This is a genomic window from Galbitalea soli (assembly GCF_010686725.1).
In the GTDB taxonomy this organism is placed as follows: Bacteria; Actinomycetota; Actinomycetes; order Actinomycetales; family Microbacteriaceae; genus Galbitalea; species Galbitalea soli.
The window spans coordinates 1-57671 of the sequence record NZ_JAAGWZ010000001.1; the positions used below are offsets into that span (position 1 = coordinate 1).

The 57671-nt window shown below is 70.5% G+C and carries 52 protein-coding genes (1 of these 52 running past the window's edge); 32 read left to right on the top strand and 20 right to left on the bottom strand.

The annotated features are described in order from the left end of the window. Positions 1-287: 287 nt before the first annotated feature. On the bottom strand, positions 288-1265 hold the full coding sequence (locus tag G3T37_RS15225; RefSeq protein ID WP_163471272.1) for a helix-turn-helix domain-containing protein: 978 nt from the start codon (positions 1263-1265) through the stop codon (positions 288-290). 228 nt (positions 1266-1493) lie between these two features. Between G3T37_RS15225 and G3T37_RS00010 the strand changes: the two genes are divergently transcribed. Genes G3T37_RS00010 through G3T37_RS00020 form a run of 3 tightly spaced genes read left to right on the top strand, consistent with a single transcriptional unit; the run spans position 1494 to position 4549 of the window. Then, positions 1494-2861, top strand: coding sequence for a mannitol dehydrogenase family protein (locus G3T37_RS00010; protein ID WP_163471274.1), 1368 nt, complete (start codon positions 1494-1496; stop codon positions 2859-2861). Continuing rightward, positions 2861-3886: an NAD(P)-dependent alcohol dehydrogenase gene (locus G3T37_RS00015; RefSeq protein ID WP_241732034.1), complete on the top strand. Its 1026-nt coding sequence runs from the start codon at positions 2861-2863 to the stop codon at positions 3884-3886. The genes G3T37_RS00010 and G3T37_RS00015 overlap by 1 nt, the downstream gene beginning before the upstream one ends. Positions 3887-3916: 30 nt before the next feature. Beyond that, on the top strand, positions 3917-4549 hold the full coding sequence (locus G3T37_RS00020) for a LysE family translocator (RefSeq protein ID WP_163471278.1): 633 nt from the start codon (positions 3917-3919) through the stop codon (positions 4547-4549). A 10-nt stretch (positions 4550-4559) separates the two neighbouring features. Here G3T37_RS00020 and G3T37_RS00025 read toward each other — a convergent pair whose 3' ends face one another. The 3 genes from G3T37_RS00025 to G3T37_RS00035 all read right to left on the bottom strand — a co-directional run bounded on the left by G3T37_RS00025 (position 4560) and on the right by G3T37_RS00035 (position 7350). Next, positions 4560-5333 (bottom strand): alpha/beta hydrolase, encoded by a 774-nt coding sequence (locus G3T37_RS00025; protein WP_338401128.1) that lies wholly within the window; start codon positions 5331-5333, stop codon positions 4560-4562. A gap of 16 nt (positions 5334-5349) precedes the next feature. Beyond that, positions 5350-5592, bottom strand: coding sequence for a hypothetical protein (locus tag G3T37_RS00030; protein ID WP_163471280.1), 243 nt, complete (start codon positions 5590-5592; stop codon positions 5350-5352). Positions 5593-5814: 222 nt separating this feature from the next. Further along, positions 5815-7350, bottom strand: coding sequence for an amino acid permease (locus G3T37_RS00035; RefSeq protein WP_163471282.1), 1536 nt, complete (start codon positions 7348-7350; stop codon positions 5815-5817). Between the two features lie 230 nt (positions 7351-7580). Here G3T37_RS00035 and G3T37_RS14690 point away from each other — a divergent pair, with 230 nt between their 5' ends. Genes G3T37_RS14690 through G3T37_RS00055 form a run of 5 tightly spaced genes read left to right on the top strand, consistent with a single transcriptional unit; the run spans position 7581 to position 12573 of the window. Continuing rightward, the gene (locus tag G3T37_RS14690; protein ID WP_241732035.1) at positions 7581-8957 is read left to right on the top strand and encodes a glutamine synthetase family protein; all 1377 of its coding nucleotides are present in this window, start codon (positions 7581-7583) and stop codon (positions 8955-8957) included. Continuing rightward, positions 8944-9666, top strand: coding sequence for a gamma-glutamyl-gamma-aminobutyrate hydrolase family protein (locus G3T37_RS14695; protein ID WP_241732036.1), 723 nt, complete (start codon positions 8944-8946; stop codon positions 9664-9666). The genes G3T37_RS14690 and G3T37_RS14695 overlap by 14 nt, the downstream gene beginning before the upstream one ends. A 16-nt stretch (positions 9667-9682) precedes the next feature. After that, positions 9683-11035 (top strand): aldehyde dehydrogenase family protein, encoded by a 1353-nt coding sequence (locus tag G3T37_RS00045; protein WP_422110969.1) that lies wholly within the window; start codon positions 9683-9685, stop codon positions 11033-11035. Positions 11036-11047: 12 nt separating this feature from the next. Continuing rightward, positions 11048-11836, top strand: coding sequence for a 3-oxoacyl-ACP reductase (locus tag G3T37_RS00050; protein WP_163471286.1), 789 nt, complete (start codon positions 11048-11050; stop codon positions 11834-11836). Continuing rightward, positions 11836-12573, top strand: coding sequence for a FadR/GntR family transcriptional regulator (locus G3T37_RS00055; RefSeq protein WP_163471288.1), 738 nt, complete (start codon positions 11836-11838; stop codon positions 12571-12573). The genes G3T37_RS00050 and G3T37_RS00055 overlap by 1 nt, the downstream gene beginning before the upstream one ends. 88 nt (positions 12574-12661) lie before the next feature. On the opposite strand, the gene G3T37_RS00060 is transcribed toward G3T37_RS00055, so the two are convergent. Beyond that, the gene (locus tag G3T37_RS00060; RefSeq protein ID WP_163471291.1) at positions 12662-12850 is read right to left on the bottom strand and encodes a hypothetical protein; all 189 of its coding nucleotides are present in this window, start codon (positions 12848-12850) and stop codon (positions 12662-12664) included. Between the two features lie 251 nt (positions 12851-13101). Here G3T37_RS00060 and G3T37_RS00065 point away from each other — a divergent pair, with 251 nt between their 5' ends. The 10 genes from G3T37_RS00065 to ilvC all read left to right on the top strand — a co-directional run bounded on the left by G3T37_RS00065 (position 13102) and on the right by ilvC (position 27321). Further along, positions 13102-14253, top strand: a complete 1152-nt coding sequence (locus G3T37_RS00065) for an SLC13 family permease (protein WP_163471293.1) — start codon at positions 13102-13104, stop codon at positions 14251-14253. Positions 14254-14334: 81 nt separating this feature from the next. Continuing rightward, the gene (locus G3T37_RS00070; RefSeq protein WP_163471295.1) at positions 14335-14901 is read left to right on the top strand and encodes a TetR/AcrR family transcriptional regulator; all 567 of its coding nucleotides are present in this window, start codon (positions 14335-14337) and stop codon (positions 14899-14901) included. A gap of 8 nt (positions 14902-14909) precedes the next feature. Further along, positions 14910-17810, top strand: coding sequence for an MMPL family transporter (locus G3T37_RS00075; protein WP_163471297.1), 2901 nt, complete (start codon positions 14910-14912; stop codon positions 17808-17810). A 29-nt stretch (positions 17811-17839) separates the two neighbouring features. Next, on the top strand, positions 17840-19657 hold the full coding sequence (locus tag G3T37_RS00080; RefSeq protein WP_163471299.1) for a YhgE/Pip family protein: 1818 nt from the start codon (positions 17840-17842) through the stop codon (positions 19655-19657). 108 nt (positions 19658-19765) lie between these two features. Next, positions 19766-21247, top strand: coding sequence for an alpha,alpha-trehalose-phosphate synthase (UDP-forming) (otsA, locus tag G3T37_RS00085; protein ID WP_163471301.1), 1482 nt, complete (start codon positions 19766-19768; stop codon positions 21245-21247). Beyond that, the gene (gene otsB, locus G3T37_RS00090) at positions 21244-22047 is read left to right on the top strand and encodes a trehalose-phosphatase (RefSeq protein WP_163471310.1); all 804 of its coding nucleotides are present in this window, start codon (positions 21244-21246) and stop codon (positions 22045-22047) included. The genes otsA and otsB overlap by 4 nt, the downstream gene beginning before the upstream one ends. A gap of 99 nt (positions 22048-22146) precedes the next feature. Continuing rightward, positions 22147-23826, top strand: coding sequence for a dihydroxy-acid dehydratase (gene ilvD / locus G3T37_RS00095; RefSeq protein ID WP_241732037.1), 1680 nt, complete (start codon positions 22147-22149; stop codon positions 23824-23826). 44 nt (positions 23827-23870) lie between these two features. Further along, positions 23871-25682, top strand: coding sequence for an acetolactate synthase large subunit (locus G3T37_RS00100; RefSeq protein WP_163471314.1), 1812 nt, complete (start codon positions 23871-23873; stop codon positions 25680-25682). A 3-nt stretch (positions 25683-25685) separates the two neighbouring features. Further along, positions 25686-26192, top strand: a complete 507-nt coding sequence (ilvN, locus tag G3T37_RS00105; RefSeq protein WP_163471322.1) for an acetolactate synthase small subunit — start codon at positions 25686-25688, stop codon at positions 26190-26192. Between the two features lie 103 nt (positions 26193-26295). Continuing rightward, complete coding sequence (gene ilvC / locus G3T37_RS00110; RefSeq protein WP_163471325.1) at positions 26296-27321, top strand: ketol-acid reductoisomerase; 1026 nt, start codon at positions 26296-26298, stop codon at positions 27319-27321. 144 nt (positions 27322-27465) lie between these two features. Here ilvC and G3T37_RS00115 read toward each other — a convergent pair whose 3' ends face one another. Genes G3T37_RS00115 through G3T37_RS00125 form a run of 4 tightly spaced genes read right to left on the bottom strand, consistent with a single transcriptional unit; the run spans position 27466 to position 29761 of the window. Further along, complete coding sequence (locus G3T37_RS00115) at positions 27466-27732, bottom strand: DUF6510 family protein (protein WP_163471327.1); 267 nt, start codon at positions 27730-27732, stop codon at positions 27466-27468. Then, on the bottom strand, positions 27732-28469 hold the full coding sequence (locus G3T37_RS14600) for a ferredoxin reductase (protein ID WP_338401129.1): 738 nt from the start codon (positions 28467-28469) through the stop codon (positions 27732-27734). Before G3T37_RS14600 ends, G3T37_RS00115 begins: the two co-directional genes overlap by 1 nt. Then, positions 28466-29059: a sulfite oxidase-like oxidoreductase gene (locus G3T37_RS14605; protein ID WP_206673775.1), complete on the bottom strand. Its 594-nt coding sequence runs from the start codon at positions 29057-29059 to the stop codon at positions 28466-28468. The genes G3T37_RS14600 and G3T37_RS14605 overlap by 4 nt, the downstream gene beginning before the upstream one ends. Before the next feature lie 9 nt (positions 29060-29068). Further along, positions 29069-29761 carry a YoaK family protein gene (locus tag G3T37_RS00125; protein ID WP_338401130.1) on the bottom strand — a complete coding sequence of 231 codons (693 nt, stop codon included), beginning with the start codon at positions 29759-29761 and terminating at the stop codon, positions 29069-29071. 83 nt (positions 29762-29844) lie between these two features. Here G3T37_RS00125 and G3T37_RS00130 point away from each other — a divergent pair, with 83 nt between their 5' ends. Together G3T37_RS00130 and G3T37_RS00135 are read left to right on the top strand one after the other, a co-directional pair. After that, the gene (locus G3T37_RS00130; protein WP_163471330.1) at positions 29845-30927 is read left to right on the top strand and encodes an acetamidase/formamidase family protein; all 1083 of its coding nucleotides are present in this window, start codon (positions 29845-29847) and stop codon (positions 30925-30927) included. Continuing rightward, positions 30920-32479: an AtzH-like domain-containing protein gene (locus G3T37_RS00135; RefSeq protein WP_163471332.1), complete on the top strand. Its 1560-nt coding sequence runs from the start codon at positions 30920-30922 to the stop codon at positions 32477-32479. Before G3T37_RS00130 ends, G3T37_RS00135 begins: the two co-directional genes overlap by 8 nt. A gap of 98 nt (positions 32480-32577) precedes the next feature. Here the strand turns inward: G3T37_RS00135 and G3T37_RS00140 are convergent, their stop codons facing one another. The 5 genes from G3T37_RS00140 to G3T37_RS00160 form a co-directional block, all read right to left on the bottom strand. After that, positions 32578-33201 carry a DUF2510 domain-containing protein gene (locus G3T37_RS00140; RefSeq protein ID WP_163471334.1) on the bottom strand — a complete coding sequence of 208 codons (624 nt, stop codon included), beginning with the start codon at positions 33199-33201 and terminating at the stop codon, positions 32578-32580. 82 nt (positions 33202-33283) lie between these two features. Beyond that, positions 33284-33601 (bottom strand): hypothetical protein, encoded by a 318-nt coding sequence (locus G3T37_RS00145; RefSeq protein ID WP_163471336.1) that lies wholly within the window; start codon positions 33599-33601, stop codon positions 33284-33286. A gap of 5 nt (positions 33602-33606) precedes the next feature. After that, positions 33607-34335 carry a hypothetical protein gene (locus G3T37_RS00150; protein ID WP_163471338.1) on the bottom strand — a complete coding sequence of 243 codons (729 nt, stop codon included), beginning with the start codon at positions 34333-34335 and terminating at the stop codon, positions 33607-33609. A 136-nt stretch (positions 34336-34471) separates the two neighbouring features. Next, complete coding sequence (locus tag G3T37_RS00155; RefSeq protein ID WP_174247710.1) at positions 34472-35482, bottom strand: M48 family metalloprotease; 1011 nt, start codon at positions 35480-35482, stop codon at positions 34472-34474. 50 nt (positions 35483-35532) lie between these two features. Next, positions 35533-35904, bottom strand: coding sequence for a BlaI/MecI/CopY family transcriptional regulator (locus G3T37_RS00160; protein WP_163471340.1), 372 nt, complete (start codon positions 35902-35904; stop codon positions 35533-35535). Between the two features lie 153 nt (positions 35905-36057). Between G3T37_RS00160 and G3T37_RS00165 the strand changes: the two genes are divergently transcribed. The 3 genes from G3T37_RS00165 to cydC are packed head-to-tail and all read left to right on the top strand — an operon-like array spanning position 36058 to position 42224. Then, positions 36058-37653 carry a cytochrome ubiquinol oxidase subunit I gene (locus G3T37_RS00165; RefSeq protein WP_163471342.1) on the top strand — a complete coding sequence of 532 codons (1596 nt, stop codon included), beginning with the start codon at positions 36058-36060 and terminating at the stop codon, positions 37651-37653. Between the two features lie 12 nt (positions 37654-37665). Beyond that, positions 37666-38694: a cytochrome d ubiquinol oxidase subunit II gene (cydB, locus tag G3T37_RS00170; RefSeq protein WP_163471344.1), complete on the top strand. Its 1029-nt coding sequence runs from the start codon at positions 37666-37668 to the stop codon at positions 38692-38694. Then, entirely contained in the window at positions 38691-42224 is a 3534-nt protein-coding gene (cydC, locus tag G3T37_RS00175) for a thiol reductant ABC exporter subunit CydC (RefSeq protein WP_163471346.1), read from the top strand. Before cydB ends, cydC begins: the two co-directional genes overlap by 4 nt. Here the strand turns inward: cydC and G3T37_RS00180 are convergent. Further along, positions 42211-43101: a DMT family transporter gene (locus G3T37_RS00180; RefSeq protein ID WP_163471348.1), complete on the bottom strand. Its 891-nt coding sequence runs from the start codon at positions 43099-43101 to the stop codon at positions 42211-42213. The genes cydC and G3T37_RS00180 overlap by 14 nt on opposite strands. Before the next feature lie 50 nt (positions 43102-43151). Beyond that, complete coding sequence (locus G3T37_RS00185; RefSeq protein WP_163471350.1) at positions 43152-44012, bottom strand: DUF4349 domain-containing protein; 861 nt, start codon at positions 44010-44012, stop codon at positions 43152-43154. An 87-nt stretch (positions 44013-44099) separates the two neighbouring features. Between G3T37_RS00185 and G3T37_RS00190 the strand changes: the two genes are divergently transcribed. After that, entirely contained in the window at positions 44100-45086 is a 987-nt protein-coding gene (locus G3T37_RS00190; RefSeq protein WP_163471352.1) for an aldo/keto reductase, read from the top strand. 81 nt (positions 45087-45167) lie between these two features. Here G3T37_RS00190 and G3T37_RS00195 read toward each other — a convergent pair whose 3' ends face one another. Continuing rightward, entirely contained in the window at positions 45168-46001 is an 834-nt protein-coding gene (locus G3T37_RS00195) for an aldo/keto reductase (protein ID WP_206673776.1), read from the bottom strand. A 122-nt stretch (positions 46002-46123) separates the two neighbouring features. Here G3T37_RS00195 and G3T37_RS00200 point away from each other — a divergent pair, with 122 nt between their 5' ends. Beyond that, complete coding sequence (locus tag G3T37_RS00200) at positions 46124-46477, top strand: globin domain-containing protein (protein WP_163471361.1); 354 nt, start codon at positions 46124-46126, stop codon at positions 46475-46477. Between the two features lie 28 nt (positions 46478-46505). On the opposite strand, the gene G3T37_RS00205 is transcribed toward G3T37_RS00200, so the two are convergent. Continuing rightward, positions 46506-47717, bottom strand: a complete 1212-nt coding sequence (locus tag G3T37_RS00205) for an MFS transporter (protein ID WP_163471363.1) — start codon at positions 47715-47717, stop codon at positions 46506-46508. 259 nt (positions 47718-47976) lie between these two features. On the opposite strand from G3T37_RS00205, the gene G3T37_RS00210 reads away from it, so the two are divergent. The 7 genes from G3T37_RS00210 (at position 47977) to msuE (ending at position 55568) form a co-directional block, all read left to right on the top strand. Continuing rightward, on the top strand, positions 47977-50448 hold the full coding sequence (locus G3T37_RS00210; RefSeq protein WP_174247711.1) for a ribonucleoside-diphosphate reductase subunit alpha: 2472 nt from the start codon (positions 47977-47979) through the stop codon (positions 50446-50448). A gap of 114 nt (positions 50449-50562) precedes the next feature. After that, positions 50563-51561: a ribonucleotide-diphosphate reductase subunit beta gene (locus G3T37_RS00215; protein ID WP_163471367.1), complete on the top strand. Its 999-nt coding sequence runs from the start codon at positions 50563-50565 to the stop codon at positions 51559-51561. Further along, positions 51554-52087, top strand: a complete 534-nt coding sequence (locus G3T37_RS00220) for a GNAT family N-acetyltransferase (RefSeq protein ID WP_163471369.1) — start codon at positions 51554-51556, stop codon at positions 52085-52087. Before G3T37_RS00215 ends, G3T37_RS00220 begins: the two co-directional genes overlap by 8 nt. A gap of 130 nt (positions 52088-52217) precedes the next feature. Further along, complete coding sequence (locus G3T37_RS00225) at positions 52218-53105, top strand: ABC transporter substrate-binding protein (protein WP_163471371.1); 888 nt, start codon at positions 52218-52220, stop codon at positions 53103-53105. Positions 53106-53107: 2 nt separating this feature from the next. Then, positions 53108-54058: an amino acid ABC transporter permease gene (locus tag G3T37_RS00230; protein ID WP_422110960.1), complete on the top strand. Its 951-nt coding sequence runs from the start codon at positions 53108-53110 to the stop codon at positions 54056-54058. Next, on the top strand, positions 54055-54825 hold the full coding sequence (locus G3T37_RS00235) for an amino acid ABC transporter ATP-binding protein (protein ID WP_277814825.1): 771 nt from the start codon (positions 54055-54057) through the stop codon (positions 54823-54825). Before G3T37_RS00230 ends, G3T37_RS00235 begins: the two co-directional genes overlap by 4 nt. A 110-nt stretch (positions 54826-54935) precedes the next feature. Then, the gene (gene msuE, locus G3T37_RS00240; protein ID WP_163471373.1) at positions 54936-55568 is read left to right on the top strand and encodes an FMN reductase; all 633 of its coding nucleotides are present in this window, start codon (positions 54936-54938) and stop codon (positions 55566-55568) included. Positions 55569-55580: 12 nt separating this feature from the next. Here the strand turns inward: msuE and G3T37_RS00245 are convergent, their stop codons facing one another. Both G3T37_RS00245 and hrpA read right to left on the bottom strand, forming a co-directional pair. Then, a complete protein-coding gene (locus G3T37_RS00245) occupies positions 55581-56747 on the bottom strand; it encodes a thiolase family protein (RefSeq protein ID WP_163471375.1) in 1167 nt (388 codons plus the stop codon). Positions 56748-56768: 21 nt separating this feature from the next. After that, positions 56769-57671: the final stretch of an ATP-dependent RNA helicase HrpA gene (gene hrpA / locus G3T37_RS00250; protein WP_163471377.1), read on the bottom strand. 2946 nt of this gene lie beyond the right edge of the window; 903 of the gene's 3849 nt are visible here — the last part of the coding sequence; its start codon lies beyond the right edge, outside the window; it ends in the stop codon at positions 56769-56771.

Sequence of the window (57671 nt, forward strand, 5' to 3'; positions counted from 1 at the left end):
CCTGGGTGCGGCCCTCGAGGATAACGGCGGTGATAACCAGTCGGGCGATCGTCATCCGTCATCGTGACCGGTGCAGGGTTTCCTATGTCCTGACACACCGGTTTCCTATGTCCTGAACCCAGACACCCTTGGATCCACAGTGTGATGACTCGCGACATGTGTCGCAGATGAGTCGCGAGATATGTCACTGAGAGCCCGGCCATCGGCCGGGCTCTTTCATGTCGTTCCGCCAGCGCCGACGTCAGTGACCGTGGGCCCACCGGAACGGTTGGCACGGCTCGCCGGAGTCACGAGTGCTGCGCCGCCGACCGCGAGGCCGTGCGGTACTCGCGCGGGGTCATCCCCGTTTCGCGACGGAACTGCCGGTTGAAGTTGGTGAGCCCGCTGAATCCGGCCGCGAAGCAGATCGCGGCGATCGGATCGGTGGTGTGGGTCAGCAGCTCGCGCGCCTTCGCGATCCGCAGCGTGCGCACCACCTCGGTGAAGGTGCCCCCACTGGCGCGGCGGAAGTATTTGGAGAAGGTCGGCTGCGACATCCGGGCCCGCCGGGCCGCCTCGGAGAGGGTGACCGGCCCGCCGATGTTGGCATACACGTAGGCGAGGCCCGCGTCCAGTGCGGCCGCCTCGTCGCGCGATGCGGGCGTCGCCAGCCAGCGGTGCGAGACGAACCGCAGCTCCGACTCCGGTGCCCCCAGGAGGAGCCCGATCAGGGCCAGGAAGTGCCCCATGCGGGTCGGCCCGGATGACCTCCCGACGCCCTCGATCTCCTCCGCCGCGCGCTCCGCCGTTCGCCCCCCGAACACGATTCCCCGGTGCGAGGCACGCAGCAGCGCGCGCGCCTGGCCCAGCTCGGGGATCACCGCGGCGCACTTCTCGAACCACGCGTCGTCGAAATGCACCACCCCGTCGCGGGCGCGCACCACGGTGCCGGGGGAGACGTCGCTGATCCACTCGCGCGGGAGATGCGGGCCGACGAGCGAGACGTGACCCGGGCTGAATCGGCCGACGCGATCACCGATGATGTAGTGCCCGCTCGTGCGGCGCACCAGGTGGATCTCGTACCCGGTGGGGCCCTGAGTCTCCGTCTCGGTGGGCGGATAGTCGCGGTCGACGAAACCGAAGCCCGGGTCGGCCGAGTGGTCGCCCCCGGCTCGGCGCGCATCCTGCCCGCGTGGGCGGGCAAGATCGCTGAACGGGCGACCGCCGAGGTGCAGTCGGGTCGCGGGTGCGGCGATGGGGGTGGGGGCAGGGGCGGCAGGGCGCACGGGTCTCCTCTGGATGACCGCGCCCGGTCTGGTCTGACTGTCGAAAAAAAGTACCAGAACTTCGCGGAATCGAGCGCGGAGTGTGCGCCGTACCTCGCCTACCGTTGCCTTCTGTCGGGCCTCGGCGCCTCGAGGCTCGCTCCGACGGCATCCATGGTCCCGGTCGGAGCGGGATGGTGCCGAGGCCCCGTCCCGCGCAGACGCGCATCCATCACCGACGAAGGCGCGATGTCCATCACCCTCCCCACCCTGTCCGACGCGAGCGTCGATCGGCTCGACGTCCGAGTCGCCCGCCCGTCGTACGACCGGGCGGCCGTGGGGGTCGGCATCGTCCAACTCGGCGTGGGAGGGTTTCACCGCGCCCAGCAGGCGGTCGCCATCGACACCTTGATGAACCTCGGTCAGGCCATGGACTGGGGCATCTGCGGCATCGGCGTCCACCCGAGCGAACGCCGGGTGGTCGAGACGCTCGCGCGCCAGGACGGCCTCTACACGCTCATCCTCCGCAATCGAGACGGCAGCGTCGACCACCGCATCATCGGCAGCATGGTCGGCTGCCTCTATGCACCGGATGATCCGCGCGCCGTGGTCGCACGACTCCTCGATCCCGCCGTCCGCATCGTCTCCCTGGCGGCGGCGCGCGGCGGGTACGGGTTCGCCATCCGGCTGGTGGTGGAGGGGCTGCGGAGACGACGGGAGCGGGGAATGCTCCCGTTCACGGTGCTGTCCTGCGACGATCCGCCGGGCAACGGGGAACGCGCGCGTGGCGCCGTGACCGAGACCGCCCGCGGTCTGGATGAGCGACTCGCCGACTGGATCGATCGCGAGGTGCGATTCCCCCGGGCCGTGGTGGAACCCGCCGCCACGCCGACCACGGCGTTCGACGTCACCTCGGTCGCTCGAGCGACCGGGCTGAGCGACGGGTGGCCGGTCATCACCGAGCCCGGCGATCGCTGGGCCGTCGAAGACGATTTCGGGGCTGGTCGACCGCACCTCGAGATCAGCGGGGTCTCCGTCGTCGACGACATCGAGCCCTACGAACTCCTCACGATCCGCCTGCAGCGCGGTGGGCTCACCGCGGCGGCCTACCTGGGCGCTCTCGCGGGATACCGATATCTGCACGAGGTCGGTCGGCACCCGACGCTCGCCCGCCTGCTCGTCGCGTTTCTCGCCGACGAGGTCGGGCCGACCCTGCGGGGAATCGCCGTCGCCGAACTGGCGGAGGCCGAGCGTCGGTTCCGGCATCGTCTCGCCGAGCCCCGGTATCGTGGCCGACTCCCGGCGGTCGAGGCCAGTCCGCACCCGGTCGACTGGCTGCTCCCCATCGTTCGGACGCGCCTCGATGCGGGCTGCTCCGCGGAGCTGTCCGCCGCCATCGTCGCCGCGTGGCGCCACCGCGCGGGGGCCGCGGATCGCGCCCGCTGGGCACTCGCCATCGACGCTGCTGCGCTCCCCGAGCTCGACGACTTCCTCGCCAGCCTCGCAGCGGCCGAGCACACGCTGGCGACGCGGGGCATCGCTGCGCTCGCGGCGGAGCGCACCGCCCACCGCGCCCCACTCACACCCCTCACCGAAAGGTCACCATGGTCGCACTGATGCGAGCCGCCCTCCTCGAGCGCGCGGGGGTAGTCGAGACCTCCATCATCGAGGTTCCCCCGCTCGACGCCGATCAGGTGCTCATCGAGGTCTCCGCGGTCGGGGTGTGCGGCAGCGACGTGCACTACTTCGAGCACGGGCGAGTCGGCCCGTTCGTGGTGGAGGCGCCGATCATCCTCGGGCACGAACTGTCGGGCACGATCGTCGACGTCGGCGCCGCAGTGGATCGCCGGCGCATCGGTGAGCGGGTCGCCGTCGAACCGCAGCGCCCGTGCCGCGTCTGCACGCAGTGCAAGGCGGGGCGCTACAACCTCTGCCCCGACATGGAGTTCTTCGCGACCCCGCCCATCAACGGCGCGTTCTGCGAATTCGTCGCCATCCAGTCCGACTTCGCGCACGCCGTGCCCGACACGGTCAGCGACGAGGCCGCGGCGCTCATCGAACCACTGTCGGTCGCGATTTGGGCCTGCCAGCGCGCGCAGGTGGGCGTCGGCAGTCGTGTGCTCGTGGCCGGCGCGGGGCCGATCGGCGTCATCGTCGCTCAGACCGCACGCGCCTTCGGAGCCTCCGAGGTCATCGTGACCGACGTGGATGCCCAGCGCCGCGCCTTCGCCCTCGAGCACGGCGCGACCGTCGTGCTCGACCCCGCACACGACGACGTCAGCACCCTCGGGGTGGACGCCTTCGTCGACGCATCCGGTGTGCCCTCGGCGGTCATCGCCGGGATCGAGGCCGTTCGGCCGGCGGGCATCGCCATGCTGGTCGGCCTGGGGCACGAGATGATGGCGCTGCCCGTCTCGGCGATCCAGAGCCGGGAGATCTGGGTGAGCGGCGTGTTCCGCTACGCGAACACCTGGCCGACGGGCATCGAGCTCGTCGCGAGCGGGCGCGTGAATCTCGATGCCCTGGTCAGCGGGCGATTCGGTCTCGACGAGGTGGATCGCGCGCTCTCCGTCGGACGGGAGCCCGGCCAGATGAAGGTCGTCGTGCACCCGTGGAAAGGGTGGAACGCGGCGCGAACCTGACGCGCCGCCGCTCGTCGCTACGATCGACCCATGGTTCCGCTCCCCAATCTGATCGCCTTCAGTGTCGCTGCCACGGTCCTGATCCTCATCCCGGGCCCGAGCCTCCTGTTCGTCATCGGGCGGGCCCTCTCACTCGGGCGCATCGGCGGCCTCCTCAGCGTCGCGGGTAACTCGCTGGGCGTGTTCGCGCAGGCCGTCGCCGTCGCCCTCGGGCTGGGCGCCCTCATCGAGGCCTCCACGATCGTCTTCACGATCGTCAAGTTCGGCGGTGCCGCCTTCCTCATCTACCTCGGCATTCAGGCCATCCGTCACCGCGCGCAGCGCGCCGCCTCACCCACCCTCGCCCCGCGCAGCAGGTTCCGCGCCTTCGCCGAGGGCCTCCTCGTGGGGGTGAGCAACCCCAAGACCGTCGTCTTCTTCATCGCGATCCTGCCGCAGTTCATCAGCGTTCCGGCGGGCAACGCTCCGGCGCAGCTCCTGCTGCTGGGCGCCGTGTTCTTCGTCATCAGCCTGGTCAGCGACGGCATCTGGGCCCTCGTGGCCAGCGCCGCCCGCGCGTGGTTCGCGCGCTCACCCCGGCGAATCGAGCGGCTCAGCGCGACGGGCGGAGTCGCCATGATCGGGCTCGGCGGGTTCCTCGCGATCTCCGGCGTCAAGCACTGACGCCACCGGCTCAGCCGAGGAACGGCAGAACGGCCGCGGTGAGCTCTCGGCGCATCTCGGCGTCACTGATGGTCGCCGTATTATCCCCGGGCTGCGCGCCGTAATCGCCGAACATCGCGTGATCCGCGCCGGCGATCGTCACGAACCTCGCCGACGCCGGCAGCAACCGGGCATTCGCCGCGATCTTCGCCGGCGTGCTCAGTCCGTCGCGGCTCCCCGCCACCGAGAGCACCGGCAGGGATGACCGCGACAGGTCTACCGAACAGTACGAGCCGAACAGCACCAGCCCGCCCACCGACGGGTCGTCGTGCGCGTACTGGCACGCCCGGACCCCGCCCAGCGAGTGTCCGCCCACGAACCACTTGCGCACGCCGGGAGCGAGCGCAGTGAACGTGGAGAGCGGGCGCGATTCGATGATCGCGAAATTCAGGGTGGGGCGGGCGATCACCACGGTGACCCCGGCGTCGACGAGCGGGGCGAGCTTTGCCGCGTAGGCCTCGGGGTCGACGCGCGCCCCGGCGAGGAACACGAGCCCCACCCCCGTCGGAACGCTCGAGGGAATGAGGGCGACTCCGTCACCGGTCTCGGTCACGCGAATGCGCGGGTCGGCTCGGACGGCCGCCCACGGCCCGCGTTCCGCGGCCATCGGCACGCTGGCCCAGCTGAGGAAGACGATGACGGCGAGCAGTAGCAGGGCGAGAACCCACAGCGCGAGGCGCTTGGCCCGGGGGAGTCGGCGGGGGACGCGACTCCCGCGCCGCTCGGAACGATCCTCCGACGTCACGGCGTCGAGCCGGTCGTCAGGCGGTGAGGCGCGTGGGGAGCTTGATGGATCCCGTGGACGTGGCGGCGGCCGTGGCGGCGCTCGCGGTCATGGCGCCCTCGAGGCCCAGCGACACGTCCCACGCGAGGGTCTCGACGACCGTCTCCGTGAACATCGTCTCGTTCTCGTCCGACCGGCGCAGGGTGACGGCGAACGACGACCCCGGGCCGAACATGGCGGCGGCGCGCTCGCGCACCAACTCGTAGACGAGCTTCTGCATGTCTACTTCGGGCGGCGTGACGACGGCCGGGCGGAGGAATCGAAGACGTGAGGCCAATGGACTGCCTTTCGTGGCGTGTTCCCATCATTGTCGGCGTCAGGCGCGCGGGAGCCCGACAGACACGCCGAGACGCCTAGCGCATTCCCGTGCAAGGGCGCAAGAGCGAGAGGGGGCGCCACCTCACAGGTGGCGCCCCCGAGACATCAGGAGGAGCAGGAGCCGTCAGGAGGAGGCGGAGCCGAAGACCTCGTCCTCCATCTCGTCGTAGCCCTCGACCTGCGGATTGCCGTGCAGCCCGTGGCTGAGCGCGAACTCCTCCTCGGGCGAGAGCACGAGCCGGTGCCGGCTCACGAAGCCGAAGATGAGGAGGCCGACGATGTAGACGACCGCGATCGCCGCGATCGCGATCTGGTAGCCGGGCGAGAACAGGAAGGCGACGAAGATGACGAGCGCGATCACCCCCGCGATCACCGCGCCGGGAATGCCGGTCGGGCTGAGGTACGGACGCTTCGCGTTGGGGTAGCGGCGGCGCAGCACGATGAACGAGATCATCTGCATGATGTAGGCGACCACGGCGCCCCAGATGGCGATGTTGAGCACGATCGCCCCCGCGACGGTCGCCGCCGAGCTTCCGATGTCGGTCGTGAACTGCACGACCACCAGCAGAACGTATCCGATGACGGCGCCGAGCACGAGCGCGATGACCGGGGTCTGCCGCTTGCCGGTGACCGACAGGAACTTCGGGTAGTAACCGGCCCGCGAGAGCGAGTAGAGGTTGCGCCCGTAGGCGAACATGATGCCCTGCAGAGAGGCGAGCAGCCCGATGAGGGCGAACACCGCGAGGATTCCCGCCAGGCTCTTCGGCACCATGAGGGCGAAGCCGTCGAGAAGCGGCTGACCCGACTTCTGGATCGCGGTCGCCCCGTTCACACCCGTGTTGACGACGAAGATGACGACGGCGCAGATGAGCAGCGTCACGAGCGCGAAGATTCCGGCGCGGGGAATGTCGCGCTGCGGGTTGTGCGACTCTTCCGCCGCGAGCGGCAGCTCCTCGATGCCGAGGAAGAACCACATGGCGAAGGGGATCACCGCGAGCACGGGCAGGAACCCGTGGGGCAGGAAGGCGCTGTTGCCGGCCGTCGCCTTCACGTCGAAGAGCTTGTCGACCGAGAAGGATCCCGTCGCGAAGGCGACGATCACGAACACGGCGAGAATCGCGATCGCGAGCACGGAGACGATGATCGCGAGCCGGAAGCCGACCGCGGCGCCGAGCGCGTTCACGATCACGAAGGCGGCGTAGAGGATCGCCCACATCAGGTACGGCGAGATGCTGAAGCCGTTGAAGAACGCCTCGAGCGCACCGTTGGCGTACTGCGCCGCGAAGAAGACGACGACCGCCGTCGTGACGACGTACTCGATCGACTCCGCGAGCCCGGTGATGAATCCGCCCCAGGGCCCGAGGGCCGCGCGCGCGAAGGAGTAGGCCCCACCCGTGTGCGGCAGCGCTGCCGACATCTCGCCGATGGAGAACAGCATGGTGAAGTACATGACGATGACGATGATCGTCGCGATGGTCATCCCGCCGAAGCCCGCATCGGCGACGCCGAGGTTCCAGCCCGAGAACTCGCCCGAGATGACGGCCGCGACGCCGAGTCCCCAGATGCCCCAGAAGCCGGCGCTGCGCCTGAGGGTGCGTTTCTCGAAGTAGCCCGCCTCCGCCTTCACATAGGTGGCGCCGGAGATGTTCTTTTCAGACATGCAGTCCTCCAGGGAGACGTGCGCGTGCCGATCGCACAGCGCGGTGAATTCAGATATCGGGTGCGGTGGCGTGCGCGATCGCGGGGATGATCGCCGCACGCTTATCCGAGAGCATGGCCTCTATTGGTGGGTTGTGTCCACCATTGGATGTAAATACCGCGTTACAGAACCGCATGGATGCGCGGGGAGCGCTGTGGTGTAATGGTCGGGTTGAAGGAGACGAATCGACCATGAGCGTTCCCACGCCGCCCGCATCGGGCAATCTGAGCATCCCGGAGCTGGAGGCGCTCGTCGCGTCGAAGGACATCGACACCGTCATCATCGCGTTCACCGACATGCAGGGCCGACTCGTCGGGAAACGCACCTCGGCGCGGCTGTTCCTGGAAGAGCTGGCCGAGCACGGTGCCGAGTGCTGCAACTACCTGCTCGCGGTCGACGTCGAGATGAACACCGTCGACGGGTACGCGCTCTCGTCGTGGGAGACCGGCTACGGCGACATGGTCATGCACCCCGACCTCAGCACGCTGCGGCTCGTGCCGTGGTTGCCCGGCACGGCGATGGTGATCTCCGATCTGACCCTGCCCGACGACACCCCCGTCGCGCCGAGTCCGCGCGCGATCCTGAAGGGACAGATCGACCGGCTCGCGGCGCGCGGACTGGTCCCGTTCGTGGGCACGGAACTCGAGTTCATCGTCTTCGACGACACCTTCCGCGGGGCCTGGGCCAAGGGCTACAAAGACCTGACCCCCGCGAGCGACTACAACATCGACTACGCCCTGCTCGCCTCCACGCGCATGGAGCCGCTGCTGCGCGACATCCGCAACTCGATGGATGCCGCGGGCATGTACTCCGAGGGGGTCAAGGGGGAGTGCAACTTCGGTCAGCAGGAGATCGCGTTCCGCTACGCGCACGCCCTCGCGACCTGCGACAACCACTCGATCTACAAGAACGGCGCGAAGGAGATCGCCGACCGCCACGGCAAGTCGCTCACCTTCATGGCGAAGTTCAATGAGCGCGAGGGCAACAGTTGTCACATCCACCTCTCGGTGCGCGGCGAGGACGGCTCGGCGGTCATGGCGGGGGAGGGGCCTCACGGCTTCTCGCCCCTCATGGAGCACTGGCTCGCCGGGCTGCTCGCGACGACCCGCGAGCTCAGCCTGTTCTTCGCCCCCAACATCAACTCCTACAAGCGCTACGTGGAGGGCAGCTTCGCCCCGACCGCGATCGCCTGGGGCGCCGACAACCGCACCTGCGCCCTGCGGGTGGTCGGCCACGGCCACAGCCTGCGCGTCGAGAACCGGGTGCCGGGCGGCGACGTCAACCAGTACCTCGCGGTCGCCGCCCTCATCGCGGGCGGCCTCTACGGCATCGAGCACGAGCTCGAGCTCGAGCCCATCTTCACCGGGAACGCCTACGGCTCCGACACCCCGCGCGTGCCGACCTCCCTGCGCGAGGCCGCCGAGCTGTTCTCCTCCTCGGCGATCGCGCGCGAGGCGTTCGGCGACGAGGTCGTGGAGCACTACCTCAACAACGCCCGCGTCGAACTGGCGGCCTTCGACTCGGCCGTCACCGACTGGGAGAGGGTCCGCGGCTTTGAGCGCTTCTAAACCGGTCATCGGGCTCACCACCTACCTGGAGCAGGCGCAGACCGGGGTGTGGGACGTCCCCGCGGCGTTCCTGCCGAAGGTCTACTTCGACGCGGTCACCCGTGCCGGGGGGATTGCGGTGCTCCTGCCGCCGCAACCCGTCGACGCGGGGGTCGCCGGCCGCGTGCTCGACGGTCTCGACGGCCTGATCCTCACCGGTGGCAAGGATGTGGATCCGGCTCGCTACGGGCAGGAGCCGCACCCGACCACCGACGCACCGCGCCTCGACCGCGACGCCTGGGAGGACGCGCTCATCACGGCGGCGATCGATCGCGGCCTGCCCTTTCTGGGCATCTGCCGCGGGGCGCAACTGCTGAACGTGGCGCTGGGGGGAACGCTCATCCAGCACCTGCCGGATGCCGTCGGCAGCACCCGCTACAACCTGGGCGGCGGCACCTTCAACGAGGTCGCGGTCGCGGTCGAGCCCGGCACCACCCTCGCCGGGATGATCGGCTCGGGCGTCGACGCCAAGGTCTACCATCACCAGGCCATCGACCGGCTCGCCGACGGCCTCACCGTCACCGCCCGCAGCGACGACGGCGTGATCGAGGCGGTGGAGCTGCCTGGGGTGCCGTTCGGGGTCGCGGTGCAGTGGCACCCGGAGGAGACGAGCGACGATATCCGACTGTTCGAGGGCCTCGTCGAGGCGGCGCGGGGGTACCGTGACTGAGCCGGCCGAGACGTCGATCGCCCTCATCAATCCCGCCGACGAGTCGGTGCTCCGCACCGTGCGGCACAGCACCGTGGAGGAGGTCGACGACGCGGTCGCGCGCGCGGTGTCGGCGCAGCGGCGCTGGGCGGCCCTCGCCCCCGCGGAACGGGCGGGTGCGCTGCGACGGTTCGCGGCGGTCGTGGAGGCTGCGATCGAGGAGCTCGCGTGGCTCGAGGTGCGCAACTCCGGGCATCCCATCGGCCAGGCGCGCTGGGAGGCCGGCCACGTGCGCGATGTGCTGAACTACTACGCCGCGGCACCCGAGCGGATGATCGGCCGCCAGATCCCCGTCGCCGACGGCCTCGACGTCACCTTCCTCGAGCCGCTCGGCGTCGTCGGCGTGATCGTGCCGTGGAACTTCCCGATGACGATCGCGGCCTGGGGCTTCGCGCCGGCGCTCGCCGCGGGCAACGCCGTCGTGCTCAAGCCCGCCGAGTGGACCCCGCTCACGGCTCTGCGCCTCGCCGCGCTCGCCCTCGATGCCGGGTTGCCGGAGGGACTGTTCCAGGTGCTGCCCGGCCGGGGCGACGTCGTGGGCACGCGCCTCGTCAGCCACCCCGCGGTGCGGAAGATCGTCTTCACCGGGTCGACGGTGACCGGCAAGCGGGTGATGGCCGGCTGCGCCGAGCAGGTCAAGGCGGTCACTCTCGAGCTGGGCGGCAAGAGCGCCAACGTCGTGTTCGCCGACTCGGATCTGGAGCGGGCCGCCGCGACCGCGCCCTCCGCCGTGTTCGAGAACGCGGGTCAGGACTGCTGCGCGCGCAGCCGGATCCTCGTGCAGCGCTCGGTGCTCGACCGCTTCCTCGAGCTGCTCGAGCCGGCCGTGCACGCCGTCCGCGTCGGGTTCCCGGGCGACGAGGCCACCGAGATGGGTCCGCTCGTCTCGCGTGCCCACCACGACAAGGTGTCGTCGTTCGTCGGCCCGGATGCCCGGGTCGCGTTCCGGGGAACAGCGCCCGACGGTCCCGGCTTCTGGTTCCCGCCGACCGTGCTGCTCCCCGCCTCCCGCACGGATCGCGCGGTCACCGAGGAGATCTTCGGCCCGGTCGTGTCGGTGCTGCCGTTCGACGACGAGGCCGACGCGATCGCGCTCGCGAACGACAGCATCTACGGGCTGTCGGGCTCGATCTGGACGCGCGATGTGGGGCGCGCCATCCGGGTCGCCCGCGGGATCGAGAGCGGTAATCTCTCGGTCAACTCGCACTCCTCGGTGCGCTACTCCACGCCGTTCGGGGGGTTCAAGCAGAGTGGTCTCGGCCGCGAACTCGGACCCGATGCGGCGACCGCCTTCACCGAGACCAAGAACGTCTTCATCAGCACCGACTAGGAGTACGAGCACATGACGATCACGCCCATCGACCTCACCCAGCGTCTCGCCGGGAAGGTCGCCGTCATCACCGGCGGTGCGAGCGGCATCGGCCTCGCGACCGCCAAGCGCTTCGCCGCGGAGGGGGCGACGGTCGTCATCGGCGACTTCAACGTCGAGACCGGCGAGGCCGCGGCCGAGCTGGTCGGCGGTCTCTTCGTGCAGGTGGACGTGACCGATGAGGCCCAGGTGAACCACCTCTTCGACACCGCCGCCGCGCGCTACGGCAGCGTCGACATCGCCTTCAACAACGCGGGAATCTCGCCGCCCGACGACGACTCGATCGAGACGACCGAGTTGCCCGCCTGGGAGCGGGTGCAGGACGTCAACCTGAAGTCGGTCTACCTGTGCTCGCGCGCGGCGCTCCGCCACATGGTCGCGCAGCAGTCCGGGTCGATCATCAACACCGCGTCGTTCGTGGCCGTCATGGGCTCGGCGACCAGCCAGATCTCGTACACGGCGTCGAAGGGCGGCGTGCTCGCGATGACAAAGGAGCTCGGGGTGCAGTTCGCGAGGCAGGGCATCCGCGTCAACGCACTGTGCCCGGGACCGGTCAATACCCCGTTGCTGCAGGAGCTGTTCGCGAAAGACCCGGAGCGGGCCCAGCGTCGTCTCGTGCACATCCCGAAGGGTCGCTTCGCCGAGCCCGAGGAGCTCGCCGCCGCGGTCGCCTTCCTGGCGAGCGACGACGCGAGCTTCATCACCGCCTCGACGTTCCTGGTGGATGGCGGCATCTCCTCCGCCTACGTCACCCCGCTGTGATGGCGGCCGTGGAGCCGGTCGTCGAGAGCTTCACCGGCATCGTCGAGGAGGCGCTGTTCCGGCCCGTCCGCAACGGGAACGCCTTCGAAGACACCGTGTCGCGACTGCTGCAGACCATCCGCCTCGGCATCGTGGCCCCGGGCGAGGCGCTGCCGCCCGAACGCGATCTCGCGGTGCGCTTCTCGGTGAGCCGTGACACCGTGCGCGACGCGATCCGCGAGCTCGCCGAGGCGGGCTACCTGGTGAGTCGCCGGGGTCGCTATGGGGGCACCTTCGTGACCGACACCCTGCCGACGGAGCCGCGCCCGGGGGAGCTGCTCGACCCCGCCGAGCTCGAGGACGTGCTCGGCCTGCGCGAGATCCTCGAGCTGGGGGCCGCCCGCGCGGCCGCGGCCCGCACGCTGAGCGCCGCCGACCGCGAGACCCTGTGGTCGAGGATGCACGAGACGGCCGCCGCGGAGGAGCCCGACTACCGCCGCCTCGACTCGCGCCTGCACCTCACCATCGGCGAGCTCGTCGGGGTGCCCTCGCTCGTCTCGCTGCTCGCCGACAACCGGACGCGCCTGAACGGCCTGCTCGACCGCATCCCGCTGCTGGCCCCCAACATCGCGCACTCCAATCAACAGCACGAGGCGATCGTGATCGCGATCCTCACAGGCGACCCGGAGCGCGCCGCGGAGGCGATGCGGGAGCATCTGGAGGGTTCGGCCGCCCTGCTGCGGGGCTTCCTGGCCTAGCGGCGAGCGGCGAGCGGCGCGCGGCGCGCGGCGTGCCGTGGTGTGCCGTCGTGTGGCGCCAGCGGCTCGCCAGCGCAGCGGCGCGGGCTCAGTCGCCCAGCTGCTTGTCGCGCGCCTCGTAGACGACGGTGCCGATGGCCGCGGCGAGCGTGGCGGCCCAGCTGAGCCAGAGCATCGCCGTTCGCCAGTCGCGCGGCCCCTTCCGGGTCGAGCGCACCGCGCTGATGCCCGAGAAGAGCAGGCTGATGATCTCGCCGTTGAAGATGAACTTGCGCACGTCGCTCCTCGAATGTCGGTTGATCCACGCTACCGCGCTCGAGCCGCGGCGTCTCGCCCGCGGAGCCGCACCGGGGCCCGACCGCTCCGGCCGCCCGGCCCCGCCCGCGCGCACCCGACCGCTCCGGCCGCCCGGGCCGCGCGCCCCCGCCCGCGCGGCTGTGCGGCACGCTCCCGTGCGCCAGCCGCGCGCGCACCCGTGCCGTCGCGGTGAGCGTGTAGGTTGAGGGAGTTTCCCCTGAAAGGTGCAGCGTGAAGACTGCTCTGATCGGCGCCGGGCTCCTGCTCCTCGGCGCCGTCGCGATCGCCACCGGCGTTCTCCCCGTGCCGCGCGCCCTCGCGGTCGGCGAGCGCGTCTGGCCGATCCTCCTGTTCGTCGTCGCCATCACGATCGTCACCGAACTCGCCGCGTCCGCCGGCCTGTTCACCCTCGTGGCGGAGCAGCTGGCGAAGTGGGGGCTGCGGCGGGCGTGGATGCTCTGGATCCTCGTCGTGCTCCTCGCCTCGGTCAGCACGATCTTCCTCTCGCTCGACACCACCGCCGTGCTGCTGACGCCCGTCGTCATCGCGGTCGCCTCGCACGTGGGCCTGCCGCCGATGCCGTTCGCCCTCACGACCGTGTGGCTGGCGAACTCGGCCTCCCTGCTGCTTCCCGTCTCCAACCTCACCAACCTGCTCGCCGAGCACCAGATCGGCGGCAGTCCCGCCCAGTTCGCCGCGCTCATGGCGCTTCCCGCGATCGTGGCGATCGTGGTGCCCGCGGTGATCCTCTTCGTGATCTTCCGTCGGGCGCTCCTGCGCGACTACGACCCCGCGCCCCGCACCCACGCGGATGACCGCCTCCTCCTCATCGCGAGCGCGGTGGTCGTCGCACTCCTCATCCCCGCCCTCGTCTCCGGCCTCGAGGTCTGGATCCCCGCCGTCGCGGCCGCGCTCGTGCTCGGCGGATTCTTCCTCGTGCGCCAGCGCAGCGTGCTGCGGTTCTCGCTGCTGCCCTGGCAGATCGTGGTGTTCGCCTCCGGGCTCTTCCTCGTGGTGGAGGCTGCGCGCACGCTCGGCTCCACCGCCCTGCTCACCGCCCTCGCGGGCTCGGGGGAGTCGCCGCTCGCGCTCCTGCGCGTGGCCGGCGTCGGGGTGCTCGGGGCGAACGTGATCAACAACCTGCCCGCCTATCTCGCCCTCGAACCGACCGGCGACAGCGCGGTGCGCCTCGCGGCCCTGCTCGTCGGCGTGAACGTGGGTCCGCTGATCACGCCGTGGGCGTCGCTCGCCACCCTGCTCTGGCATGAGCGGTTGAGCGGGCTCGGCGTGGAGGTGTCGTGGCGGCGGTACGTGCTGCTGGGGCTCGTGGTGGTGCCGCTGACGGTCATCCCGGCGGTGCTCGTGCTGGCACTCGTGCACTGAGGAGCACCCACAATCTGCTAACTCGCTGACAAACTGACCGATCGGACAGTTTCTGACCGATCGGTCAGTTACGGTGTCTGCATGTCCACTCACGATGACCTGAGGGCGATCGCCCTCGCCGAGTTCGCCGCCAACGGATACGCGGGCACCTCGCTCCAGCGCATCGCCGAGGTCGCCGGGGTCTCCAAGGCGAGCGTGCTCTACCACTTCTCGTCCAAGGAGGCCCTGCTCGAGGCCTCGGTTGGCCCGGCCATCGACCGGCTGACCACGATCATCGACGCCGTCGACGGCACCCTCGACGATCGGGAGGCCCGTCACGCTTTCGTCGAGCAGTTCGTCGACCTCCTCCTCGAGCACCGCCTCGAGGTGTTCCTCTTCATCAACCAGGGGGCGGGCCTCGAGGACGTGCCGGTCGTCGACCGCGCCAACCTCGTCGTCGAGCGTCTCGCCCAGTTCTTCTGCACCGCCGCCAGCACCACCGAGGACCAGTTGCGCTTCGGGATGGCGCTCGGCGGTGCCGCCTACGTGCTCTCGGTCAAGACACAGCCGAGCCCACGCGAACTGCCCGTCGACGAGGTGCGGGCCGCGCTCGTGCGCATCGTCAACGAGCTGCTCGACCCCATCGTCGTCGTCGCCGGAACCCGCTAGGAGAACCCGTGGCCACCCTGCTCTACCGTCTTGGGCGGTTCACCTACCAGCGTCCGTGGCGCGTCATCGGCGTCTGGCTCCTGCTCATGATCGGCATCCTGGGTGGTGGGGTCGCGCTCGGCGGAACCACCCAGGAGTCCTTCGCGATTCCGGGGACGGAGTCGCAGACCGCCATCGATCGTCTCGCCGCCGTGTTCCCGCAGACCGCGGGGGCCGGTGCGCAGGTGATCGTCGAGGCGCCGGCGGGCTCCACGGTGGAGAGTGCCACCGCGAAGCAGGCCATCGCCTCCATCGTCGCGAAAGCCGAGACCATCCCGGGCGTGAACAACGTCTCCTCGCCCTTCAGCAGCTACGCCTCCGACGCGGTCTCCGCCGACAAGTCGGCCGCGATCATCGCGATCCAGTTCACCGCCCAGCAGTCGGAGGTGCCCCTGGCGAGCCTTGCCAAGGTGAAGGCGCTCGCGCCGATCGCCACCGACGCGGGGATGACCATCGGCTTCGGGGGCAACGTATTCCAGGACAACACCGTGGGAGTCTCGCCCACCGAGGGCATCGGCGTCATCGTCGCGGGCGTCGTGCTCTTCCTCGCCTTCGGCTCGCTGCTGGCGGCCGGGATGCCCCTGCTCACCGCCATCGTCGGCGTCGGCATCACGATGGGTGGCGTGATCGCCGCCTCGGCGTTCACCACGATCGGCAGCTCCACGCCGCTTCTCGCGCTCATGATCGGGCTTGCGGTCGGGATCGACTACGGACTGTTCATCCTGTCGCGCCACCGCACCCAGCTGGGCCGCGGCATGGAGCTCGAGGAGTCGGCGGCGACCGCGGTGGGCACCGCGGGCAGCGCGGTCGTCTTCGCGGGCGGCACGGTCATCATCGCCCTGCTCGGGCTGCTCGTGGTGAACATCCCGTTCCTCGGGGCGATGGGAATCGCGGCTGCGGCCGGCGTTCTCGTTGCAATTCTCGCCTCGGTGACCCTGATGCCGGCGCTGCTAGGGCTCGCCGGCCGGCGGCTCGTGCCGAAGCCCGGCTCCCGCGCGGCGCGCCGGGCCGTCGCCCAGGAGGGCACCGCCCGCACGCTCGGCCAACGCTGGGTGACCCTCGTGATGCGCGCGCCCGTCGTGGCCGTGATCGCCGTGATCGGAATCCTGGGCACCCTCGCCATCCCCGCCTTCAGCCTCACCCTCGCCCTGCCCGACGGCGGCAGCCAGCCGGTCGGATCGGTCAGCCGCGTCTCCTACGACATGATCTCGAAGGACTTCGGGCCGGGTCGCAACGGGCCGCTCGTGGTCCTCGTCGACATCACCCAGACGACCGACATCGTGAACGTGCTGTCCCAGGTGCGGGGGGAACTGGCCGCCCTTCCCGATGTGAAATACGTGAGCACGGGCATCCCGAACCCGTCGCTCGACACCGCGATTCTGCAGGTCATCCCGAACAGCGCACCCGACTCTCCCGTCACGACCACCCTCGTGCACGATATCCGCGCGATGGCGCCCGACATCGCGCGGCACTACGACGTGAGCATCGCGGTCACCGGCTCGACGGCGGTGCAGATCGACATCTCCTCGCGCCTGAACAGCGCGCTCGTGCCGTTCGGGCTCATCGTCGTCGGGCTGTCGATCCTCCTGCTCATGATGGTGTTCCGCTCCGTATTCGTGCCGCTCAAGGCCGCCCTCGGCTTCCTGCTCTCGGTGCTGACCTCCTTCGGCGTCGTCGTCGCGATCTTCCAGTGGGGCTGGTTCGCCGACCAGCTGGGGGTGGTGCCGAGCCCCATCCTGAGCTTCCTCCCCATCCTCCTCATGGCGATCCTGTTCGGCCTCGCGATGGACTACGAGGTGTTCCTCGTCTCGGGGATGCGCGAGGCCTACGTGCACGGAGGGGACGCCCGATCGGCGATCGTCACCGGCTTCTCGGGCGCGGCCCGGGTCGTGACGGCCGCGGCGCTCATCATGTTCTTCGTCTTCGCCTCGTTCATCCCCGAGGGCACCGGCGTCATCAAGGCGATCGCGGTCGGCCTCGCGGTCGGCATCCTCGCCGACGCGTTCCTGGTGCGGATGACCCTCGTACCCGCCATCATGGCGCTGCTCGGCCGGGCGGCCTGGTGGATGCCCGCGTGGCTGGGTCGCCTGCTACCCAACGTCGACATCGAGGGCGAGGGCCTGCGCGAGCACCGCGACGCGGTCGAGTGGGCGCGGGGACAGGGACAGGATGCCCTCACCGCGGACGCGCTCGTGGTCGGCTCCGCCGCCCACGCCGTCGGACCGCTCAGCCTCCGCGTGCCGGCCGGCTCGCTCCTGATCGCGAGCGGATCGAGCGTTGATCGCGTGCTGTTCGCGGCGACACTCGCGGGACGCCTCGACCCCGTCGCGGGACGGGCACAGGTGGGCGGTCATCCGCTGCCCTCGGAATCCGCTCGGGTCAGTCGCCTGGTCGCGCTCGAGGACGTGGGCGGGTCGGACCGCTCAGAGGTGAACGTCACGATCGGTGAGCTGCTGGAGGAGCGCATCCGGCTGACCCAGCCCTGGTGGCGCGGTTTCGCGGCCGCGCGCCGGGCCCGCGGCTGGATCGACCGCGCGAACACCGTCCTGGCCATGCTCGCGCCCGGCGAGCCGTCGATCAGCGCCCACAGCACGATCCACGAGCTCCCGCTGCTCACCCGAGCGGTGGCGCTCTCGACCGTCGCGCTCGCCGAGCACACTCCCGTCGCGATGCTCGACCTGCTCGACGCCTTCGCCGATGAGGCGGAGGAGGCGATCTTCCTCGCCGCGATCGACACGCTCGCCCCGGCGCACACGACCGTCGTGGTGGGCACGCCCATCGCACCACGGGCGCTCGAGCACCATCGCGTGGGGCGCCCCGTCACCGCCATCGACCTGTACGACCTCGACCGGAAGGGCGCACTCCAGTGACTCAGACCAGCACACCACCGCGTGGTCGGATGACCCGCCTCCTCGCCTTCGTCGCGGTCGCGCTCGTGCCCCTCGCGTTCGCGGGCCTCGTCGTCGCGGCGGTCTCCCCGGCGAAGTCCGGGGTCGATCGGATCCCCGCGGCCATCGTGGACAACGACCAGCTCGTCACCCAGACCGCGGCCGATGGCACGAAGACGCCGATCCTCGCGGGACGCCAGCTCGTGACCGAGCTCACCGGTGCGCACTCGGCCGGATTCTCGTGGACCATCACCAACAGCAAGGACGCGAAGGCCGCCCTCGCCTCCGGCACCGTCGCGGCGATCCTGACCGTGCCCAAGGACTTCTCCCGGTCGATCGTCTCCCTCTCGACGACGAGCCCGGTGCGCGCGAGCATCCAGATCACCACGGATGACTCGCACAACTATCTCGTCGGCTCCGTCGCCCAGGTGGTCGGCGACAGCCTCACGAGCGCCTTCGGCTCCGCGATCACCGAGAAGTACCTCGCGGGCGTGTATTCGAGCATCGGCGGGATCGGCGGATCCTTCGCCCAGGCGGCCGACGGTGCCACGAAGCTCTCCGACGGTGCGGGACGCCTCTCCACCGGGCTCACGAAGCTCGCCGACGGGATCGGGCAGACGCAGGCCGGAGCGAGCAGTCTTGCGGGTGGCGTCGGCCAGTACGTCGGCGGCGTCTCCTCGCTCGCCGGCGGACTGGATCGACTCTCCGCGGGGGCGACGACGGCGAAGACGAAGCTCGTCGCCGGCGTGGGCCAGTACACGGGTGGCGTCTCGACGATCTCCGCGCAGCTGACGCAGGCGGTCGCGGCGCTCACCGCGAATCCGACCGATCCCGTCGCCATCGGCACCGTGAACGCGCTGACGGCGGCGCTCGCGCAGGCGGCGCAGAGCGGCCCCAGCGTCGTGGCGGGTGTGAACACGGCGATGACCGGTCTGGGTTCGGGGATCGCGCAGACCGCGAGCGGGGCGCACACCCTCGCCTCTTCGGGCGCCTCCCTCAGCACGGGAACACGCACTCTCGCGGCGGGCATCGGCCAGTTGCAGACCGGGGCCACCCGGTCGGCCTCGGGCGCGACCGCGCTCCAGGGCGGTGCGACCACCCTCGCCACCGGGCTCGAGAAGGGCGCGACGAGCGTTCCGAGCTACACGAGCACGCAATCGGCCGCGGCCGCCAAGGTGGTCGCGAAGCCCGTCAGCGCGCAGGTCACGCGCAACCACAAGGTCACCTCGGTGCCGCAGATCATCTCGACGCTGTTCGTGCCCCTCGGACTCTGGATCGGCGCCCTCGCCGTGTTCCTCGTCTCGCGGCGGGTCAGCCGCCGCACGCTCTCCTCGACGGTGGCGCCGGGCCGGATCGTCCTGCAGGGGGTCGCCCGCGCGAGCGGCGTCACCCTCGTGCAGGCCGCGCTGCTCGTCCTGCTCCTGCACACCGCGGCCGGGGTCAGCTGGACGCTGCTGCCCGCGACGCTGTCCTTCGCAGTGGTGATGGCGCTCGCGTTCACCGCGTTCCACCACTTCCTCACCCTCGCCCTCGGGCGCACGGGGCTCATCGTCTCGATCCTGCTGCTGGCCGTGCAGCTCACCTCCACGGGGGGCCTCTACCCCGTGCAGCTGCTCGCCGCGCCGTTCCAGGCGATCAGTCCCTTCCTGCCTCTCAGCTACGGCGTGCGCGGGATGCAGGCGATCATCGCGGGCGGGAGCGCGGGGACGGCGGTCGCCGCGGCGGGCGCGCTCGCGGCGTTCGGGCTCGCGAGTCTGGGGCTCTCCCTGATCGCGCTGCGCCGGGTTCGTCGTGCGCGATCGCTGGGGCTCGTGCCCACGGGTGCCTGACCGCACCGCGCCCCGGCAACCCGGCCGGCCGTCGGCGGCCGACTGATAACCTAGACGCGCTACCGGGCGACGGGCGCGATACGCGCACCGCGCGGAGCAGGCGAGGCAATGACGATTCAAGACCGTGACGGATACGACTTCATAGTCGTGTCGAACCGCCTGCCCGTCGACCGGGTGGTCAGTGCCGAGGGCGAGGCCTCCTGGCAGCGCTCGCCCGGCGGGCTGGTGACCGCCCTCGAGCCCGTGATGCGCGCCGCCGACGGCGCCTGGATCGGCTGGGCCGGCCAGCCCGACCTCGACGTCGAGCCCTTCGTGGGGGATGGCATTCACATCATCCCCGTCGCCCTCAGCACCGACGAGGTCGAGAACTACTACGAGGGGTTCAGCAACGACACCCTGTGGCCGCTGTATCACGACGTGATCGCGCCGCCGAGTTACCACCGCGAGTGGTGGGAGAGCTACGTCGTCGTCAACCAGCGTTTCGCCGACGCCGCCGCCGCGGCGGCCGCGGAGGGCGCCGTCGTGTGGGTGCAGGACTACCAGCTGCAGCTCGTGCCGAAGATGCTGCGCTCGGTGCGGCCCGACCTCACGATCGGCTTCTTCAACCACATCCCGTTCCCGCCCTACGGCATCTTCTCGCAGCTGCCCTGGCGCACCCAGATCGTCGACGGACTGCTCGGCGCCGACGTCATCGGCTTCCAGCGCGTCGCGGACGCCTCCAACTTCTCCCGGGCGGTGCGCCGCCTGCTCGGCCACGTCACCAAGAATCCGTACATCGAGGTGCCGGGCGAGCCGTCGCGGCGGGTGCTCGCGAAGGCGTTCCCGATCTCCATCGACTCCACGAGCTTCGAGGAGCTCGCCCGGCGTCCCGAGATCCAGGCTCGCGCGCGAGAGATCCGCGAGGGCCTCGGCAACCCCCAGACCGTCATGCTCGGCGTCGACCGGCTCGACTACACGAAGGGCATCGGTCACCGGCTGAAGGCCTTCGGCGAACTGCTCGCCGACGGCCGCGTGAGCGTCGAAGACGTCACGCTCGTGCAGGTGGCGAGTCCCAGCCGCGAGCGCGTCCAGGCGTACATGCAATTGCGCGACGAGGTGGAGCTCACGGTCGGTCGCATCAACGGCGACTTCAGCACCATGAGCCACACGGCGATCAGCTACCACCACCACGGCTACCCGCGCGAGGAGATGGTGGCGCTCTATCTGGCCGCCGACGTGATGCTGGTCACCGCTCTCCGCGACGGCATGAACCTCGTGGCCAAGGAGTACGTCGCGAGTCGCTTCGATGGCAACGGCGTGCTCGTGCTCAGCGAGTTCACCGGAGCGAGCGACGAACTGCGACGCGCGCTGCGCATCAATCCGCACGACATCGACGGGCTCAAGGACGCGATGGTGCAGGCGATCGGGATGCCCGTGGCCGAGCGCCAGCGCCGCATGCGGGCCATGCGCAAGCAGGTGCTCCAGAACGACGTGGAGCGCTGGTCCGCCGACTTCCTCACCGCGCTGCGCGGCGAGGCGGAGGGCGACGTCGACCTCGACGACCCGCTCGGCGAACTCGAGTGGACCGTCGAGAGGCTGCGGCGACCATGAGCGAGGTCAGCGAACGCGGGCTGGGCCGCGAACTCATCGGCGCGCTGCACGAGCTCGCCAGGGTCAAGCGTCTGCTCGTCGCGCTCGACTTCGACGGCACCCTCGCTCCCGAGGTCGACGACCCGGAGCAGGCACGGGCGACGCCCGAGGCGCGGGCCGCCGTGCTGCGATTGCTGGGCATCCCGAACACGCGTGTCGCGCTCGTCTCCGGTCGTGCGCTCGACAGCCTCGAGGCGGTCTCGCAACTGCCCGACACCGCGCTTCTCGTGGGCTCGCACGGCATCGAGATCCGGCTCGACAGCCCCGACGACTCGCTCAGCCTCGACACCTCGGAGCTGAAGCGCGTCGACACGCTCAATCAGGTGCTCGGTGAGGTCGCCGACGCTTTCGACCAGGTGTGGCTCGAACCCAAACCCGCCGGATTCGCCCTGCACACGCGCCTCGCGACCGAGCACAACTCTCGCGTCGCCCATCTCGTCGCGCTCAGTGAGGCCTCCGCCGAGATCGACGATCTCACCGTGCGGCACGGCAAGAACGTGCTCGAGTTCTCGGTGCGGTCGACCACGAAGGGCGACGCGGTCGAGCATCTTCGCGGCTACACGAAGGCGAACGCGGTCTTCTACGCCGGCGACGACGTGACGGATGAGGATGCCTTCGTCGCCCTGCAACCGCACGATCTCGGCCTCAAGAGCGGCACCGGCGAGACGGCGGCGGCGTTCCGCGTCGCGGGTCCCGCTCAGGTGGCGCAGGTGCTCGCGCTGCTCGCCGAGTTCCGCGAGGGCGGCGTGCACGAGCAGTAGTGCGCCAGGGGCACGGGGGAGCCCCTCGAAAGTCCTACACTTTGTAACATGCCGGACACATCCTCTGCGCCCCAGTCTGCCGCCAGCACGTCTCCTGACATGAAGCCCCGCTCCCGCACCGTCACCGACGGAATCGAGGCCCTGACCTCGCGCGGCATGCTCCGCGCGGTCGGCATGGGCGACGCCGACTGGGACAAGCCCCAGATCGGCATCGCGAGCTCGTGGAACGAGATCACGCCCTGCAACCTCTCACTCGACCGGCTCGCGCAGGCCTCGAAGGAGGGCGTGCACTCGGGCGGCGGTTACCCGCTGCAGTTCGGCACCATCTCGGTCTCCGACGGCATCTCGATGGGCCACGAGGGAATGCACTTCTCGCTCGTCAGCCGCGAGGTCATCGCCGACTCGGTCGAGGTCGTCATGCAGGCCGAGCGCCTCGACGGCTCGGTGCTTCTCGCGGGCTGCGACAAGTCGCTGCCCGGCATGCTCATGGCGGCGGCGCGCCTCGACCTCGCCTCCGTGTTCCTGTATGCCGGCTCGATCGCGCCCGGCTGGGTGAAGCTGAGCGACGGCACCGAGAAGGACATCACGATCATCGACTCCTTCGAGGCCGTCGGCGCGGTGAAGGCCGGCAAGATGAGCATGGAGGACGCCAACCGCATCGAGTGCGCCTTTGCCCCGGGCGAGGGTGCCTGCGGAGGCATGTACACGGCCAACACCATGGCGAGTGTCGCCGAGGCGCTGGGCATGAGCCTTCCGGGGTCGACGAGCCCGGCATCCGCCGACCGTCGCCGCGACTACTACGCGCACCGCTCCGGCGAGGCCGTCGTCAACATGCTGCGTCTCGGGCTCACCGCCCGCGACATTCTCACCAAGGATGCCTTCGAGAACGCGATCACCGTCGCGATGGCGCTCGGCGGCTCCACGAACGTCGTGCTCCACCTGCTCGCGATCGCGCGCGAGGCCGAGGTCGACCTCACGCTCGACGACTTCAACCGCATCGGCTCGGCGGTGCCGCACATCGGCGACCTCAAGCCCTTCGGCAAGTACGTCATGAACGACGTCGACCGTCAGGGCGGCATCCCGGTGCTCATGAAGGCGCTTCTGGATGCCGGGCTCCTGCACGGCGACGCGATGACGGTGACCGGCAAGACGGTGGCCGAGAACCTCGCCGAGCTGGCCCCCGGGCCGCTCGACGGCGAGGTGCTGCGCACGCTCGACAACCCGATTCACGCGACCGGCGGCCTCACGATCCTCAAGGGCAGCTTCGCCCCCGAGGGCGCCGTCGTGAAGACCGCGGGCTTCGACGCGGACGTGTTCGAAGGCCCCGCGCGGGTGTTCGAGCGTGAGCGCGCCGCCCTCGACGCGCTCACGGAGGGCAGCATCAACCCCGGCGAGGTCGTCGTCATCCGGTACGAAGGCCCCAAGGGCGGCCCCGGGATGCGCGAGATGCTGGCCATCACCGCGGCGATCAAGGGCGCGGGCCTCGGAAAAGATGTACTACTCTTGACAGACGGACGATTCTCAGGCGGCACAACCGGCCTGTGCATCGGCCATATAGCTCCCGAAGCGGTGGACGCAGGTCCGATCGCCTTCGTGCGCGATGGTGATCTGATACGGGTCGATATCGCAGCTCGCTCGCTCGACCTACTGGTGGAGCCCGCAGAGCTGGAAGCTCGCCGCAACGGCTGGGCTCCACTTCCCCCGCGCTACACCCGTGGCGTTCTCGCAAAGTACTCGAAGCTCGTGCACTCCGCTGCGGAGGGCGCAGTCACCGGGTAGTCCGCGTCAGCAGATCATCCCCTCACGAAAGAGTCGTACATCCCATGCCCACGGAAGCAGTTCCCGTGTCACCCGCCTCGCGTGCGTCACGCGAGCCCGAGATGCTCACCGGATCCGGTGCCATCCTGCGCACCCTCGAGCACCTCGGCATCACCGACGTCTTCGGACTCCCCGGTGGTGCGATCATGCCCTTCTACGACGAGCTGATGGCCTCGACCGCCATCCGGCACATCCTCGTCCGCCACGAGCAGGGCGCCGGTCACGCCGCCGAGGGCTACGCCTCCTCCTCCGGCCGCGTCGGTGTCGCCATCGCGACCTCCGGCCCGGGTGCCACCAACCTCGTCACGGCGATCGCCGACGCGCACATGGACTCGGTCCCGCTGCTCGCCATCACCGGTCAGGTGTTCTCCACCGTGATGGGGACGGACGCGTTTCAGGAGGTCGACATCGTGGGCATCACGATGCCCATCACCAAGCACTCCTTCCTCATCAAGGACCCGGCCGACGTGCCCGCGACCCTGGCCGCGGCCTACCACATCGCGACGACCGGGCGCCCCGGCCCCGTGCTGGTCGACATCACCAAGGATGCCCAGCAGAACACCGCGCCCTACATCTGGCCGCCCAAGATCGACCTGCCCGGCTACCGTCCGGTGACGAAGGCCCACGGCAAGCAGATCCTCGCCGCGGCGCAGCTGCTCGCCGAGGCGAAGCGCCCCATCCTGTACGTGGGCGGCGGCGTGATCCGCGCCGAGGCGCACGAGGAACTCCTCGCCCTCGCCGAGAAGGTGGGCGCACCCGTGGTGACCACCCTGATGGCGCGCGGAGCGTTCCCCGACTCGCACCCGCAGCACCTGGGCATGCCGGGCATGCACGGCACGGTTCCGGCGGTGCTGGGCATCCAGGAGTCCGACCTGCTCGTGTCGCTGGGCGCGCGCTTCGACGACCGGGTCACGGGCAAGGTCGCCGACTTCGCTCCGGGCGCCAAGGTGGTGCACGTCGACATCGACCCCGCGGAGATCTCGAAGATCCGCGTCGCCGATGTTCCGATCGTCGGCGATGCCAAGGACGTCATCGCCGACCTCACCACCGCCTTCGCCGACCTCATGGGCGCCGCGAAGCCCGATCTGTCGGAGTGGTGGGCGCGCCTCGACTTCCTGCGCGAGCAGTACCCGCTGGGCTACGACCTGCCCACCGACGGTCTGCTCTCACCGCAGCAGGTCATCGAGCGCATCGGCCAGCTGTCCGGTCCCGAGGCGGTCTACGCCGCGGGCGTCGGTCAGCACCAGATGTGGGCGGCGCAGTTCATCAAATACGAGCGTCCGAACGCCTGGCTCAACTCCGGCGGCGCCGGAACGATGGGCTACGGCGTGCCCGCCGCGATGGGTGCGAAGGTGGCCAACCCCGACCGCGTCGTGTGGGCGATCGACGGCGACGGCTGCTTCCAGATGACCAACCAGGAGCTCGCCACCTGCACGATCAACGACATCCCGATCAAGGTCGCGATCATCAACAACTCCTCGCTCGGCATGGTGCGTCAGTGGCAGACCCTCTTCTACGACGGTCGGCACTCCTTCACCGACCTCAACACCGGTCACCTCGGTGACGGCGGCCAGACGCGGATGATTCCGGACTTCGTGAAGATGGCCGACGCGTACGGCGCACTGGGCATCCGAGTGACCAAGCCGGAGGAGGTGGACGCCGCGATCACGCTCGCGCTCGAGACGAACGACCGACCCGTCGTCATCGACTTCATCGTGAGCCGCGACGCGATGGTGTGGCCGATGGTGCCGCAGGGCGTCGGCAACTCCTCCGTGCAGTACGCGCGCGACCACGCGCCCGAGTGGGAACAGGAGTAGACCATGAGCCACGTACTCTCCCTGCTCGTCGAGGACAAGCCCGGCCTGCTGACGCGGGTCGCGGGACTCTTCGCGCGCCGCGGATTCAACATCGAGTCGCTCGCCGTCGGCACCACCGAGATCGAGGGCCTCTCGCGCATCACCGTCGTGGTGGACGTGGAGGACCTCCCGCTCGAGCAGGTCACCAAGCAGCTGAACAAGCTCATCAACGTGATCAAGATCGTGGAGCTGGATCCGGCGCAGTCGGTCACCCGTGAGCACATGCTCATCAAGGTGCGCACCGACGCCTCCACGCGATCGCAGATCCTCGAGGCGGTCGACCTCTTCCGCGCGCACGTCGTCGACGTGTCGCCGGACGCCCTGGTGATCGAGGTCACCGGCGACAGTGGCAAGGTGCAGGCGCTGCTGCGCGTGCTCGAGCCCTACGGCATCAAGGAGATCGCCCGCAGCGGTCTGCTCGCCATCGGACGCGGCTCGAAGAGCATCACCGAGCGCGTCTTCAAGAACTGACCAACAATCCATCCCAACCACAAGAAAGGCCGGCGAAGCGGCGCGAGGGCACTCGCGCGGTGGAGCGGGTTCGCCGAGTAGGACCGGCGGACAGAATCAGCACATGACCGAAATCTTCTACGACAAAGACGCCGATCTGTCGATCATCCAGGGCAAGAAGGTCGCCGTCATCGGCTACGGATCGCAGGGGCACGCGCACGCGCTCAACCTCCGCGACTCGGGTGTCGAGGTCGTCATCGGCCTGAAGCCGGACTCCAAGTCGAAGGCCAAGGCGGAGGAGGCCGGCTTCACCGTCCTCACCGCCTCCGAGGCGGCGGCCTGGGGCGACGTGATCGTCATCCTCGCGCCCGACCAGTACCAGCGCCACATCTACCGCGACGACATCCAGCCCAACCTCGCCGAGGGCAAGGCGATCCTGTTCGGTCACGGCTTCAACATCCGCTTCGGCTACATCGAGGCGCCCGAGGGCGTCGACGTGATCATGGTCGCGCCCAAGGGCCCCGGCCACACCGTGCGTCGCGAGTACGAGGCCGGTCGCGGAGTGCCCGTGATCGTCGCCGTCGAGAAGGACGCCTCCGGTCACGCCTGGGAGCTGGCCTGGAGCTACGCGAAGGGCATCGGCGGCCTGCGCGCCGGCGGCATCAAGACGACCTTCACCGAGGAGACCGAGACCGACCTCTTCGGCGAGCAGGCCGTGCTCTGCGGTGGCGTCTCGCAGCTCGTCCAGTACGGGTTCGAGACCCTCACCGAGGCCGGCTACCAGCCGCAGATCGCCTACTTCGAGGTGCTGCACGAGCTCAAGCTCATCGTCGACCTCATGTGGGAGGGCGGCATCGCCAAGCAGCGCTGGTCGGTCTCCGACACCGCCGAGTACGGCGACTACGTCTCCGGCCCGCGTGTCATCGACCCGCACGTGAAGGAGAACATGAAGGCCGTGCTCTCCGACATTCAGGACGGCACCTTCGCGACCCGCTTCATCAACGATCAGGACGCGGGAGCGCCCGAGTTCCTCGCCCTCCGCGAGAAGGGTGCCGCGCACCCGATCGAGGCGACCGGCAAGGAGCTTCGCGCCCTCTTCGCGTGGAAGCAGCAGGACGCCGACTACACGGACGGCTCCGCCGCCCGCTAGTCGCGCGCCGGGCATCCGGCAGACAACCGCGAACCGCGCCGATCCCTCGCCTCACGGGCGAGTGGGTCGGCGCGGTGTTGTTTCTGAGCGCGGTGTTGTTTCTGACGCCGGTGCGGGGTCGGCGCGGTGTCGTCGTGGGGCCGGTCAGGTGCCGGGGCGCGGCACGGAGAGCGCGGCGACGCCCGACAGCTCCAGCCGGGTGCGGTGCGAGCCCTGGATGATCGTCAGCAGCATCGCGCCGCAGCGGTGGCAGCGCACGATGTAGGTGTTCGGCTTCTGGTACACCATGGCCTCGGCGAGGTCGGCCACGTCGCCGCAACTCGCGCAGCGGCACGAGGCGCACGTCATGTCGGCGCTGAACAGCTCCGAGAGCGGTCCCGCCAGTGCGTTACCGTCGACGTGCGAGGTCATCAGGCACCTCCGAAGCGTTCGGTCTTCACGCGCGCGGCCGGGTGGCCGAGCTCGACGAGGAGGTCGGCGACGGTCTCGACGAAGCCGGTCGGCCCGCACACGAAGACCGCCGGGTCGAGCGCGGCCGGCACCACGGCCTCGGCGAGCCGCTCGCGCGTGACGCGCCCGGGCGAGCCCGACCACCCCTCGGGCGCGGTCCGGGTGTAGACCCAGTCGATGTCGAAGTGCGGCGACCGGGCGAGCTCGGCGAGCTCCGCCGCGAAGAACACGTCCTCGGGGGCGCGCACGGAGTAGAGCAGACGGAACGGAACGGTGGAGGCGACCGCCGCGTGTGCGCGCGCCATCGCCATGAGCGGCACGATGCCGGAGCCGCCGCCGATGAGCTGGACGGGCTCGGCGGGGGAGCGGTCATCCGCCGGCGGTCGCCACACGAACCACCCGCCGAGCGGTCCGCGCACCTCGAGCTGGTCGCCGACGATCAGCTCGTCGACGAGATAGGGCGACACCTCGCCGTCGGGGAGCCGGTCGACGGCGAGCTGGACGCGCGTGCCCGCGCCCGCGGTCGCGATCGAGTACGAGCGGGTCGCCGTGTACCCGTCGGGTGCGGTGAGGCGGAGGTCGAGGTGCTGACCGGCGAGATTGCCGGGCCAGCCGGGAACCTCGAGGTCGATGCTTCGGGACGTGGGCGTCTGCGGGGCGATCGCCGTGACCGTGCCCACCGTCCAGTCTCCCGTCACCAGTACCGCTGTTCGCGCCAGGGGTCGCCGTACATGTTGTACCCGTTCTGCTCCCAGAATCCGGGCTCGTCCTTCGGCATGATGCGCAGCGTGCGCACCCACTTCGCGCTCTTCCAGAAGTAGAGGTGCGGCACGAGCAGCCGCGCGGGACCCCCGTGCTCGGGGTCGAGGGGCGCACCCTCGAACTCGGTCGCGATCCACGCCTTGCCGCCGAGCAGATCGTCGACGGGCACGTTCGTCGTATAGCCGCCGTAGCAGCCGGCCATCGCGAAGCGACCGGCCACGTCGAGCCCATCGAGAACGCGGTCGAGCGAGACGCCGCGCCACGAGGTGCCGAGCTTCGACCAGCGGGTCACGCAGTGGATGTCGGTGTGGATCTCCTCCAGTCCGAGTTCGTGGAACTGCTCCCAGTTCCATGCCCGGGTCTCGGCCACGTCGCCGGTGACCCCGAACACCCAGTCGCTCGTCGCGATCGCGGGGGTCGGGCCTGCGGAGAGCACGGGGAAGTCCTCGGTGAGGTACTGGCCGGGTGGCAGCTGGGGAGACTCCTCGCGCCTGCGACCGGAGAACCCGCGGGAGATGATGGGCATGCGCCCAGACTATTCCCTGGCGTCGACGTTCGGTTGGCCGATGTGACCCAGGATTCCGACCGCGATCGTGACGAGCGCGGAGAGCGCCATCCCGAGGCCGAGGTGCACCCGCAGCAGGGCGGCTCCGGTCGCGGCACCCGCCCCCAGAAGCAGGATCGCGCCCGCGCGACGCTTCCACGGCTGGCCGCCGCCCCCGCCGAGCGTCGAGTCGAAGGCGAGACCGACGAGGGTCGAGGTGACGACGACGGTCGTGACGTCCTTCACGGCGATGTGCCGGGCGGCACCCGCCTGCATGCCCATCGCGTAGCCCAGGATGCCGGTCACCGCGAAGCTCAGCGCGTCCGGTCGCGGGCTCGGGAAGGCGAGGGACGCGATCGCGCCGACGCCGAGGATCACACCGACGACGGTGAACAGCGTCGTCGAGCGATGTGACCAGCCCGCCGCGATCGGCCGCAGCACGCGCCCGGCGGTCGCCGCGCCCGCCATGAACAGGACGAGCGCGATGACCGGCCCCACCACCGGCAGCTTGTCGGCGCCCGTGAGCGCCATCGCGAGAATCACCACGTTGCCCGTCATGTTGCCCGTGAACACCCGGTCGAGGCCGAGGTAGCCGACCGCGTCGATCACGCCGGTGGAAAAGGTGAGGGCGAGCATCAGGGCGAGATGGAGCGTGGCGGGATTCTGGCGCAGGCGATTCTTCACGGAGTCCTTCGGGGGTGAAAAAGGGGGGATTCCCACATCGATATGGTTTAGACAGTACCGTCCGTCGAAAGGGGGAGCCGCCCATGCGCTCACAGCAGATCCTGCAGCCCGGCGTCGGCCCCGTGCGCGCGGCCCACTACCTTCCGGCCGACCCGTCGACCGTGTTCTGGGGCCGCCTGCCCTGCGCCGCTGACGCCGCCGTGCTCGAGATCGAGCCGGGCGACGAGGTCACGATCGACACGATCAGCCACGAGGGGATCCTCGAGGATCAGGGCCGCGATCCCGCGGCCTACTTCGCGCTCTACGGCGTCGGGCCGGAGGCCGTGCTGCAGGATGCGATCGGGCTCGCTGCGTCCGAGCATCCGCGTGACCCCGCCGTCGACGGTCCGCACGTGATCACCGGCCCCATCGCCGTGCGCGGCGCACGCCCCGGAGACCTGCTCAAGGTGACCGTGGTGGAGCTGCTGCCGCGCGTGCCCTACGGCGTGATCTCCAACCGGCACGGTCGCGGAGCGCTGCCGGGCGAGTACCCGCGCGCGGAGGGTTCGGTGAGCGTCTTCGCTGCCGTCGAGGAGCGCGATGGCGCGCTCGTCGGCACGCTGCCGCGCGTGGCGGGCGGCGCGCACACCGTCGCCTTCCCGCTCGCCCCGTTCCTGGGCACGATGGGCGTCGCGGTGGCGGGCGAGGTGCGGCCGCACTCGGTTCCCCCGGGGCCCCACGGCGGCAACATCGACATCGCGTTGCTCACCGCGGGCAGCATCCTCTATCTGCCGGTGCAGGTCGCCGGCGCCCTCGCCTATGTCGGCGACCCGCACTTCGCCCAGGGCGACGGCGAGGTCGCGCTCACCGCGATGGAGGCCTCGCTGCGGGCGACCCTGCGGTTCGAGGTCGTGACCGAACAGGATGCGGTGGCCGCGTTCGGCCGTCAGCTGGGCCCGCTCGTCGAGACGGCCGACTACCTCGTGCCGACCGGCCTCGACGAGGATCTCGATACGGCCGTGCGCAACTGCGTGCGCGCCGCGATCGCCGTCCTGCAGGCGCGCTTCGGAATGGACCCCGAGCACGCCTACGCCTACCTGAGTGCGGCGACGGACTTCCGCATCTCGCAGGTCGTCGACCTCGTGAAGGGCGTGCACGCGACGATCCGGGTGGCGGACTTTGACTGACGCGCCGGTGCTGCTTCCCGAGGGCGCCGAGCTCCCCGACGGCCTCCTCGCCGCCTTCTGGGAGTACGAGCGCGCCCTCATGGCCAACGATCTGCCCGCCCTGGACGCCCTCTTCGCACCCGGCCCCGACACGCTGCGCGGTGACGCCGGGGGAGTTCTCCTCGGCCACGACGCCATCAGCGCGTTCCGCAAGGGTCGCGGCGGCTCGCCGCAGCGCACGATCCTCGCCGTGCACGTGCGACCGCTCGGCAAAGACACGGCCCTCGTCGTCGCCGTCACCGCACCGCTCAGCGGCGGCCGCGGCCAGCAGACCCAGCTCTGGCAGCGGGATGCCGCGGGCTGGCTCGTGCACGCCGCGCACGTGAGCCTCCCGGCGCCCGCGATCACGTCGACGGTCTGGCGCACGGTGGGCACCCCCCTCGTGGCGCCGACCGGCTCGGGACCCCTCGACGGCCAGACGGTCGCGGTGAAGGACCTCTTCGCGCTCGAGGGCCACGCGGTCGGCGGCGGTGTTCCCGCCTATCTCGCCGAGCAGGGTCCGAGTGCCCGGCATGCCGCGGCGGTGCGGGCGCTGCTCGGGGCGGGAGCCGCGGTACAGGGCATCGCGCAGACCGACGAGTTCGCGTACAGCATCGCCGGCCGCAACCCGCACTACGGCACCCCGCCCAACCCGGCCGTCGTGGGGGGAATCCCCGGCGGGTCATCCAGTGGGCCGGCCTCGGCGGTGGCGATGGGTCAGGCCTCGATCGGTCTGGCCACCGACACGGGCGGGTCGATCCGCGTTCCCGCCTCCTATCAGGGGCTGTGGGGCCTTCGCACGACCCACGGCGCGGTCGACCCCGACGGGCTGCTGGCGCTCGCGCCCTCCTTCGACACCGTCGGCTGGCTCACCCGGGAGCCGCGGGTGCTGCGGGCCGCCGCCGCGGCCTCCCTCGATGGCGCCCGCCAGCTGCCGCTGTCGCCGCGTTTCGCGATCGCGCCCGCGGTCGTCGGGAGGGCCTCGCCCCGGGTGCGCGAGGCGTTCGGGGCGGCCATGGAGGTCTTCGAGTCGTCGGGCCTGCTCACCGACCTCGCTGAGGTGGAGCTGGGCGACGTGGACGAGCTGTTCGAGACCTTCCGCACGATTCAAGGCGCCGAGGCGTGGGAGACGCACGGCGACTGGATCGACGCCCACCCCGGTGCCCTCGGCGCCGACATAGCGGCCCGCTTCGCCTGGGCCTCGCAACTCGACCCCGCGACGGTGGCGGCGGCGCGGGTGCGACGGGCGGCCGCCCGCACCCACATCGAAACCGCGCTCGACGGGAGAATCCTGCTCCTTCCCTCCGCCTCGTCGACCGCCCCGTCGACCACCGCGGATGCCGTTCAGATCGAGGCCACGCGCGCGGCCACGCTGCGGCTCACCGCGATCGCGGGACTCGCGGGATTCCCCGCCCTGTCGGCCCCGGTGCTGAGCGTCGCGGGTGATCCGGTCGGGCTGTGCCTCGTGGGTCCCCGGCACAGCGACCTCGCCCTGATCGGCGTGGGCGAGCTCTTTGCCGCCGCGATGCGCTGACCGCTGGCTGGAGACAGCGGGGCGGCGGAGATGGCAGGTCGGCGTCGGCGGCTGGGCGGCGTCGGCGGAGTAACGACCCGCTGCGGCGAGCCCGCTCGCTAGTAGCGGTGCAGCGGCGCCAGCTGCCCGATCACCGGAGCGATGGTCGACAGCAGGATCGAGAACACGACGATCACCGCGATGACGTAGGCGGCGATCCAGACCCAGAGCACGGCGAGTCCGCGACCCGTCCGCCGCCGCACCACGACCGCGCGACCGATCATGTAGACCATCCCGGTCTGCAAGAAGGCGAAGGCCCAGTGGAAGCGACGGGGCACGCCGCGCCGACCGAGCTCGCGCCAGTCGAAGTAGGCGAGCACGACGGTCAGGGCGAGGATGCACAGCCCCAGCAGCAGGGTGAGGCCGTAGCCCGGGCTCGCGGCCAGGCGCAGTGCGGCGGTGCCGTTCGCGTACGGGGAGCGCGCGTCGAGCATCGCGGCCCGCAGGTATCCGCCGAAATCGATGGGGAGGATCGTGAGGATCGTGGCGAGCGGGAGCACCGCGAGGATCCACGCGAACACCGTGTCGGGCGAGGTGCCCTCGGGTGCGCGGAGGGGCGGCTGCGGGGCGCCCTGGTTGTGGACCTGGTCGGTCCAGCGGGCGCCGTCCCACCACCGCACCCGACTCGACCCGGGTGACTCGGGGTACCAGCCGGGGGCGGCTGCGGGGGTGGGGTCGGACATCGGTGCTCCCTTGCCGTGCGAACGTGTTCCTCAAGGCTAGACCGCGCGGGCGCGCCTCCGCAGGGTCTGAAGTCCCGGTCGGCTACGGCGAGTCGGCCTGAGCGGCAGCGGCCTCGCCGTCGCGCACCTCGGATCCCGCGCCCGTGGTGGACTGGTCGGCCGCGTCGAGCTCGGAGGCGATCGCGTCGGTGTCGGTCGCGTCCGTGTCGGTCGCGGAGCCCGAGTCCGTGGCCGCGGGCGACGGCGACCGGGTGGGCGTCGCGGCGGCGGGGGACGCGCTCGTGGCGGGAGCCGGGGAGACGCCCGGTGTCGCGGAGGTGCCGGCGGAGCATCCGGCGAGCGCCAGGGCGAGCAGGATGCTCGCCCCGGCGCCGATTCCTGTGAGGGACGATCTGCGCATCGCGGTCACCGGATCGCGGCGAGAACCAGCTCGCCGTCGGCCCGTGCCTGCTTGAGATGGGCGATCGCCGTGCGGAGATCGGAGCGGATCGGCTGCATCACGGTGTGGTCGGCGTTGAAGGCGGAGGGTGTCACGGCGAGGGCTTTGGCGGCGAGACCGTTCAGCAGGGCGCTCGCGGCGCTGGTCTTGGCCGCCATGTCGGCGAGGTCGGCCTGCAGCGCCGGCGTGGACTTCGAGGCCTTGGGGCCTGCGAGCGCTGCGGCGAGCCGGTCGTGCGCCGAGGTCAGGCGAGGGATGCTGGTCGCCGTGAGTCGATCGGCGGCGGCAGCGAAGTGCGCCTGCGGCAGAGCGACGGCGTACACGCGGTACCCCGTGAAGATCGTGCGGTAGTCGGCTTTCGCCTGCGCGACCGTGGTGTCGGCCTGAATGGTCGCCTCGACCGTCTTCATGCCGGCGATGTCGGCGTTCAGGGTGGCGAGGATCTGCGCGCGGTCCGAGTCGGTCACGTCGTGGAGCGCGGTGATGCGCGCGACCGCCGTCGTGAGCGAGGTGATGCGCTGATCGGTCTTCAGCGTCGCCGACCGCTGGATCGCGGCGAGCGTGGTCGGCGACCCGGTGGGTGCGTCGCCGGCGGCGGCGGCGAAGGCGGGCGCACCCCCCGCGAGAACGAGGGTGGCCGTGGTCGTGGCCGCGAGGGCGGCACCGACGAGGCCGGTGCGGATGCTGCGCTTCATGCTGGACTCCTGCTCTGTGGTGGGCGTCGACGATCTCGACAGCACTCACGATGGGGTGCCCGTGTTCGGCGCGGATCAGCCGGATGTTCGGGGAATGTAAGGGCGGGGCCAGACGGTGCCCCTCTCCTCTGCTGGCTCAGGCCAGCGACGGCGCGATCAGGAGCACGGTCGGCACGGCGACGAGGGCGACCGCCACCGCGATGACCCCGGCGCGCGCGGCGAGGGTGAGCGGCTCCGGGGGGTCGACGAGCCGAGTCAGGCGGAGGCGGTCGCGATCGTGGGATCGGGTATCCGCCGGATACGCGATGCCGGTCGCGGATCGCACGACTCCGGCCGGAGCGAGCGCCGGGGTGCCCGGGAGTGTCGTGCCGCCCGAGGGGTCGCCATCGCGGCCGGGCGTGCCCCCCGCGACGAGCGCGATCGCGAGGGCGAGGGTGCGCGAGTCGGTGGATCGCCGCGCGGTGTCATCGGCGAGCATCTCGACGAGAAGGCCCACCTCGTGCTGCGCCCGCGTCGCGATGGGGAACCAGGGCAGCGAGGTGCGCCAGGCATCGAAGGCGAGCAGCACGACGTAGTGGCGCTGGATGAGGTGCGCCTTCTCGTGTTCGACGACCGCGGCGAGCTCGGCATCGTCGAGCAGGCTGACGAGCCCGCGGGACAGCACCGTGATCGATCCGAGGTTGCCGGGCAGGCAGTAGGCGAGGGGCGCGGCGCTGTCGAGCACGCGGGTGTTCGGCTGGGTGGCCGAGGGAGAGGAGAGCAGTTCGACGAGCCGGCGGTGGCGGAGGCGCTGCCGCTCGGTGACCACGAGCGTGAGCGCGAGATTGAGCAGGAGGTGGGCGGCGAGGACGCCCGCGAGGCTGAGCGATGCGATCGAGACGACCACGAGCGGGGTGGTGGTGATGCCGTGCGACAGTGCGCGCGCGAAGCCGCCCAGACCCGAGATGAGCGTGCCGCCGAAGGGGATGAGCCCGAAGGTCAGCAGCGAGCCGATCATGGAGAGGCCGCCCGCGAGCGCGATGGCCTGCCAGAGCAGGAGCGCGGTCGCCGGCGCCCGTGACGGCCACGCGGCGCGGGCGAGCAGAATCGGTGCCGGCCAGGCGAGCACGAGCGCGAGGGCGGCCAGGGCGAGGGATGCGGTCAGCACGGCGGCGCGCTCGCGGGCACGGGCGGGGTGGTCATGGCGGCGGCCGCGCGTCAGCGGTGCGAGCGGCTCTCGAGCAGCTCGCGCAGCAGCGCGGCCTCGCGCTCGCTGACCTGCCCGACGAAACGCTCGAGCACCGCACTGCGATTGGTCGCCGAGCCGAGCACCTCGTGCATGAGCTCGGCCATGTGGTCTTCGCGGGAGGCCTGTGCGCGGTAGAGGTGCGGCCGCGAGGTGCGCTGGCGCTGCACGAAGCCCTTGTTCTCCAGGCGGGAGAGCACCGTGAGCACGGTCGTGATGGCGGGGGAGCGGTCGACCTCCGCCGCGGCCAGCCGGTCGCGGAGATCGTAGGCCGTCATCGCCTCGTCGGAGGCCCAGAGGAACTCCATCACGCTTCGTTCGAGTTCGCCCAGTGTCGTCGCCATCCCCTCAGATTATCTCGGAATCGAGCGGGCTTCTACGTTTCGTAGAAATGATTTCTACATTGAGTAGAAATGCCGAGTCGGTCGGAGTAGAACTGAATTCTACGGCCGTGTAGAAATCCTGCGGTCGTCTCCGCAGACAAGATTGGCACCGTCGTGGATCCGCTCGAGATCGCCCGCTGGCAGTTCGGCATCACCACCGTCTATCACTTCTGGATGGTCCCGCTCACGATCGGGCTCGGCCCCCTCGTCGCCGGGATGCAGTGGCGGTGGATGCGCACGGGCGACGTGCGCTACCTGCGCATGACCAAGTTCTGGGGCAAGCTCTACATGATCAACTTCATCCTCGGAGTCGCCACGGGGCTCGTGCAGGAGTTCCAGTTCGGGATGGCGTGGAGTGAGTACGCGCGATTCGTCGGCGACGTGTTCGGGGCGCCGCTCGCGATGGAGGGGCTGTTGGCCTTCTTCGTCGAATCGACGTTCATCGGACTCTGGATCTTCGGCTGGGATCGGCTACCGAAGCGACTGCACCTCGCGACCCTCTGGATCGCGGTCGCCGGATCGGTTCTCTCGGCCTACTTCATCATCGTCGCGAACTCGTGGATGCAGCACCCGGTCGGTGTGACGCTCGTGAACGGGCGTCCGGTGATGTCCGACGTCTGGGCGGTGCTCAGCAACAACACCGCCATCGCCGCCTACACGCACACCCTGTTCGGTTCGCTCGGCGTGGGCGGGGCCTTCCTGCTGGGCATCGGCTGGTACCAGCTCTGGCAGCGGCGCCGCGACGGCATCGACACGGTGGATGCGACGGGTCGCGTGGTCGTGGGGGAGGCGCCGGAGATCCCCGGTCGCGACCGCGGCGACCACCGCGTGTGGCTCAGCTCGCTGCGAGTCGGCGCCGTCGTGGCGATGGTCGCCTTCGCGGGCGTCGCGATCACCGGTGACGCGCAGGGCAAGCTGCTTTTTCAGCAGCAGCCGATGAAGATGGCGGCCGCCGAGGCGGCGTGCGAGTCGGGAACCGGCTTCTCGGTGCTGTCGATCGGCGACCCGGGCTCGACCGACTGCTCGAAGGTCACCACGATCATCGAGGTGCCGGCCGTGCTCTCGTTCCTCGCCAACGGGAACTTCACGACGAAGGTGCGCGGGGTCAACGAACTGCTGCCCGAGTACCAGGCCGAGTACGGCACGACGCTCCCGAACAACCCGATCTACGGTTCGCGGGCCGGCGAGACGATCAATTACGTGCCGATCGTCGCGGTGACCTACTGGGGCTTCCGGATCATGATCGGCTTCGGCGCGCTCGCCGCGTTCGCCGCCGCGGTCGCCCTCTGGCTCACCCGCAAGGGCACGGTTCCGTGGTCTCGCTGGATCTCGCGCCTCGCCCTCGTGGGGATCCTCGCCCCGTTCGTCGCGAACACGGCGGGCTGGGTCTTCACCGAGATGGGGCGGCAGCCCTTCGTGGTCGCCCCCAACCCCACTGCGGGCGGAGTCGACGGGGTGTATCTGTTCACCGCCGCCGCCGTCTCGCCGGGCGTGAGCGCGGGCGAACTGCTCTTCTCGCTCATCGCCCTCGGCTCGGTCTACGGCGTGCTGATGGTCGTCGAGGTCATTCTGCTCGTCCGGTTCGTGCGTGCCGGTATCGCCGGGGTCATGCCCGTGGCGGCACCGGATGACCCACCCGACACCGACGCCGACGGCGACGCCGCGCACACCGCCGCCGACCGCCCCGACGTCCTCGCCTTCGCCTACTAGGAGAAACCGCTCATGGAGATCCTGCCCACCGTCTGGTTCGTCGTCATCGCCGTGCTCTGGACCGGCTACCTCGTGCTCGAGGGGTTCGATCTGGGGGTGGGCATGCACCTGCTCGTCTCCGCGCGCACCGAAACCGACCGACGCGTCATGCTCAACTCGATCGGCCCGGTCTGGGACGGCAACGAGGTGTGGCTCGTCACGGCCGGTGCGGCGACGTTCGCCGCGTTCCCCTTCTGGTACGCCTCGCTGTTCTCCGCGCTCTACCTTCCGCTCGTGGCGGTGCTGCTCGGACTCATCTTCCGGGCGGTCGCGATCGAGTATCGCGGCAAGGGGGCGAGCGACCGCTGGCGCCGGGTCTGGACGCTGGCGCTGGGCGCGGGCTCCTTCGTCGCTGCCTTCGGCATCGGCGCGCTCCTGGCGCTCACCACGACCGGGCTTCCCCTCGATGCGAACGGCGACCGGGTCGGCGGCCCCTGGGCCTGGTTCAGCCCCTGGGCGATCGTGGGCGGGCTCGCCGTCGTCGGCTTCTGCCTCGTGCACTCCTCGGCGTTTCTCGCGCTCAAGACCGACGGGCCGGTGCGGGTGGCGGCGCGGCGACGGACCGTCGCGTGGACCCCGCTCGCGGTTATCCCGATCGTGGTCTGGGTCGTGGGGGTGCAACTGCGGCATGGCTCGATCGTCACCTGGTCGCTCGTCGTGCTCGCCGTCGCGGCACTCGTCTGGGGATGGGTCGCGGCCCGCGCGAGCTGTGAGGGACAGGCCTTCGCCGGCATCGCGCTCTTCCTCGTGCTCGGCGTCGCCGCGATCTTCGGCGCGAGCTACCCCGTGGTGCTGCCCTCCACGCTCGATCCCGCGTGGAGCCTCACGGTGGCCACCGCGTCGAGCAGCCCCTATACGCTCGGTGTCATGAGTTGGGTGGCCGCCTTCGGAGTGCCCCTGGTGATCGCCTACCAGGCCTGGTCGTACTGGGTGTTCCGCCGGCGCATCTCCGGGGCGCACATCCCCGAGCCGCACGCGGTGCTCCCGGCCGTGCGGCGATGAGACGCGGGCTGCTCGCCGACCTCGGCCCGCGCGGCACCCGCGCGCTCTACCTGATGGGAGTGCTGGGCGCCGTGCGCGGCCTCGCCCTCGTCGGGTTCGCGGGGGGACTCGCGGCCGCGATCGCCGCGCTGGCCGCCGGTCGCGCCCCGGGCGAGTGGATGACCGCCCTCCAGCTCGCCTCCGCCTCCGCCCTCCTCCGCGCCGCCCTCGCCTGGACGGTCCCCGTCGTCGCCGCCCGCGCCTCTGCGGCCGCGAAGCGTGAGCTGCGCAGCGGTCTCGCCCACCGCGTCCTCTCCTCCTCCCGCGTCGCGGTGGGGCGCACCACGGTCACCTCGCTCGGTCTCGACGAGCTGGACAAGTACTTCGGCCAGGTGCTGCCGACGCTGGCGAGCGCGGCGACCGTTCCGCTGATCGTGGGCGCGCGCATCCTTCTCGCCGACTGGCTGAGCGCGCTCATCATCGTGCTGACGGTGCCGCTCGTGCCGGTCTTCATGGCGCTCATCGGCGCGCACACGCGCGACCGCGTGGACGCCGCCTCGGCGGAGCTGGGCCGCCTCGCCGACCACCTCGCGGAGCTGGCCCGAGGCCTGCCCGTGCTCGTGGGGCTCGGCCGCGCGGAGGAGCAGGCGGACGCGCTCGCGGCGATCTCGGCCGAGCATCGCACGCGGACGATGGCCACCCTCCGCACGGCGTTCCTCTCCTCGCTCGCGCTCGAACTCATCTCGACGATCTCGGTCGCCCTCGTCGCGGTCTTCATCGGCACGCGGCTCGTGGCGGGCCAATTGACGCTCGATGTCGGCCTTCTCGTGCTGCTGCTCGCGCCGGAGTGCTTCGCCCCGTTCCGGGATCTCGGGGCCGCCTTCCACGCCTCGCAGGACGGCCTCGCGGCGCTGCGCCGCGCGCGCGAACTCGTGGGCGCGGGGGCGGGTGCCGCGGAGGCGGGTGCCGCGCCCGTCGCTCCCGCCGCGACCGCCCGCGCCGCGGATGCCGCCGCCGCGCCCGCCGCCCCCGCCGCGCCCACCATCACCGTGCACGGTCTCTCGGTGCAGTACCCCGACCGCGACCGGCCCGCGCTCGCCGCGCTCGACTTCTCCCTCGCCCCCGGCCGCATCACCGCCATTCGCGGTCGCAGCGGAGCCGGCAAGTCCACGCTGCTCGCCGCGCTGGGCGGCATCCTCGACGGGGCCGTGGTCTCCGGTGAGCTGCTCGGCGTCCCGGCCGGACGGGTCGCGTACGTGCCGCAATACCCCCTCGCGGTCGCGGCGAGCGTGCGTGAGGAGCTGGGGCTGTACAGCGAGGGGCGGGCGGATGACCGCATCGCGGGCATCCTCGACCGGCTCGGGCTGGGCGCGCTCGGCACTGTGGACCCGGCCCAGCTGAGCCCGGGGGAGCTGCGCCGCCTCGCGCTCGCCCGCGCGCTCGTGCGGGTGGACGCGGGCGCGACGCTCGTGCTCCTGGACGAACCGACCGCGCACCTGGACGCGGCGAACGCGGAGCTCGTGCTGAGCGAGATCGCCGCGCTCCGCGGGCGGGCGACGGTCGTGGTCGCCTCCCACGACCGCGCTGTGGTGCGGCTCGCCGACGCCGCCGTTCTGCTGGGCGGGTCGAGCGGAGCGCACGCGAGCGCCGAGCTGCGGCCCGCGCGGAGCGTCCTCGGCGACGCCCTGGGCGGCGAGCCGAACAGCGAGAGCGACCGCGAGTCCGAGGGACCGTTGTCGCCCGCGACGGAGGCGTCGCTCGACCGCGGGGTGCCCGGCCCGGTCGTTCGGCGCCGCGCGGGGTGGTCATCCCTTCGCCCCGTTCTCGCCGGGGTTGGACCGCGCTCGGCGCTGCGCTTCGCCGCCGCTCTGCTCGTGGGCGCGCTCGCAACCGCGTTCGGCATGTCGCTCACCGCCGTGTCGGGCTGGCTCATCGTGCGTGCCGCCGAACACCCCGCCATCATGTACCTTCTCGTCGCGATCGTCGGCGTGCGCTTCTTCGGTCTGGGACGGTCCACCCTGCGCTACGCCGAACGGCTCCTCACCCACGACGCGGTGCTCGACTCCGCGGCCGGTCTGCGCGACCGCCTGTGGCGAGCCCTGGCCCGGCGCGGACCCTCCATGCGCCGCCTGCTGCGGGGTGGCAGCACCATCGACACGCTCGTCGTGCTCGTCGATCGCGTGCGCGATCTCGTGCCGCGCGTGATCGTGCCGCCGCTCGTCGGCGGTCTGGTCGGCCTCGCCTCACTCGTCACCGTGGCCCTCCTGCACGCTCCCGCCGTGCCGGTTCTCCTCCTCGTGCTCGTCGCCGGCTTCGTGATCGCGCCGGCCGTGGCCGGCTGGACCGATGCCCGGGCGAGCGAGCGCCGTGTGCGCGCGGGTTCCCTGCTCGCTCGGCGCCTCGCGGCCGTGATCGCGGCGGCACCCGAGTTGCGCGCCAACGGCGTCGCCCCCCGGGCGGAGGCCTGGCTGGCCGGCGTGGATGACCGCCTCTCCCGTCACGCCCGCCGCGGCTCCTGGGCGCTCGGGCTCGGCTCCGCGATCGCGGCCCTCGCCGCCGAGCTCGGCTCCGTCGCGATGATCGCCTCCACCGCTCACGCCGTCGGGGTCGGGGCGTCCGCCACCGCCCCGGGACACGTCAGCGCCGAGGTTCTGGCCGTGCTCGCCTTCCTTCCGCTCACGCTGCTCGAGCCGTTCCTCGCGACCGTCGACGCGGTGCAGCAGGCGGGCGCGCTCCGCGAGGCGGCCGCGGGTCTCGCCCCGGCCCCCGCGCTCGCCCCGGCCCCCGCGCCGCTGCCCGCCGCGGCACCCGCGACGCGCGGGGCAGCCCATCCCGCCCCCGCACCGCCCCCGCGGTCCGCCGCTCCCGGTGGCCGCACCGGCCCGCGCACGCCGGCCACGCTCGAGCTCGACGGCCTCGCCGCGCGCTGGCCCGAGTCGACGACGCACGCCTTCGACTCCGTCAGCGCGCGCGTCGACCGCGGGGAGTGGCTCGTCGTCACGGGCGCCTCGGGCGCGGGAAAGTCCACCCTGCTCACCGTGCTCCTGGGGCAGCTGCCCGCCGCGGCGGGCCAGGCGCTCGTGGGCGGACTCGATCCCGCGCGGGCCGCGGGGCTCGTCGCGTGGTGCCCGCAGGACGCGCACGTCTTCGCCTCCGGAATCCGCGGAAATCTCCTGCTGGGACGCCCGCGCGGCGAGGCGCCCAGCGATGCGGAGATGACGGACGTGCTCCGCCGGGTGGGTCTCGCCCCCCTGCTCGATCGGCTGCCGCGCGGACTCGACACCCCGATCGGATCGGAGGGCACCTCGCTCTCGGGAGGCGAGCGGCAGCGACTCGCCGTTGCCCGCACCCTGCTGAGCCCCGCACCGGTGATCCTGCTCGACGAGCCGACGGCGAACCTCGACGACGAGACGGCGGAGGCGATGATGGACGATCTGCGTCGCGCCTTCGCCGACCGTGTCGTCGTGCTCGTCACCCACCGCGCGAGCGACGCGCGGCCGGGCGACCGCGAGCTGCGCCTCGGCGCAGCGCCCGCGGCTACACCGCGCTGAGCAGGAGCGCCGCGGCGATCACGAGCACGATGCCGACCACCTGCACGGGAGCGATCCGCTCCCGGAAGACGGTCGCCGCCAACACCACGGTCGCGACGGGGTAGGTCGTGATGAGCACCGCGACGACCGCGAGGTCGCCCAGGTGCAGGGCGATCACGATGAAGCAGTTCGCCGCGCCCAGCAGCGCCCCCGACGCGGCGCTCGCGAGCCAGGCGCGGCGGGCGGAGCCGGGTGCGTGGTCGCGTGCGGCGGTCTCGACCAGCGGGCCCGACAGGCGGCCGCGGGTCAGCCGCAGCCCGGCCAGCAGGATGGCGAGCACGCCGAGCCCGACGATGATCTCCCACAGCGCCGGCACGATCCCGGAGTCGATGGGCGCGGCATCGAGGGCCACGAGCGAGAATCCCAGGGCGATGCCCGAGAAGACGGCGAGGACGGCGGCGCGCGGCGTGATGCGCACGGTCCCCTCGACGCGCGGCGGCGAGATGAGCACGATCGCGATGACCGCGACGCCGATCGCGACCCAGGCGAGCGCCGACAGCCCCTGCCCGCTGAACGCCGCGATCGCGATGGGCACGGTCGCCTGAATCAGGGCGATGAGCGGGGAGAGCAGGCTCATCGGACCGATCGCGAGCACCGCGTAGAACGCGAGCAGCCCCACGATCGCGAGAACCCCGCCGATCGCACCGGAGCTCACGGCCCCGCCGCTCCAGCGACCGCCGACGAACGGCAGGGCCAGCAGGATAACCACCGCCGCGAGCGCGTAGTTCAGGGTCGTCGCGCTCACCACGTTGAGCCGCTTGGCCGCCGCCCCGCCGAGGAAATCGGAGGCCCCGTAGACGAGGGCAGCGCTGAGGCTGAGCACGACGACGAGGACCATGCCACCAGTAAAGCGGGTGCCGGCGACCTCCGCCGACACCCGCCACCGGTTCAGGACGCCGGCGTCGCCCTCCGCCGGCGTCGGCGCACGATCCACAGCACGGCGAGGGCGATCACGGATCCGAGCAGCAGCCAGGGCAGCAGGTAGACGATCACGAGGAAGACGCTCGTGAAGAACGCGCCGAAGCCCGCGAGGCCCGCGAGGAGCGCGTCCCAGGGGGTGGTCGGCGCGGTGACCGGGGTGTCCGCGGGCGAGATCAGTCGCAGCTCGACCGTCGCCATGGCGACCTCGTCGCTCAGCAGCTTGCGCTGCGAGACCAGGCTGTCGAGCTCGCCCTGTCGGTCGGAGATCGCGGATTCGAGCTTGATGAGCGTGTCGACGTCGGCCGACTTCGACTCCAGCGCCAGCAGCCGGTTCACCGAGGTCGTGAGGGCGGTGATGCGGGCGTCGAGATCCTGCCCCTGGCTCGTCACGTCGTTCGCGCTCAGGTCGATCGTCTGCACCGCGCCGAGCGTCTTCAGCTTCGCGAGGGTCGCGGTGAGGACCGCGGCGGGGATCCGCAGGGTGAGGGTGGCGCCGGGGGCGGCGGTTTCGGTGCGAGCGGTCTGCGTGCGGGCATCCACCCGGCCACCGGCGGTCTCGACGATGGTGACCGCCCGCGTCGCCGCGCCGATCGGATCGCTCGCGGTGATCGTGACGGTTCCGCTCATGACGACCTCGCGCGGCGTCGTCACGGTCGTGCCGCCCCCGCTCGTGCCCTTGGAACCGTCGGTCGCGGGCTCGGGAGCGCCCACGGGAGCGCTCGCCACCCCGCCGCTCGTGGACGCGCCGGAATCCGCGGTGCCGGCGGTGCAGCCGGCCAGCGTGAGGGCGCTCGCGAGGAGCGCCGCTGTGATCAGTATTCGCCTCATGCTGCGACAGTACGACCGGGCCGCCCGCGCCTCTACCCAACGTTTGCGACGACTTGCACGTCTGCGGCGGCGAGTAGTGTCGGTCGCATGCAACAGCGCATCCTCGGTCGTACCGGCCGCACCGTCTCGGTCATCTCCCTCGGCACCTGGCAGTTGGGCGGTGACTGGGGCAGCGTGAGCGAATCGGATGCCGCGGCCGTGCTCGACGCCTCCCTCGAGTCGGGCGTCACCATGTTCGATACCGCCGACGTCTATGGCGACGGGCGCAGCGAGCAGCTCATCGGCTCCTACCTCGCCGACCGGCCCGCGACGGAGGTGCTCGTCGCCACGAAGATGGGCCGGCGCGAGGCGCAGGATCCGGCGAACTTCACGCTCGAGAACTTCCGCCGCTGGACGGATCGCTCGCGCGCGAATCTGCGCACCGACACCCTGGACCTCGTGCAACTGCACTGCCCGCCCACCGTGGTGCTGTCCACCGACGCCGTCTACGACGCGCTTGACCTCCTCGTCGAGGAGCGGGCGATCGCCGCCTACGGGGTCAGCGTCGAGACCACCGCCGAGGCACTCGCCGCGATCGCGCGCCCCGGGGTGGCCAGTGTGCAGATCATCCTCAACGCCTTCCGGCTCAAGCCGCTCGACGAGGTGCTGCCCGCGGCCGTCGCCGCCGGTGTCGGAATCGTCGCGCGGGTTCCGCTCGCGAGCGGGCTGCTCAGCGGCACGTACACGAGCGACACCGTCTTCGCCGAGAACGATCACCGCAACTACAACCGTCATGGCGAGGCCTTCGACGTCGGCGAGACCTTCTCCGGCGTCGACTACGAGGCCGGCGTCGCGGCCGCCCGCGAGTTCTCGGCGCTCGCCGCCTCGGTGGGGCTCGCGCCGGCGACCGCCGCGTTGGCCTGGGTCGCCCAGCTGGAGGGCGTGAGCACGGTCATCCCCGGTGCCCGCAACGCCGAGCAGGCGCGCGCGAACGCGGCGGCGGGGTCGGTGCCCACCCTGCCCGACTCCTTCACCGTGTCGGTGCGCGAGCTGTACGACCGATACTTCCGCGCCGCGGTGCACCCGCGCTGGTAGCAACGGCTCCGCCGGGGCGCCGGTCGCGCCGGGAGTGATCCGGCGCGGGGCCGGCCGGGCGAGGCGCCGGACCGGGCCCGATCAGCCGAAGTGCTCGGGATCCTTGCCGGTGCGCTCGCCCGACTCGAGAGCGGCGATCCGGCTGAGGTCGTCGTCGCTCAGCTCGAAGTCGAACACCCGGGCGTTCTCGGCGACCCGCGCGAGCGAGTTCGACTTCGGAATCACCACGACACCGGCCTGCAGGTGCCACCGCACCACGACCTGCGCGGGTGAGCGGCCCAGTCGCTCTGCGATCGCCCCGATCACCGGGTCGTCGAGCACCCGGCCGCGGGCGAGCGGCGACCACGACTCGGTCAGGATGCCCTGACTCCGGTCGAAGGCGCGCACCGCGCTCTGCGGCAGCCACGGGTGCAGCTCGACCTGGTTGATCACGGGGGCCTCGCCCGTCTCCGCGATGATCCGCTCCAGGTGGGGGATCGCGAAGTTGCTCACGCCGACCGACCGGACGCGGCCCTCGTCGCGCAGGCGCAGCAGGGCGCGCCAGCTCTCCACGTACCGGTCCTGAGCGGGGCACGGCCAGTGGATGAGGTACAGGTCCACGTAGTCGAGGCCGAGCAGCTCGAGGCTGCGATCGAAGGCGCGGAGGGCGCGGTCGTAGCCGTGGTCGTCGTTCCAGAGCTTGGTGGTGAGGAAGAGCTCCGAGCGGTCGACGCCTGAGGCGCGCATCCCCTCGCCCACACCGCGCTCGTTGTCATAGAGCGTCGCGGTGTCGAGGTGCCGGTAGCCGAGCTCGATCGCCCCTGCGACCAGCTCGGTCGCGTGCGCGTCGGCGACCTTGTAGACGCCCAGTCCGAGCTGCGGGATGGAGTGGCCGTCGGAGAGCCGGAGGCTGGGGGAGAAGGTGGGGGAGGTCATCCCCACCATTGTCACACCCCTCTCGTGCGGCGATTCATGGACGATTGCGCGAGGATCGACAGTCGGCTGCGTAAGGTGGCAGTAGCATCGCCCCGGGGCGATCGCGGGTGAGAGAGGTTGCAGTGACCCTCGTTGATGCGGACGGCGGTGCCGATGCGGTCGCCGTCGCCGTGGACGCCTTCTACACCCGGCTGATGGATGACCCCGCGCTCGCCGCGCGTTTCGAGGGCGTCGACCTGCGCAAGCTCATCGGTCACCAGCGCGCCTTCGTCGTCGCCGCGCTCGGTGGAGCGGACCTCTACCTGGGGCGCGACATGCGGTCGGCGCACGCCGGCCTGCAGCTGACCGATGCCGAGTTCGACAGCGCGGTGCGGCACCTCAGCGACAGCCTCGCCGAGGCGGGGTTCGCGGGCAGCCTGATCGCGGTGCTCGCCGCGAGACTCGAGCCCCTGCGCGCGCAGATCGTCGGCGCCTGAGCGGACCCCCACCCGTGGCGGCGGGGCATCAGCTCGGCTGGATGGGAACCGGCTCGGTGTCGGGAATCGGGCTGCTGTCGCGACCCCGAAGATCGGGGTGCCAGCGGTGGAACACCGTCCCGGCGAACGCGCCGAGCAGGGCGAGCGCGGTCGCGACGACGAAGCCGCCGATCGGCCCCGTGCCGTCGATGAAGAATCCGGCGACCGCGGAGCCCGCCGCGGCACCGATCAGCTGGCCGGTGCCGACCCAGCCGTACGCCTCCGCCGTGTCGCTGAAGCGCACGCTGGAGGCGACGATCGCCGACATCACGCCGAGCGCGGGGGCGATGCCGAGTCCCGCGATGAGCAGCGTGGCCGACAGCCCCCAGAAGTTGCCGATCGCGAAGGTCGCGAGCCCCATGCCGACCGCGACCACGATCATGCGCCGGGCGAGGGCCCAGGGTCCCACGGGCAGGTGGCCCAGCGCGAGACCGCCGATGAGCGAGCCGATCGACCAGATGGCGAGCACGATGCCGCCCTGCGGTCCGCCGTGGCCGAAGACCGACACGACGGAGGCCTCGACGGCGGCACAGGCGCCGATGAGCAGGGTGCCCACGATCACCGAGAGCAGCACGGGCTTCTTGAGCAGCACGGTGCCGAGTCGACGGCGACTGCGGGGGATGCGCACCCGACCGACCTCGGGCGAGAGCACGAACCACAGCCCGCCGCCGAGCATGAACACGCCCGCCACCACGATTCCGAGCACGGTCGAGATCTGGATGGACACGAAGGTCGTGATCACGGGCCCCACCACCCAGATGACCTCCTGCGCCGCGGCGTCGAGGGCGAAGAGCGGGGTCAGCTGACCAGCGGTCACCATCTTGGGGTAGATCGTGCGGACGGCCGCCGTCACCGGCGGGGTGCTGAGCCCGCCGATGAACCCCACGACCATGTAGCTCGCGACCTCCATGTAGATGAAGGCGATCGAGAACACCGCGGCCGAGCACACGAGGGTCGTGAGGATGAGCACGGGCCGCATGCCCCAGCGCCCCATCCATCGGCTCGTCAGTGGTCCCGCGATCGCCTGACCGATGCTCGTGGCGGCGAGCACGAGACCGGCGGCGCCGTAGGAGTGGTGCACGTACTGCACGTGCAGGAGGTAGGCGAGCGAGAGCATCCCGTTCGGAATCCGCGCCGTGAGCTGCGCGGCGATGATCCGGGCGACCCCCGGAGTCTTCAGCAGGTTCGCGTAACTACTCACAGGGCACGATCCTATCGGTGGAGGACGCCCGGAGCCGGGGCCGGGACGGCGCCCGTTTCGGCCCAGGACCGGCCTTTTTCCGACTGTCGGCGGTGCCGCCTAGCCTGTGTAGAAACCAGACAAGTTATGCACAGCTGTGGATGACACGCCCACTACATCTAGGGTTCGCACCATGTCGGTGGCCCGATATATAGTGATTGAACCGTGGGGCCGAGGGGCCCTCCGTGGGGGCATCATCCGGGGAAATAAGGAGTTTTTTGTGGCAATCACCGTAGTCAAGCGCGATGGGCAGCGCGAGCCGTACGACGCGAACAAGATCAACCTCGCGATCGAGCACGCCAGTGCCGGTCTCGACGAGAACATCACCTGGGTCACCCAGATCGCGTCCGAGCTCGAGCTCACGCTCTTCGACGGCATCACCACGCAGCAGCTCGACGAGGCGGTCATCCAGGTCGCCCTGCAGAACGTCAAAGATGACCCCGCCTTCGACATCGTTGCGGCCCGACTCCTCCTCAAGACCATCTACAAGCGCGTGCTCGGCGACTACTCCACCGCCGAGGAGCTCAAGGCCCTCCACGCCGCGCACTTCCCCACCAACGTTCGCCGCGGTGTCGCCGAGGGGCTCCTCGACTCGCGCCTGACCGAGCTCTTCGACCTGGACGTGCTCGCCGCCGCCCTCGACCCGGTCCACGACGAGCTGCTCAAGTACATCGGCGTCGTCACGCTCAACAACCGCTACGGCATCAAGGGCCGCAACGGCGACGCGCTCGAGGTGCCCCAGTACTTCTGGATGCGCATCGCGATGGGCCTCTCGCTCAACGAGGTCGACCCCACGGCGCAGGCCATCCGGTTCTACGAGAAGATGTCGCGCCTCGAGTACCTGGCCGCCGGCTCCACCCTCGTCAACGCGGGCACGGTCTACCCCCAGCTCGCGAACTGCTTCGTCATGGAGATGCAGGACGACATGGAGCACATCGCCAAGACCACGCGCGACGTCATGTGGCTCACCAAGGGAACCGGCGGCATCGGCCTCTCGGTCTCGAAGCTGCGCGCGCAGGGCTCGCCCATCCGCTCGAACAACACCACCTCGACCGGCCCCATCCCGTTCATGCACACGATCGACTCGATCCTGCGCGCGGTCAGCCGCGGCGGCAAGAAGTTCGGCGCGCTGTGCTTCTACATGGAGAACTGGCACCTCGACTTCCCGGAGTTCCTCGACCTCCGCCAGAACTCGGGCGACCCGTACCGGCGCACCCGCACCGCGAACACCGCCGTGTGGATCAGCGACGAGTTCATGAAGCGCGTGCAGAACGACGACGACTGGTACCTCTTCGACCCGCTCGAGGTCGCCGACCTCGGCGAGCTCTACGGCAAGGCCTTCTCTGCGCGGTACAACGATTACGTCGCGAAGGCCGAGGCCGGTGAGATGCGCATGTTCAAGAAGATCGGTGCGCGCGAGCAGTTCAAGTCCATCCTCATCTCGCTGCAGACGACGAGTCACCCGTGGTTGACCTGGAAAGACACGATCAACAACCGCGCGCTCAACAACAACACGGGCACGATCCACCTCTCCAACCTCTGCACCGAGATCACCCTCCCGCAGGACATCGACAACGTCTCGGTCTGCAACTTGGCCTCGATCAACCTCTCGCGCCACCTCGACGACGCGGGCAAGCTCGACTTCTCGCGCATCGAGGAGAGCGCCCGCATCGCGGTGCGCCAGCTCGACAACCTGATCGACATCACGCGGTCGTCGGTGAAGGAGGCGGACTTCTCCAACCACCAGAACCGCGCCGTCGGGCTCGGGGTCATGGGCTTCACCGACGTCATCGAGCGCCTCGGCTACAGCTACGAGAGCGAGGAGGCCTACGAGCTGATCGACGAGATCATGGAGCACGTCTCCTACGCGGCCATCGACGAGAGCGCCAACCTCGCCCAGGAGCGGGGTGCGTACCCGAACTTCGAGGGATCGCGGTGGTCGCAGGGCCTCGTTCCCCTCGACTCGATCGCGCTCACCGAGGCCGACCGGGGCACCGAGATCAAGGTGAACCGCACGAGCCGGCTCGACTGGGACGCGCTGCGCGCGAAGGTCAAGGGCGGTATGCGCAACGCGACGCTCATGGCGATCGCGCCCACCGCATCCATCGGCCTCGTCGCCGGCACGACCCCCGGTCTCGACCCGCAGTTCTCGCAGATCTTCAGCCGCGCCACCTCCAACGGCAAGTTCCTCGAGGTCAATCGCAACCTCGTGACCGACCTGCAGAAGCTCGGCCTCTGGGACTCCACCAAGGAGACGATCCTGCGCAGCCAGGGCGATATCCAGAACATCGCCTCCATCCCGGACTCGGTGAAGGCGACCTACAAGACGAGCTTCCAGCTCTCGCCCTACGCCTTCCTCGAGGTGGCGGCGCGCGCGCAGAAGTGGATCGACCAGGCGATCAGCCGCAACATGTACCTCGAGACGCGTGACCTCGGCGACATGATGGACATCTACTTCGCGGCCTGGGAGAAGGGCGTCAAGACGACCTACTACCTGCACATGAAGCCGCGCCACACGGCCGAGCAGTCGACCGTCAAGGTGAACAAGTCCGAGGAGATCGGCACCCCCGCCGCCCGCAAGGGCTTCGGGGCGGCCGCCGCCGCTCCCGCCACCGCCGAGGTCCCCGTCGAGCCGGCCGCGCCCAAGCGCGGTTTCGGCTTCGGCGGGCTCGCCCCGAAGGCGGACGCCTGATGTCCGGAGGATTCACCACGACCGCACCCTTCGAGTACGACGTTCCCGTGGACCCCATGGACGAACTCCAGTGCGACAGCTGCCAGTAACCATCACAAGGAAGAAGTAGAACTCATGGGCATCCTCGGAACCGGCCTTCAGGAAGGTCTTCTGCTCAAGCCGATCAAGTACAAGTGGGCGATGGACCTGTACGACCAGGCCGTCGCCAACACCTGGTTCCCCAACGAGATCCAGTTGGGCGAAGACATCGCCGACTTCAAGAAGATGACCGACGAGGAGCGCCACGCGGTCACCTTCCTGATGAGCTACTTCAACCCGAACGAGCTGCTCGTCAACAAAGCGCTCGCCTTCGGCGTGTACCCCTACGTGAGCGCGGCCGAGTGCAGCCTGTACCTCGCCAAGCAGATGTGGGAGGAGGCCAACCACTGCATGAGCTTCGAGTACGTGCTGGAGACCTTCCCGATCGATCGCGATGCCGCCTACAACTCGCACGTCGACATCCCGTCGATGGCGCGCAAGGAGGAGTTCGAGATCAAGTTCATCCGTCGGATGACCGAGCAGACGCTCGACATCACCACGACGGAGGGCAAGAAGGACTTCATCCGCAACCTCGTCGCGTACAACGTCATCCTCGAGGGGGTGTGGTTCTACTCCGGCTTCATGGTCGCGCTGTCGTTCCGTCAGCGGAACCTGCTTCGCAACTTCGGCTCGCTCATGGACTGGGTCGTTCGTGACGAGTCCTTGCACCTGAAGTTCGGCATCAACCTCATCCTCACCGTGCTGGAGGAGAACCCCGACCTGCAGACACCGGAGTTCGCGGCCGAGATCAAGCAGATGATCCTCGACGCGGTCGAAATGGAAGAGCAGTACAACCGTGACCTGCTCCCGGGCGGAATCCTCGGCCTCAACGCCAACTACATCAACCAGTACGTGAAGTACCTGGCCGACCGGCGACTGGAGGAGCTCGGCTTCGAGCCCGAGTACAACGTCTCGAACCCCGCGAAGTGGATGGCCGCGGCGAACGACACACTGCAGCTCGTCAACTTCTTCGAGTCGACGAACACCTCCTACGAGTCCAACGCCTCCGCCACGGTGGCCGCGAAGAGTGAGTGAGCCGACGTCGGGTCCGGAGGCCTCGGCGGCCGGACCCGACGCCCCGGTGGTCGAGCTCCTCCGGGTCGACTGGTCCGACCCGCGCGCGGCGCGCCTGCGTGATGAGATGGACTCCGAGATGGGCCTGCTCTACGCCGGGCGGATGTTCGGCGCCGGTGAGGCGCTCGAGGCCGCCGTGCACGCGGCACTCGCCATCGACGAGACCACGATCGTCACCTCCGTTCTCGCGATCCTCGGCGGCCGGGCCGTCGGTCACGCGGGAATCCGCCGCTATGACGACGCCTTCGAGGTGCGAAAGGTCGTCGTCGAGCCGGGCGCCCGCGGGCTCGGTCTCTCCAAGGCCCTCATGGCCGAGCTCGAGGTGATCGCGCGCGAGCACGGCGTCACTCGACTGCTCCTGCAGACCGGCGACCTCCAGCGGGAGGCGATCGGACTCTACGAGCGCATCGGCTATCACCGAGTTCCCGTCTACGGGGGCTACGGCGCGATCCCCGGAGCCATCTGCTACGAGAAGATTCTGCGCTGACGCGCAATTAACAATCGAATCTCCTCAGAATTGCGCGGAAAACCCCGCGTCAACCAGATGTAGGCTCCGATCAATCGCGACGACACTGATGTCGGAGGCACGCGGGGACACCCAGAGAACAGGACAACTCATGCGAATCAGGCATGCCCTTCCCCTGATCGCCGTGGTCACGGCGATCGCATTGACCGGCTGTGTGAACAACACGCCCGCACCCGCGCCCACAGCGACGGTCGGAGCCAGCACGAAGGACGCGACGCTCGCGTCACTCCTGCCCGCCTCCATCAAATCGGCCGGAGTCATCCAGGTGGGGGTCGACGCGACCTACGCACCCAACGAGTACAAGGACCCGAGCGGTAACGCGATCGGCTGGGACATCGACCTGTTCAACGCGGTCGCCGCCAAGCTCGGCGTGAAGGCGAACTACAACATCGCGGGATTCGACACGATCATCCCCAACATCACGGGCGGCAAGTACGACGCCGGAGTCTCGTCGTTCACCGACACGGCTGAGCGCGAGAAGCAGGTCGACTTCGTCAACTACTACTCGGCGGGCATCCTCTGGGCCTCGGCGGCCGGGAAGACCGTCGACCCGTCGAACGCGTGTGGCCTCAAGGTCGCCGTCGAATCGGGAACGACCGAGCAGCAGGACGAGGTGCCGGCGAAGTCCGCCGCCTGTGTCAAGGCGGGCAAGAAGCCCATCCAGATCCTCAAGTACGACGGTCAGGACCTGGCGACGAACGCGGTCGTGCTCGGCCAGGCCGACGCGATGAGCGCGGACTCGCCGATCACCGAGTACGCGATCGCCAAGTCGGGTGGAAAGCTCCAGGCCGCGGGCACCACCACCGACGTCGCGCCCTACGGCATCGCCGTCGCCAAGGGCTCCACCCTCGGCACCGCGGTGCAGAAGGCCCTGCAGGCGCTCGTCGACGACGGCAGCTACAAGGCGATCCTCACCAAGTGGGGAGTCGCCGACGGCGGGCTGACCACCATCACGATCAACGCCGCGGCAAACGGCTGATCGTGGCCCACGCCGAACGGCCCGACCGGGCGGCGGGGTCACCCCCGCCGCCCGGCGGTACGGCGCCCGCCGAGGTCATCAAGGCGGTGCGGCTGCGCCACCCCGTGCGCAACCTCATCGCGGTGGTGCTCGCGGTGTACTTCGTCGCGTTTCTCTGGGATGCCTCCACGCGGAAGGCGTTCCAGTGGGACATCTACATCAAGTACCTGTTCGACCAGCGGATCTCCGCGGCGGCTCTCGTCACCATCGAGCTGACCGTGCTTTCGATGGCGATCGCGGCCGTGCTCGCACTGCTGCTCACCGTCATGCGCCTGTCGTCGAACCCCGTATTCCGCAGCATCGCCTGGTTCTACGTCTGGATCTTCCGCGGAACCCCGGTCTACGTGCAGCTCGTCTTCTGGGGGGTCCTGTCGCTGATCTACCCGACGCTGCAGCTCGGGCTGCCGTTCCTCCCACCGGTGATCAGCTTCGCCACGGGGCAGGCGCTCAGCTTCTTCGCGCTCGCCGTGCTCGGGCTGGCTCTGAACGAGGCGGCCTACCTCGCCGAGATCGTGCGGGCGGGCATCCTGTCGGTCGACCGCGGGCAGGAGGAGGCGGCGATCGCGCTCGGCATGAGCTGGGGCCAGTCGATGTGGCGCATCGTGATCCCGCAGTCGATGCGCGTCATCATCCCGCCGACCGGCAACGAGTTCATCTCCATGCTCAAGACGACCTCGCTCGTGACCGCGGTGCCCTTCAGCCTCGACCTGTACGCGCGCTCGCGCGACATCTCCGCCGAGACCTTCACCCCGATTCCGCTCCTGCTCGACGCCTCCACCTGGTACCTCTTCATGACCTCCGTGCTCATGGTGGGGCAGTACTTCCTCGAGAAGCGCTTCGCGCGCGGAATCTCCTCCGCGCGGCCGGAGAAGGCGGCAGCGGCACCCGACACACGCGAGGAGGCGATCGGATGACCGGCGAGGTGCCCATGGTCGAGGCCGTTCAGGTCTCGAAGAGCTTCGGCTCGAACCAGGTCCTGAAATCCATTTCGCTCACCGTGGCCCGGGGCGAGGTGCTGTGCCTGGTCGGACCGAGCGGCTCGGGCAAGTCCACCTTTCTGCGCTGCATCAACCACCTGGAGACCGTCGATGCCGGTCGCCTGCGCGTCGACGGCACGCTCATCGGCTACCGCGAGAAGGGCGACCGACTCCACGAGCTGAAGCCCCGCGACGCCGCGCGGCAGCGTCGCGACATCGGGATGGTGTTCCAGCGCTTCAACCTCTTCCCGCACATGACCGCCCTCGAGAACATCATCGAGGCGCCGATCCGCGTGAACAGGGCGAACAAGGCGGCCGCCATCGTCCGCGCGCGCGAACTGCTCGCCCGCGTGGGGCTCGCCGACAAGGCCGACGCCTACCCCGCCCACCTCAGCGGGGGGCAGCAGCAGCGCGTGGCCATCGCGCGCGCGCTCGCAATGGACCCGAAGCTGATGCTCTTCGACGAGCCCACCTCGGCGCTCGACCCGGAACTCGTCGGCGAGGTGCTCGACGTGATGAAGCAGCTCGCGCAGTCGGGGATGACGATGATCGTGGTGACTCACGAGATGGGCTTCGCCCGCGAGGTGGCGGACTCGCTCGCGTTCATGGATGGCGGTGTGGTCGTGGAGTCGGGCGACCCGCGCACGGTGCTCGCCGACCCGCAGCACGAGCGCACCAGGGCGTTCCTCTCCAAGGTGCTCTAGGAGCGAGCCCCGGTGGGAGGCGGTGGCCGCCGGGCGGCCTCCGCCGGGGTTCGTGACGCTGTGTTTCGCGCTCGTTGGCGGCACACACCGGCAGCGGGAACGATGGAGCCATGACCACCCCGCTGAACGTCGTCGCCGTCTCCGGCAGCCTGCACAACCCCTCCAAGACCACCGTCCTGGTCGAGGCGATCGCCGCCGCGCTGGGCCGCGCACTGCCCGCCGAGACGCACCTCATCCGGCTCACGGAGCTCGGCCCGCTACTCGGCGGCGCGCTGTCCCGCGGCGAGCTGCCGGCCGAGGCGGAGGCCGAGCTGCAGGCCATCGAGTCCGCGGACGTGCTGATCGTCGGGTCACCCGTGTACCGGGCATCCTTCACCGGACTCTTCAAGCACCTCTTCGACTTCGTCGACCAGTACTCGCTCGTCGACACCCCGGTGTTCCTCGCGGCGACCGGCGGCAGCGAGCGTCACGCGCTCATCATCGAGCACCAGTTCCGGCCGCTGTTCTCCTTCTTCCAGGCGCTGACCCTCCCCGTCGGGGTCTACGCGCACGACAGCGATTTCGCCAACTACGAGATCTCGTCGCCCCGGCTGCAGGAGCGACTGGAGAAGGCGGTCGCGAAGGCCGTGCCGCTCATCCAGTCGCACGTCGCCGAGCGGGAGGAGATCGCCCGGGCGCTCGCGGGTGAGATCCCGCCCGCCGAGGAGCCCGACCCCCGCCGACCGGTGCGCCTGCTCAGCTGAGCGACCGGGCGCTCAGTAGCGCTCGATGAGGGTCGCGTTGGCCATCCCGCCGCCCTCGCACATCACCTGAAGCCCGCGCAGACCACCCGTCTGCTCGAGCGTGCCGAGCATCGTGCCGAGCAGCCGTGTTCCGCTGGCACCGAGCGGATGACCGAGCGCGATGGCCCCGCCCCGCGGGTTCACCCGCTCCGGGTCGGCGTGCAGTTCGGCCAGCCAGGCGAGCGGCACGCAGGCGAAGGCCTCGTTCACCTCGATCGTGTCGAGGTCGTCGATGCCGACGCCCGACCGCGCGAGGATGCGCCGCGTCACCGGGATCACCCCGGTGAGCATCTCGATCGGGTCGGAACCGGTGACGGCGAAGCCGGTGAAGCGCGCTCGGGGCTCGAGCCCGAGGAGCGCGGCCTTCTCCTCGCTCATGATGAGCACCGCGGAGGCGCCGTCGGTCAGCGGGGAGGAGTTGCCGGCGGTGATGCGCCAGTCGAGCTCCGGGAAGCGGGCCCGGAGCCGGTCATCCCGGAACGCCGGCGGCAACGCGGCCAGGGCGTCGACGGTCGTGCCGGGCCGAACCGTCTCGTCGACGCGGTGCTCGCCGTGGGGCGTCGCCACGGGAACGATATCGCGACTGAAATCGCTCGCGGCGGCGAGCCGATGCGAGCGGGCGGCGTAGGCGTCGAGTTCCTCGCGACCGAAGCCCCAGCGCGCCGCGATCAGCTCGGCCGAGATTCCCTGGCCGATGAGACCGTCGGGATACCGCTCGGCGACCGCGGCGCCGTAGGGGTCGAGCCCGAGCGTGGCCGCGCCGATGGGGTTCGAACTCATTCGCTCGACCCCGCAGGCGATGACCACGTCGTAGGCACCGGCGATCACGCCCTGCGCGGCGAAGGCCGCCGCCTGCTGGCTGGAGCCGCACTGCCGGTCGATCGTGGTCGCGGGCACGCTCTCGGGGAAGCCGGCCGCGAGCACCGCGTTGCGGGCGATGTTGACCGACTGCTCGCCCGTCTGCGACAGGCAGCCCGCGATGACGTCGTCGACGAGCGCCGGATCGAGCCGGCTCCGCTCCACGAGCGCCCGCAATACGGTCGCGAGCAGGTCGACCGGGTGCACCTCGGCGAGGGCCCCGCCGGGCTTGCCGCGCCCCGAGGCCGTTCGAACCGCATCCACGATGACCGCCGTTGTCATGCGTCCAGCGTACGCCTGGGCTCAGCCGAGAGCTTTGACGATGCGCTGCAGCGAGACCGTCTCCGCGGTGCCCAGGTGTTGGGCGAACAGGCTCACGCGCAGCTCCTCCAGCATCCAGCGCACGCGCGCGAGGCGGTCCGTCGCGTCCGGAGCGAGCGGGATGCGCCCGCCCGCCGCGGTGTAGCGGGCGGTCGCGGCGGCGACCTCGTTCATCCAGACCCGGTCGCGCGCGATCTCGGTCGGCAGTTTCTCGAGCCGGGCGGAGATTCCGCGCAGGTACCGGGGCAGGTGACGCAGGCGGGTGACGCCCGAGCGGGAGACGAAGCCGGGGAACACCAGCCCCGCGAGCTGCTCGCGGGCGTCGGTCACCGCGGGCAGCACGGCCATGCTCGTCGTCGCGCGGATCGAGCGATCGGCGTCGCGCGCGGCCGCGAGGGTCGCCGTGACCGCCGTCACGGTCGCGTAGAGCGCGTCGACGAGGCCCGCGGAGATCGCCGTGCGCGCCGCCTCGAACTCCTCCCGCGTCCACAGCACGCCGTCGCTCGCGCGCCCGAGGAGCCCGTCGTCGGTGCACGCGAGCAGGCAGTCGTCGAACAGCGCCTGCACGTTCTGGTACGGGCTCGTGGCGAGCAGGAGCTTCTCGGCCTGGGTCAGGTGTTCGCGCACGTAGGAGAGGGGCGACGGGATGGTGAGGAGGAGCAGCCGGCGGATACCCGCCCGGGTCTGGGCGAGCTGGTCATCCGGCGTGGTGAGGAGACGCAGCGCGACGCTCGTGCCGCGGTCGACGAGCGCGGGGTAGGCGCGGATGACCGTGCCGCCCTGCCGCGTGTCGATGAGGCGCGGCAGCTCGTCGAAGTCCCATCCGGTCAGGCCCTCGCGCTCCATCGCGTGCGGCGTGCTCGCGCTGGCCTTCGCGACCGACTC

Bases quoted from the DNA above. Each gene is read 5' to 3' on its own strand.
- G3T37_RS00030 (WP_163471280.1), bottom strand. From the start codon at position 5,592: ATGCAGAAGCTCGTCTACGAGTTGGTGCGCGAGCGCGCCGCCGCCATG.
- ilvN (WP_163471322.1), top strand. From the start codon at position 25,686: ATGAGCCACGTACTCTCCCTGCTCGTCGAGGACAAGCCCGGCCTGCTG.
- msuE (WP_163471373.1), top strand. From the start codon at position 54,936: ATGACCACCCCGCTGAACGTCGTCGCCGTCTCCGGCAGCCTGCACAAC.
- G3T37_RS00150 (WP_163471338.1), bottom strand. From the start codon at position 34,335: ATGAAGCGCAGCATCCGCACCGGCCTCGTCGGTGCCGCCCTCGCGGCC.
- G3T37_RS00140 (WP_163471334.1), bottom strand. From the start codon at position 33,201: ATGTCCGACCCCACCCCCGCAGCCGCCCCCGGCTGGTACCCCGAGTCA.
- G3T37_RS00225 (WP_163471371.1), top strand. From the start codon at position 52,218: ATGCGAATCAGGCATGCCCTTCCCCTGATCGCCGTGGTCACGGCGATC.
- G3T37_RS00145 (WP_163471336.1), bottom strand. From the start codon at position 33,601: ATGCGCAGATCGTCCCTCACAGGAATCGGCGCCGGGGCGAGCATCCTG.
- cydC (WP_163471346.1), top strand. From the start codon at position 38,691: ATGAGACGCGGGCTGCTCGCCGACCTCGGCCCGCGCGGCACCCGCGCG.
- G3T37_RS00160 (WP_163471340.1), bottom strand. From the start codon at position 35,904: ATGGCGACGACACTGGGCGAACTCGAACGAAGCGTGATGGAGTTCCTC.
- otsB (WP_163471310.1), top strand. From the start codon at position 21,244: ATGAGCGAGGTCAGCGAACGCGGGCTGGGCCGCGAACTCATCGGCGCG.
- G3T37_RS14690 (WP_241732035.1), top strand. From the start codon at position 7,581: ATGAGCGTTCCCACGCCGCCCGCATCGGGCAATCTGAGCATCCCGGAG.
- G3T37_RS00185 (WP_163471350.1), bottom strand. From the start codon at position 44,012: ATGAGGCGAATACTGATCACAGCGGCGCTCCTCGCGAGCGCCCTCACG.
- cydB (WP_163471344.1), top strand. From the start codon at position 37,666: ATGGAGATCCTGCCCACCGTCTGGTTCGTCGTCATCGCCGTGCTCTGG.
- G3T37_RS00215 (WP_163471367.1), top strand. From the start codon at position 50,563: ATGGGCATCCTCGGAACCGGCCTTCAGGAAGGTCTTCTGCTCAAGCCG.
- ilvC (WP_163471325.1), top strand. From the start codon at position 26,296: ATGACCGAAATCTTCTACGACAAAGACGCCGATCTGTCGATCATCCAG.
- G3T37_RS00115 (WP_163471327.1), bottom strand. From the start codon at position 27,732: ATGACCTCGCACGTCGACGGTAACGCACTGGCGGGACCGCTCTCGGAG.
- G3T37_RS00050 (WP_163471286.1), top strand. From the start codon at position 11,048: ATGACGATCACGCCCATCGACCTCACCCAGCGTCTCGCCGGGAAGGTC.
- G3T37_RS00035 (WP_163471282.1), bottom strand. From the start codon at position 7,350: ATGTCTGAAAAGAACATCTCCGGCGCCACCTATGTGAAGGCGGAGGCG.
- G3T37_RS00180 (WP_163471348.1), bottom strand. From the start codon at position 43,101: ATGGTCCTCGTCGTCGTGCTCAGCCTCAGCGCTGCCCTCGTCTACGGG.
- G3T37_RS00020 (WP_163471278.1), top strand. From the start codon at position 3,917: ATGGTTCCGCTCCCCAATCTGATCGCCTTCAGTGTCGCTGCCACGGTC.
- G3T37_RS00190 (WP_163471352.1), top strand. From the start codon at position 44,100: ATGCAACAGCGCATCCTCGGTCGTACCGGCCGCACCGTCTCGGTCATC.
- ilvD (WP_241732037.1), top strand. From the start codon at position 22,147: ATGAAGCCCCGCTCCCGCACCGTCACCGACGGAATCGAGGCCCTGACC.
- G3T37_RS00195 (WP_206673776.1), bottom strand. From the start codon at position 46,001: ATGACCTCCCCCACCTTCTCCCCCAGCCTCCGGCTCTCCGACGGCCAC.
- G3T37_RS00235 (WP_277814825.1), top strand. From the start codon at position 54,055: ATGACCGGCGAGGTGCCCATGGTCGAGGCCGTTCAGGTCTCGAAGAGC.
- G3T37_RS00070 (WP_163471295.1), top strand. From the start codon at position 14,335: ATGTCCACTCACGATGACCTGAGGGCGATCGCCCTCGCCGAGTTCGCC.
- G3T37_RS00010 (WP_163471274.1), top strand. From the start codon at position 1,494: ATGTCCATCACCCTCCCCACCCTGTCCGACGCGAGCGTCGATCGGCTC.
- G3T37_RS00015 (WP_241732034.1), top strand. From the start codon at position 2,861: ATGCGAGCCGCCCTCCTCGAGCGCGCGGGGGTAGTCGAGACCTCCATC.
- G3T37_RS00245 (WP_163471375.1), bottom strand. From the start codon at position 56,747: ATGACAACGGCGGTCATCGTGGATGCGGTTCGAACGGCCTCGGGGCGC.
- G3T37_RS00055 (WP_163471288.1), top strand. From the start codon at position 11,836: ATGGCGGCCGTGGAGCCGGTCGTCGAGAGCTTCACCGGCATCGTCGAG.
- G3T37_RS00080 (WP_163471299.1), top strand. From the start codon at position 17,840: ATGACCCGCCTCCTCGCCTTCGTCGCGGTCGCGCTCGTGCCCCTCGCG.
- otsA (WP_163471301.1), top strand. From the start codon at position 19,766: ATGACGATTCAAGACCGTGACGGATACGACTTCATAGTCGTGTCGAAC.
- G3T37_RS00130 (WP_163471330.1), top strand. From the start codon at position 29,845: ATGCGCTCACAGCAGATCCTGCAGCCCGGCGTCGGCCCCGTGCGCGCG.
- G3T37_RS00100 (WP_163471314.1), top strand. From the start codon at position 23,871: ATGCCCACGGAAGCAGTTCCCGTGTCACCCGCCTCGCGTGCGTCACGC.
- G3T37_RS14605 (WP_206673775.1), bottom strand. From the start codon at position 29,059: ATGCCCATCATCTCCCGCGGGTTCTCCGGTCGCAGGCGCGAGGAGTCT.